At 54.3% G+C, this 43,616-nt stretch carries 50 protein-coding genes and 4 tRNA genes; 1 reads left to right on the plus strand and 53 read right to left on the minus strand.

The features are described 5' to 3' along the window. Window positions 1–36: 36 nt before the first annotated feature. From QN399_RS24090 to QN399_RS24100, 3 genes are all read right to left on the minus strand, one after another. A complete protein-coding gene (locus QN399_RS24090) occupies window positions 37–891 on the minus strand; it encodes a restriction endonuclease (RefSeq protein WP_330201807.1) in 855 nt (284 codons plus the stop codon). 1,085 nt (window positions 892–1,976) lie between these two features. Beyond that, the gene (locus tag QN399_RS24095) at window positions 1,977–2,510 is read right to left on the minus strand and encodes a single-stranded DNA-binding protein (protein WP_219062767.1); all 534 of its coding nucleotides are present in this window, start codon (window positions 2,508–2,510) and stop codon (window positions 1,977–1,979) included. A 9-nt stretch (window positions 2,511–2,519) separates the two neighbouring features. After that, window positions 2,520–3,917, minus strand: a complete 1,398-nt coding sequence (locus tag QN399_RS24100; RefSeq protein WP_322182345.1) for an MFS transporter — start codon at window positions 3,915–3,917, stop codon at window positions 2,520–2,522. A gap of 129 nt (window positions 3,918–4,046) precedes the next feature. Between QN399_RS24100 and uvrA the strand changes: the two genes are divergently transcribed. After that, window positions 4,047–6,890 (plus strand): excinuclease ABC subunit UvrA, encoded by a 2,844-nt coding sequence (uvrA, locus tag QN399_RS24105; protein WP_322182348.1) that lies wholly within the window; start codon window positions 4,047–4,049, stop codon window positions 6,888–6,890. 72 nt (window positions 6,891–6,962) lie between these two features. Here the strand turns inward: uvrA and bfr are convergent, their stop codons facing one another. From bfr to birA, 50 genes are all read right to left on the minus strand, one after another. Further along, on the minus strand, window positions 6,963–7,427 hold the full coding sequence (gene bfr, locus QN399_RS24110; protein WP_330201808.1) for a bacterioferritin: 465 nt from the start codon (window positions 7,425–7,427) through the stop codon (window positions 6,963–6,965). A gap of 155 nt (window positions 7,428–7,582) precedes the next feature. Continuing rightward, on the minus strand, window positions 7,583–9,037 hold the full coding sequence (locus QN399_RS24115) for a catalase (protein ID WP_330201809.1): 1,455 nt from the start codon (window positions 9,035–9,037) through the stop codon (window positions 7,583–7,585). Between the two features lie 170 nt (window positions 9,038–9,207). Beyond that, the gene (rplQ, locus tag QN399_RS24120) at window positions 9,208–9,594 is read right to left on the minus strand and encodes a 50S ribosomal protein L17 (protein ID WP_219062771.1); all 387 of its coding nucleotides are present in this window, start codon (window positions 9,592–9,594) and stop codon (window positions 9,208–9,210) included. Window positions 9,595–9,636: 42 nt separating this feature from the next. Beyond that, a complete protein-coding gene (gene rpoA, locus QN399_RS24125; RefSeq protein ID WP_003176403.1) occupies window positions 9,637–10,638 on the minus strand; it encodes a DNA-directed RNA polymerase subunit alpha in 1,002 nt (333 codons plus the stop codon). Window positions 10,639–10,660: 22 nt separating this feature from the next. Then, entirely contained in the window at window positions 10,661–11,281 is a 621-nt protein-coding gene (gene rpsD / locus QN399_RS24130) for a 30S ribosomal protein S4 (protein WP_322166322.1), read from the minus strand. A gap of 18 nt (window positions 11,282–11,299) precedes the next feature. Continuing rightward, window positions 11,300–11,689 (minus strand): 30S ribosomal protein S11, encoded by a 390-nt coding sequence (gene rpsK / locus QN399_RS24135; protein ID WP_002555466.1) that lies wholly within the window; start codon window positions 11,687–11,689, stop codon window positions 11,300–11,302. Between the two features lie 30 nt (window positions 11,690–11,719). Then, window positions 11,720–12,076, minus strand: a complete 357-nt coding sequence (gene rpsM, locus QN399_RS24140) for a 30S ribosomal protein S13 (RefSeq protein ID WP_002555467.1) — start codon at window positions 12,074–12,076, stop codon at window positions 11,720–11,722. 131 nt (window positions 12,077–12,207) lie between these two features. Next, entirely contained in the window at window positions 12,208–12,324 is a 117-nt protein-coding gene (rpmJ, locus tag QN399_RS24145; RefSeq protein ID WP_002555468.1) for a 50S ribosomal protein L36, read from the minus strand. Window positions 12,325–12,352: 28 nt separating this feature from the next. Continuing rightward, window positions 12,353–13,681, minus strand: a complete 1,329-nt coding sequence (gene secY / locus QN399_RS24150) for a preprotein translocase subunit SecY (RefSeq protein WP_219062775.1) — start codon at window positions 13,679–13,681, stop codon at window positions 12,353–12,355. After that, entirely contained in the window at window positions 13,682–14,116 is a 435-nt protein-coding gene (gene rplO / locus QN399_RS24155; RefSeq protein WP_002555470.1) for a 50S ribosomal protein L15, read from the minus strand. It lies immediately after the preceding gene. 3 nt (window positions 14,117–14,119) lie between these two features. After that, window positions 14,120–14,296, minus strand: coding sequence for a 50S ribosomal protein L30 (gene rpmD / locus QN399_RS24160; protein ID WP_003186033.1), 177 nt, complete (start codon window positions 14,294–14,296; stop codon window positions 14,120–14,122). Window positions 14,297–14,298: 2 nt separating this feature from the next. Continuing rightward, window positions 14,299–14,799 carry a 30S ribosomal protein S5 gene (rpsE, locus tag QN399_RS24165; RefSeq protein ID WP_003186035.1) on the minus strand — a complete coding sequence of 167 codons (501 nt, stop codon included), beginning with the start codon at window positions 14,797–14,799 and terminating at the stop codon, window positions 14,299–14,301. 3 nt (window positions 14,800–14,802) lie between these two features. Continuing rightward, complete coding sequence (rplR, locus tag QN399_RS24170) at window positions 14,803–15,153, minus strand: 50S ribosomal protein L18 (RefSeq protein ID WP_219062777.1); 351 nt, start codon at window positions 15,151–15,153, stop codon at window positions 14,803–14,805. 10 nt (window positions 15,154–15,163) lie between these two features. Then, on the minus strand, window positions 15,164–15,697 hold the full coding sequence (rplF, locus tag QN399_RS24175; RefSeq protein WP_219062778.1) for a 50S ribosomal protein L6: 534 nt from the start codon (window positions 15,695–15,697) through the stop codon (window positions 15,164–15,166). Window positions 15,698–15,709: 12 nt separating this feature from the next. Next, window positions 15,710–16,102, minus strand: coding sequence for a 30S ribosomal protein S8 (rpsH, locus tag QN399_RS24180; RefSeq protein ID WP_065833640.1), 393 nt, complete (start codon window positions 16,100–16,102; stop codon window positions 15,710–15,712). A 214-nt stretch (window positions 16,103–16,316) separates the two neighbouring features. Then, window positions 16,317–16,622, minus strand: coding sequence for a 30S ribosomal protein S14 (gene rpsN, locus QN399_RS24185; RefSeq protein ID WP_219062780.1), 306 nt, complete (start codon window positions 16,620–16,622; stop codon window positions 16,317–16,319). A 13-nt stretch (window positions 16,623–16,635) separates the two neighbouring features. Then, the gene (rplE, locus tag QN399_RS24190; protein ID WP_219062782.1) at window positions 16,636–17,175 is read right to left on the minus strand and encodes a 50S ribosomal protein L5; all 540 of its coding nucleotides are present in this window, start codon (window positions 17,173–17,175) and stop codon (window positions 16,636–16,638) included. Between the two features lie 20 nt (window positions 17,176–17,195). Next, a complete protein-coding gene (gene rplX / locus QN399_RS24195) occupies window positions 17,196–17,510 on the minus strand; it encodes a 50S ribosomal protein L24 (protein WP_219062783.1) in 315 nt (104 codons plus the stop codon). A gap of 11 nt (window positions 17,511–17,521) precedes the next feature. After that, window positions 17,522–17,890 (minus strand): 50S ribosomal protein L14, encoded by a 369-nt coding sequence (gene rplN, locus QN399_RS24200; protein ID WP_002555479.1) that lies wholly within the window; start codon window positions 17,888–17,890, stop codon window positions 17,522–17,524. Between the two features lie 23 nt (window positions 17,891–17,913). After that, on the minus strand, window positions 17,914–18,180 hold the full coding sequence (gene rpsQ / locus QN399_RS24205; protein WP_003444370.1) for a 30S ribosomal protein S17: 267 nt from the start codon (window positions 18,178–18,180) through the stop codon (window positions 17,914–17,916). Window positions 18,181–18,182: 2 nt separating this feature from the next. Continuing rightward, window positions 18,183–18,374, minus strand: a complete 192-nt coding sequence (gene rpmC / locus QN399_RS24210; protein ID WP_002555481.1) for a 50S ribosomal protein L29 — start codon at window positions 18,372–18,374, stop codon at window positions 18,183–18,185. Continuing rightward, window positions 18,374–18,787, minus strand: coding sequence for a 50S ribosomal protein L16 (gene rplP / locus QN399_RS24215; RefSeq protein ID WP_095080428.1), 414 nt, complete (start codon window positions 18,785–18,787; stop codon window positions 18,374–18,376). The genes rpmC and rplP overlap by 1 nt, the downstream gene beginning before the upstream one ends. Before the next feature lie 12 nt (window positions 18,788–18,799). Next, complete coding sequence (rpsC, locus tag QN399_RS24220) at window positions 18,800–19,486, minus strand: 30S ribosomal protein S3 (RefSeq protein WP_003176422.1); 687 nt, start codon at window positions 19,484–19,486, stop codon at window positions 18,800–18,802. Between the two features lie 13 nt (window positions 19,487–19,499). Then, window positions 19,500–19,832 carry a 50S ribosomal protein L22 gene (rplV, locus tag QN399_RS24225; RefSeq protein WP_002555485.1) on the minus strand — a complete coding sequence of 111 codons (333 nt, stop codon included), beginning with the start codon at window positions 19,830–19,832 and terminating at the stop codon, window positions 19,500–19,502. A 13-nt stretch (window positions 19,833–19,845) separates the two neighbouring features. Beyond that, window positions 19,846–20,121 carry a 30S ribosomal protein S19 gene (gene rpsS, locus QN399_RS24230; protein ID WP_002555486.1) on the minus strand — a complete coding sequence of 92 codons (276 nt, stop codon included), beginning with the start codon at window positions 20,119–20,121 and terminating at the stop codon, window positions 19,846–19,848. Window positions 20,122–20,137: 16 nt separating this feature from the next. Next, window positions 20,138–20,962, minus strand: coding sequence for a 50S ribosomal protein L2 (gene rplB, locus QN399_RS24235; RefSeq protein WP_322182370.1), 825 nt, complete (start codon window positions 20,960–20,962; stop codon window positions 20,138–20,140). Window positions 20,963–20,976: 14 nt separating this feature from the next. Continuing rightward, a complete protein-coding gene (gene rplW / locus QN399_RS24240) occupies window positions 20,977–21,276 on the minus strand; it encodes a 50S ribosomal protein L23 (RefSeq protein ID WP_017129879.1) in 300 nt (99 codons plus the stop codon). Then, a complete protein-coding gene (rplD, locus tag QN399_RS24245; protein ID WP_219062785.1) occupies window positions 21,273–21,875 on the minus strand; it encodes a 50S ribosomal protein L4 in 603 nt (200 codons plus the stop codon). Before rplD ends, rplW begins: the two co-directional genes overlap by 4 nt. Before the next feature lie 12 nt (window positions 21,876–21,887). Next, entirely contained in the window at window positions 21,888–22,523 is a 636-nt protein-coding gene (gene rplC / locus QN399_RS24250; RefSeq protein ID WP_219062787.1) for a 50S ribosomal protein L3, read from the minus strand. 81 nt (window positions 22,524–22,604) lie between these two features. Continuing rightward, on the minus strand, window positions 22,605–22,916 hold the full coding sequence (rpsJ, locus tag QN399_RS24255; protein ID WP_003186070.1) for a 30S ribosomal protein S10: 312 nt from the start codon (window positions 22,914–22,916) through the stop codon (window positions 22,605–22,607). Between the two features lie 140 nt (window positions 22,917–23,056). Then, window positions 23,057–24,250 (minus strand): elongation factor Tu, encoded by a 1,194-nt coding sequence (tuf, locus tag QN399_RS24260; RefSeq protein WP_219062788.1) that lies wholly within the window; start codon window positions 24,248–24,250, stop codon window positions 23,057–23,059. Between the two features lie 31 nt (window positions 24,251–24,281). Next, window positions 24,282–26,384 (minus strand): elongation factor G, encoded by a 2,103-nt coding sequence (gene fusA, locus QN399_RS24265; RefSeq protein WP_322182373.1) that lies wholly within the window; start codon window positions 26,382–26,384, stop codon window positions 24,282–24,284. Window positions 26,385–26,414: 30 nt separating this feature from the next. Then, window positions 26,415–26,885 (minus strand): 30S ribosomal protein S7, encoded by a 471-nt coding sequence (gene rpsG / locus QN399_RS24270; protein ID WP_003400433.1) that lies wholly within the window; start codon window positions 26,883–26,885, stop codon window positions 26,415–26,417. Window positions 26,886–27,009: 124 nt separating this feature from the next. Further along, a complete protein-coding gene (gene rpsL, locus QN399_RS24275; RefSeq protein ID WP_003186084.1) occupies window positions 27,010–27,381 on the minus strand; it encodes a 30S ribosomal protein S12 in 372 nt (123 codons plus the stop codon). 201 nt (window positions 27,382–27,582) lie between these two features. Continuing rightward, window positions 27,583–31,782 carry a DNA-directed RNA polymerase subunit beta' gene (rpoC, locus tag QN399_RS24280; RefSeq protein ID WP_219062790.1) on the minus strand — a complete coding sequence of 1,400 codons (4,200 nt, stop codon included), beginning with the start codon at window positions 31,780–31,782 and terminating at the stop codon, window positions 27,583–27,585. 64 nt (window positions 31,783–31,846) lie between these two features. Continuing rightward, complete coding sequence (gene rpoB, locus QN399_RS24285) at window positions 31,847–35,920, minus strand: DNA-directed RNA polymerase subunit beta (protein ID WP_322182396.1); 4,074 nt, start codon at window positions 35,918–35,920, stop codon at window positions 31,847–31,849. A gap of 221 nt (window positions 35,921–36,141) precedes the next feature. Then, window positions 36,142–36,507, minus strand: a complete 366-nt coding sequence (rplL, locus tag QN399_RS24290; RefSeq protein WP_219062792.1) for a 50S ribosomal protein L7/L12 — start codon at window positions 36,505–36,507, stop codon at window positions 36,142–36,144. 77 nt (window positions 36,508–36,584) lie between these two features. After that, window positions 36,585–37,085: a 50S ribosomal protein L10 gene (rplJ, locus tag QN399_RS24295; RefSeq protein WP_219062794.1), complete on the minus strand. Its 501-nt coding sequence runs from the start codon at window positions 37,083–37,085 to the stop codon at window positions 36,585–36,587. A 194-nt stretch (window positions 37,086–37,279) separates the two neighbouring features. Further along, window positions 37,280–37,975 (minus strand): 50S ribosomal protein L1, encoded by a 696-nt coding sequence (gene rplA, locus QN399_RS24300; protein WP_219062796.1) that lies wholly within the window; start codon window positions 37,973–37,975, stop codon window positions 37,280–37,282. Beyond that, complete coding sequence (gene rplK / locus QN399_RS24305; RefSeq protein WP_219062797.1) at window positions 37,975–38,406, minus strand: 50S ribosomal protein L11; 432 nt, start codon at window positions 38,404–38,406, stop codon at window positions 37,975–37,977. The genes rplA and rplK overlap by 1 nt, the downstream gene beginning before the upstream one ends. A 117-nt stretch (window positions 38,407–38,523) precedes the next feature. Continuing rightward, window positions 38,524–39,057, minus strand: a complete 534-nt coding sequence (gene nusG, locus QN399_RS24310; RefSeq protein ID WP_219062798.1) for a transcription termination/antitermination protein NusG — start codon at window positions 39,055–39,057, stop codon at window positions 38,524–38,526. A 9-nt stretch (window positions 39,058–39,066) separates the two neighbouring features. Further along, on the minus strand, window positions 39,067–39,435 hold the full coding sequence (gene secE / locus QN399_RS24315) for a preprotein translocase subunit SecE (protein ID WP_219062800.1): 369 nt from the start codon (window positions 39,433–39,435) through the stop codon (window positions 39,067–39,069). Window positions 39,436–39,482: 47 nt separating this feature from the next. After that, window positions 39,483–39,558: transfer RNA gene (locus QN399_RS24320), tRNA-Trp, on the minus strand. Between the two features lie 54 nt (window positions 39,559–39,612). Continuing rightward, a complete protein-coding gene (tuf, locus tag QN399_RS24325; RefSeq protein ID WP_322182399.1) occupies window positions 39,613–40,806 on the minus strand; it encodes an elongation factor Tu in 1,194 nt (397 codons plus the stop codon). A 76-nt stretch (window positions 40,807–40,882) separates the two neighbouring features. Beyond that, window positions 40,883–40,958, minus strand: a tRNA-Thr gene (locus tag QN399_RS24330). A 26-nt stretch (window positions 40,959–40,984) separates the two neighbouring features. Then, window positions 40,985–41,058: transfer RNA gene (locus QN399_RS24335), tRNA-Gly, on the minus strand. A gap of 25 nt (window positions 41,059–41,083) precedes the next feature. Further along, window positions 41,084–41,168, minus strand: a tRNA-Tyr gene (locus tag QN399_RS24340). 142 nt (window positions 41,169–41,310) lie between these two features. Then, window positions 41,311–41,751 (minus strand): hypothetical protein, encoded by a 441-nt coding sequence (locus tag QN399_RS24345; RefSeq protein ID WP_322182402.1) that lies wholly within the window; start codon window positions 41,749–41,751, stop codon window positions 41,311–41,313. 7 nt (window positions 41,752–41,758) lie between these two features. Next, window positions 41,759–42,508 carry a pantothenate kinase gene (locus tag QN399_RS24350; protein WP_322182404.1) on the minus strand — a complete coding sequence of 250 codons (750 nt, stop codon included), beginning with the start codon at window positions 42,506–42,508 and terminating at the stop codon, window positions 41,759–41,761. After that, window positions 42,498–43,457: a bifunctional biotin--[acetyl-CoA-carboxylase] ligase/biotin operon repressor BirA gene (birA, locus tag QN399_RS24355; protein ID WP_322182894.1), complete on the minus strand. Its 960-nt coding sequence runs from the start codon at window positions 43,455–43,457 to the stop codon at window positions 42,498–42,500. Before birA ends, QN399_RS24350 begins: the two co-directional genes overlap by 11 nt. Window positions 43,458–43,616 lie beyond the last annotated feature (159 nt).

Here is a 43,616-nt window from a genome sequence, read left to right on the forward strand (position 1 = left end):
GGCTCCAGAGAGAGATCGGGAGCACAGCGTCAGGCATTAGCCGACGGCTTGGAATGTGTGCTTTATGGCGCGCTTACATTTTTTCTTATCGAAAAAACCGCCGACTAGATATTCTTTTCCATCATACTCCACTTGCTTAGGGCTCAGCGCCCGATAATTCGAGCTATAAGTCATCCGAATATTCATTGTATTTGGCTTTACACGCACACCACGACAGTCTTCGAAAATATAATTTTGACCCAATACGACTTGTATTTCTGCCCACGGCTCTGCCGCACCGCTCAGTTCGTTCTCTTTCAACTCTTTGAAATACGTCTTTGTTATGTCGCTACCAATCCATATATCTGTGGCAAATTTTGCAACATCCACAAATTCGTCGTTCACAATCACTTTGCTAGTAATTCCAAACTCAAACCCATCTTTTGTCTGTTCAACATCGCAACCTATAGAAAGCGTGTCGATTTTGTAAGCCCGGCCATACATAGCCATATCTCTTAATGGCGAAAAATACTTCGACCAATTCTCGCTACGAGCTGCATTAAATGTCAAAATCTTAATATGATTTATGTCGGCATATTCTTTTGCAGGTCGTGAAAAGCCTGACTGGCTTACCACAACAGTTTTATTGATTCCAACCTTTCGATGTTTCTCTTTGAAACTTTCAAGCGCCCTAATTCCGAGAGGCTTAGACAGTTCTGTACACTCAATTCCTATCTTGATCTCACAACCGAAAACTAAACTCTCCACCAAAATATCGATCTCGCGCTCGCACTTACCCTCTGAATCATACAACATAGCAGATTCAGTCAAGCGCGCATCAACGGAGGCCAGCTCCCTATTGATAATTTTGACAAGCTTTTGATAGTGATTAGTTCTTGCTGGCATATTCATTACCTGATTTTTGCGATTCCGATGTACCAAATATAATTCAAGCGCACTACCATTTCTTGATCAGACAGGGCGCTATGATCGCGGTCACGCGAGTTCACCCGATTACAACACACACGCTAATCAGCCACGGATTGTAATCGCTCCTTACAGAAACTTCTTTTGATTCAATACTGCGGACGGCTCAATCCTTTCAGGCTCCTCAAAGCCATCGGACGCAGTATCTGGTTAGTAACTTGACTAAATCTCGTCATGCCCCCCTGTCAAAATTATGCTGACGCTGGCCACCCATGGCTTGCTTGGGAAGGTATAGACAATTGATCGGATCATCACGACATGCTGGCCTTAACTTCGGCCCATGCCAGGCATTGCTGACACTAACGCAGCACGTGCAGATGTTCAGGTTCCGGAACCAGCGCCATCCATAGGGCTTGCTCTACATCCATGTCATCAAGCCCCCTAAGCTCCTTTTCTATTCGACACCATGTTTTTACCATACCAGTGTCTTTGAACCAGGCTCGCGCCCGCCCCCAGAACCCTTCGCTCCCTGGGACTATGTGATTAGGGACTATAGGCGACTGATGCTTCTGAAATAGCAGCCACAGCAGGGGTTGGGCATACCTTTGCTTCTAATGCTCGGCATCGATGCAAATTTCGAAGACGTAAAGGCGACCACCTAGAGGACTCTGTAGTTCACCTTGAGCAAGCGACGGGTCTCATTAGGAGGGCCAGCCAGCCCTTCCGTATCTGATGCTGGACCTAATGTGCTTAGCCCGAAGGCCGCAAGCTGAACCGTTCACAGATAGTCTTTGAAAAGCCTCCAAGAGCGGGACATAGAGTCAAAGGCCTATACGGGTAGAAAAACCCGCGCAGTCCAAACGATCAGCATTCACTTGGGAGCAGGCTGTTCGGACCACTCCCCATGTAATAGAGACTATCTCTTGTTTACTATTCATATGAGTGTAAAGAAGAACGCCCTTGGAACTTTACAGTTTCGCAAGGGCGTCAAGAAGCGTTTATAGGCCTAACCGGCTGATTTTAAAGGATTTCTATGATTTAAAATCTTTACAAATTGACCTATATATCGGCTAGAACGGAATATCGTCATCAAAGCTGTCGAAATCCGGAGCCGGTTGCGGTGCGGCCTGCTGCTGTGGCGCAGGACGCGATTCGCGTTGTGGCTGGGATTGCGGTTGGGACTGCTGCGGACGCGACTGTTGAGGGCGCGGCGCGGAGTTGGACATGCCGCCTTGACCCTGTGGAGCGCCTTCGCCTTGTGGACGGCCGCCCAGCAGTTGCATGGTGCCTTGCATGTCGACGACGATTTCAGTGGTGTAGCGCTTGATGCCGTCTTTTTCCCACTCGCGGGTTTGCAGCTTGCCTTCGATGTACACCTGCGAACCTTTGCGCAGGTATTCGCCGGCGATTTCAGCAACCTTGCCGAACATCGAAACACGGTGCCATTCAGTCTTTTCGACCTTCTGACCGGTTTGTTTATCGGTCCACTGTTCGCTGGTCGCCAGACTCAGGTTGGTCACGGCGTTACCGTTAGGCAAGTAGCGAACTTCGGGATCCTGGCCGCATGTACCGACCAATATGACTTTGTTAACCCCACGGGCCATAACGTTCTCCTAGGCTTCGCACGCTGTCGGCGCCGGGTCGTTGACCAAGCGCTCAAGGGACGTGCGATCCAATAGTTCGGTGTCTAATTTGATATAGATGGCAGCTTCATCAGCCACCACCACTGCATCTGTTACTCCGGTGACGGCCATCAAACGCTCAATCAGGCCGGCTTCGCGCTGTGCTTCTGGCGTCAACGGCACACGCAGGCTCGTCACGTACGGTGGTTCGCGCATAGTAACAGCAAAGGCGAGCCATATGGCACACAGGCCAGCCCCGCCGAGGAACACAATGCTCAATCCACCGTGCTGAAATAACCAGCCGCCAAGAATACCGCCAGCCGCCGAACCGAGGAACTGGCTGGTGGAGTAAACCCCCATCGCCGTGCCTTTTCCGCCTGCCGGTGACACTTTACTGATCAACGACGGCAACGAGGCCTCAAGCAAGTTGAACGCGGTGAAGAACACCACCGTCCCGATCACCAAAGCCCGCAACGTATCGCCGAATGCCCAGAAGAATAGCTCAGTCAGCAGCAGCACGCTGACCGCCCCGAGCAATACACGTTTCATCTGGCGCTTCTTTTCACCATAAATGATGAACGGGATCATCGCAAAGAACGAAATCAGCAACGCGGTCAGGTAGACCCACCAGTGCTGTTCCTTGGGCAAACCGGCTTTTTCGACCAACGCCAGAGGCAAGGCAACGAAGCTGGACATGAGCATCGCGTGCAACACAAAGATACCTAAATCCAGGCGCAGCAAGTCGGGATGACGCAAGGTCGGGCCCAACGCCTGACGTGCAACGCCCGATTCGCGATGCTGCAGTGGTCCGGTCGACTTCGGCACCATGAAGGCGACGATCAGAATCCCTACCAGCGCCATCCCGCCCGTGGCCAGAAACAGCCCCGACAGGCCGAACGCGCGGGTCAGCAAGGGGCCGACGACCATGGCAACCGCAAAGGAGAGACCGATGGTCATGCCGATCATGGCCATCGCTTTGGTGCGGTGCTGTTCGCGGGTAAGGTCCGAGAGCAACGCCATCACCGCCGCCGAGATGGCGCCAGCCCCTTGCAGGATCCGTCCGGCGATCACGCCCCAGATCGAGTCCGCATTGGCCGCCAGCAAGCTGCCAAGAGCAAAGATGATCAAGCCCAGATAAATTACTGGCCGCCGACCGATCCGGTCGGAAATCATCCCGAATGGAATCTGCAGCACCGCTTGGGTCAGGCCATAAGCGCCGATAGCCAGACCGATGAGCGCAGGAGACGCGCCCGCCAGGTCCATGCCATAGGTGGCCAGCACCGGCAAAACCATAAACATGCCAAGCATACGGAAGGCGAACACCAGCGCCAGACCGCTTGCTGCGCGGGTCTCGCTGCCACTCATGCGTTCGCTAAGGGGATCGTGCATGGAAAAACCTCGTGTGAACCGGCAGCGATTCTACCAGTCCCATCGATGTAGAGCACATACGCGACGCTTTGCCGCGTAATGGTATGGAGCCGTATACTCCCGTGTTTAAGCCCGCCAAGCGAGGCCGCAGTGGACAAGATCCTGATACGTGGGGCGCGAACCCACAACCTGAAGAACATTGACCTGACCCTGCCACGCGACAAATTGATCGTCATTACCGGTCTTTCCGGTTCTGGTAAATCGTCGCTAGCCTTCGATACGCTTTACGCCGAAGGGCAGCGGCGCTATGTCGAGTCGCTTTCCGCGTACGCTCGGCAGTTTCTGTCGATGATGGAAAAGCCGGACGTCGATACGATCGAAGGGCTATCGCCGGCGATTTCTATCGAACAGAAATCCACGTCGCACAACCCGCGTTCGACGGTGGGCACGATCACCGAAATCTACGATTACCTGCGCCTGCTGTATGCGCGTGTCGGCCAGCCTCGCTGCCCGGACCACGATATTCCGCTGGAAGCGCAGACCGTCAGCCAGATGGTCGACCTGGTACTGGCGCAACCTGAAGGCAGCAAACTGATGCTCCTGGCGCCTGTGGTTCGCGAGCGCAAAGGCGAGCACCTGGCGATCTTCGAAGAGCTGCGCGCTCAAGGCTTCGTCCGCGCACGGGTCAACGGCAGGCTATGTGAACTCGATGAACTGCCCAAGCTGGATAAACAGAAGAAGCACTCCATCGACGTGGTGGTTGACCGGTTCAAGGTTCGTGAAGACATGCAGCAGCGTCTGGCCGAGTCCTTCGAAACCGCGCTGAAACTGGCTGACGGTATCGCCTGGGTCGCGCCGATGGATGACGAGCCGGGCGAGGAAATGATTTTCTCCGCACGGTTTGCCTGCCCGATCTGTGGACACGCCATCAGCGAGCTGGAGCCCAAGCTGTTCTCCTTCAATAACCCGGCTGGCGCGTGCCCGACCTGCGACGGCCTGGGTGTGAAGCAGTTTTTCGACATCAAGCGTCTGGTCAATGGAGAGTTGACGCTGGCCGAAGGCGCGATTCGTGGCTGGGACCGGCGCAACGTCTATTACTTCCAGATGCTCGGCTCTCTCGCGAGCCACTACGGGTTCAGCCTCGAAGTGCCGTTCAACGAGTTGCCCGCCGATCAGCAGAAAATCCTCCTGAATGGCAGCGGCACGCAGAACGTCGACTTCCGCTATCTCAATGATCGCGGCGACATCGTCAAGCGTGCGCATCCGTTCGAAGGCATCGTGCCCAATCTCGAGCGGCGCTATCGCGAGACCGAGTCGGCCACAGTGCGCGAAGAGCTGGCCAAGTTCCTCAGCACTCAGCCCTGCCCGGATTGCCGTGGCACCCGTCTACGTCGTGAGGCGCGGCATGTCTGGGTAGGCGAAAAAACCCTGCCGGCCGTGACCAGTCTGCCCATCGGCGATGCTACCGAGTATTTCAGCACGCTGAAGCTAACCGGACGGCGCGGTGAAATTGCCGACAAGATCCTCAAGGAAATTCGCGAGCGCCTGCAGTTCCTGGTCAACGTCGGCCTGGATTATCTGTCCCTGGACCGCAGTGCAGATACCTTGTCTGGCGGTGAAGCCCAACGTATTCGCTTGGCCAGCCAGATCGGCGCGGGCCTCGTCGGGGTCCTGTATATCCTAGACGAACCGTCCATTGGCTTGCATCAACGGGACAACGACCGGCTGCTGGGCACGCTCAAGCATCTGCGTGACATCGGCAATACGGTGATCGTGGTCGAGCATGACGAAGATGCTATTCGCCTGGCTGACTACGTGGTGGACATCGGCCCTGGTGCCGGTATTCATGGCGGGCACATCGTTGCCCAAGGCACGCCGGCCGAAGTCATGGCGCATCCTGATTCACTGACCGGCAAATACCTGTCAGGCCGGGTGAAGATTGAAGTACCGGCCAAGCGCACGCCACGCGACAAGAAGCTGAACCTGACCCTCAAGGGCGCGCGTGGCAACAACTTGCGCAATGTCGATCTGGAAATCCCGATCGGTCTGCTGACCTGCGTGACCGGTGTTTCCGGCTCGGGCAAGTCGACGCTGATCAACAACACACTGTTCCCGCTCAGCGCCACGGCCCTGAATGGCGCAACCACGCTAGAAGCCGCGGCGCACGACAGCATCGATGGTCTTCAGCACCTGGATAAAGTCGTCGATATCGACCAAAGCCCCATCGGTCGAACCCCGCGCTCCAATCCGGCAACGTATACCGGGTTGTTCACACCTATTCGCGAGTTGTTTTCCGGTGTTCCAGAGTCGCGCTCACGCGGGTACGGCCCGGGACGTTTCTCGTTCAACGTGAAGGGCGGCCGTTGTGAGGCGTGCCAGGGCGATGGTCTGATCAAGGTCGAGATGCACTTTCTGCCGGACATCTACGTGCCTTGCGATGTGTGCAAGAGCAAGCGCTATAACCGCGAAACGCTGGAAATCAAATACAAGAGCAAGAACATCCACGAAGTGCTGGAGATGACCATCGAGGAAGCTCGGGTGTTCTTCGATGCCGTACCTGCACTGGCGCGCAAACTGCAAACGCTGATGGATGTTGGGCTGTCGTACATCAAGCTGGGGCAGTCCGCGACCACGCTGTCGGGCGGCGAGGCGCAGCGGGTCAAGCTGTCACGCGAGTTGTCCAAGCGTGATACGGGCAAGACGCTGTACATCCTCGATGAGCCGACCACCGGTTTGCACTTCGCCGATATTCAGCAGTTGCTCGACGTGCTGCATCGTCTGCGCGATCACGGGAATACCGTGGTGGTGATCGAGCACAACCTGGATGTGATCAAGACCGCTGACTGGTTGGTGGACCTGGGTCCGGAAGGCGGTTCCAAGGGCGGCCAGATCATCGCCTGCGGTACCCCGGAGGAAGTCGCAGAGATGAAGCAGTCTTACACCGGCCACTACCTCAAACCGCTGCTGCTTCGGGATAAAGCCGACGCAGTCTAGCCGGTGCGCTAACGAAAAAGCCCTGCCGCATTTTTTCTGCTGCAGGGCTTTTTTATGGCTGTGGTGCGGGAATCAGAACTGCGATTGCAGGTAATTCTCCAGACCGATCAACTTGATCAGGCCGAACTGCTGTTCCAGCCAGTACGTGTGATCTTCTTCGGTATCGGCCAACTGAATGCGCAGGATTTCGCGGGTTACGTAATCCTTGTGCAGCTCGCAGAGCTCAATTCCCTTGCAAAGCGCGGCACGCACCTTGTACTCAAGGCGCAAATCGCTGGCGAGCATCTCAAGGACCGTGGTGCCTATGTCCAGATCATCGGGACGCATGCGCGGCGTGCCTTCGAGCATCAGGATCCGGCGCATCAAAGCATCGGCGTGCTGGGTCTCTTCTTCCATTTCGTGGTTGATACGCTCGTAGAGCTTGCTGAAGCCCCAGTCCTCGTACATCCGCGAATGAATAAAATATTGATCGCGGGCTGACAGCTCCCCCGTGAGCAGCGTATTGAGGTAATCGATTACATCCGGGTGACCTTGCATCGCCCTCATCTCCCTGCTTGAAAGGCCGTAGTTTGAACCAACCCGCCGGGGAGGTCACTTCACAAAAAGCCAGAAAATGTGAAAACACGGCGAAAGCCGAACAATCAAATGCGAAAAGCCGCCCCCTTGAGGGCGGTTCTGTATATCGCTTCAACTTAGACCTGGTTCAGTTGCACACCAAGGGCTTTGGCGACGCCTTCGCCGTACGCAGGATCGGCCTTGTAGAAGTATTGCAGCTGACGTTGCACGACATCAGCCGTCACACCGGCCATCGCGCCGGCGATGTTGCCGATCAAGAGTGCTTTCTGTGCATCGTCCATCAGGTTGAAGAGCGCACCCGCGTGGCTGAAGTAGTCACCGTCCTGACGATGATCGTAACGTGTGGCCTCACCGCTCAGCGCCAACCCAGGCTCAGCATAACGCGGGGCCTGCTTAGGGGCGTCAGCGTAGCTGTTGGGTTCGTAGTTAGGCGTTCCACCACCATTGCTGCCAAAGCTCATGGCGCCATCACGCTGATAGCTGTTAACCGGGCTCATTGGCGCATTGATCGGCAATTGCTGGTGGTTGGTACCGACCCGATAGCGCTGTGCGTCAGCGTAAGCAAAGACACGCCCTTGCAGCATGCGATCAGGCGACAAACCAACACCAGGCACCCTATTACTTGGCGCAAACGCGGCCTGTTCGACTTCGGCGAAGTAGTTCTGCGGGTTACGGTTCAGCTCCAATTCGCCGACCTCAATCAGCGGGTACTCTTTCTGCGACCAGGTTTTGGTCACGTCAAACGGGTTCTCGTGATGGGCGGCCACCTGAGTCTCAGTCATGATCTGGATGCACACCCGCCATTTCGGGAAGTCACCCTTCTCGATCGCGGAGAACAGATCGCGCTGGGAGTAATCCGGGTCAGTACCTGCCAGGCGCGCGGCATCAGCAGGTGCCAGGTTCTTGATACCTTGCTTAGTCTTGTAGTGCCATTTGACCCAATGACGCTCACCCGTCGCGCTGATCAGGCTGTATGTGTGACTGCCGAAGCCGTGCATGTGACGGTAGCCATCCGGAATGCCACGGTCCGAAAACAGGATCGTGACCTGGTGCAGCGCCTCGGGCGAGTGCGACCAGAAGTCCCACATCATTTGCGCGCTTTTCAGGTTGGATTGGGGCAACCGTTTTTGGGTGTGAATGAAGTCAGGGAATTTAAGTGGGTCACGGATAAAGAAAACGGGCGTGTTGTTCCCGACGATGTCCCAGTTGCCTTCTTCGGTATAGAACTTGATCGAAAAACCACGCGGGTCGCGCTCGGTGTCTGCCGAACCACGCTCACCACCGACGGTAGAGAAGCGCATGAAAATTGGAGTCTGCTTGCCCACGGACTCAAACAATTTAGCGCTGGTGTACTGAGTGATGTCGCGATTGACCGTGAAAGTACCGTGAGCACCCGAGCCTTTCGCGTGCACGCGGCGCTCCGGGATATTCTCGCGATTGAAGTGTGCAAGTTTCTCGATCAGGTGAAAATCGTCGAGTAACAGTGGGCCACGCGGGCCTGCGGACCGGGAGTTTTGGTTATCAGCGACAGGAGCGCCACTGGCAGTCGTAATCGTTTTATTCAGGCTCATACGAAATCTTCCTCTCTAACGTGTCCAACCGGCTAAACGGCTTGAGGGGAGTATTGGGCAATTTTGTTACGCCATCAAATTCATTAAATTATAAATATCGATAGATTTTACTAATCATTCAGACACAAAAAACCGGGCACTAGGCCCGGTTCTTTGTACAGACTGACGTCTTATTCAGCAGCTTCTACAACACCACCAACCGGACGATCAACCAGTTCGACGTACGCCATAGGCGCGTTGTCGCCAGTGCGGAAACCGCACTTGAGGATGCGCAGGTAGCCACCCTCACGGGTTGCATAACGCTTGCCCAGGTCGTTGAACAGCTTACCAACGATGGCTTTCGAACGAGTACGGTCGAAGGCCAGACGGCGGTTAGCCAAGCTGTCTGTCTTAGCCAGGGTGATCAGCGGCTCGGCAACGCGGCGCAGTTCCTTGGCTTTCGGCAGTGTAGTTTTGATCAGCTCGTGCTCAAACAGCGACACCGCCATGTTTTGAAACATGGCCTTGCGGTGTGAGCTGGTGCGGCTCAGGTGACGACCACTTTTACGATGACGCATGGTTCATTCCTTACCAAACACAACGTTCGGTGATTACGACGATCAGGCAGTCGCCTTGTCGTCCTTCTTAAGACTTGCAGGCGGCCAGTTGTCGAGGCGCATGCCGAGGGACAGACCACGGGAGGCCAGAACGTCCTTGATTTCAGTCAAGGATTTCTTACCCAGGTTCGGAGTCTTCAACAGTTCTACTTCGGTGCGCTGAATCAGGTCGCCGATGTAGTAAATGTTCTCCGCCTTAAGGCAGTTGGCCGAACGTACAGTCAGTTCCAGATCGTCAACCGGACGGAGAAGGATCGGATCGATCTCGTCTTCCTGTTCGATAACCACTGGCTCACTGTCACCTTTGAGATCGACGAACGCAGCCAACTGCTGTTGCAGAATAGTTGCAGCGCGGCGAATAGCCTCTTCAGGATCCAGGGTACCGTTGGTTTCCAGATCAATAACCAGCTTGTCCAGGTTAGTACGCTGCTCGACACGGGCGTTTTCCACCACGTATGCGATACGGCGAACCGGGCTGAACGAAGAGTCAAGCTGCAAGCGACCAATGCTGCGGCTTTCGTCTTCATCGCTCTGACGCGAATCGGCCGGTTCATAACCACGACCACGAGCTACGGTGAGCTTCATGTTCAAGGCGCCGTTAGACGCCAGGTTAGCGATTACGTGATCGGGATTAACGATCTCGACATCATGATCCAGCTGAATATCGGCAGCGGTAACCACCCCCGAACCCTTCTTCGACAAGGTCAGCGTAACTTCGTCTCGACCGTGCAGCTTGATAGCCAGACCTTTAAGGTTCAACAGGATTTCAATTACGTCTTCCTGTACACCTTCGATGGCGCTGTACTCATGGAGTACACCGTCAATCTCGGCCTCGACTACTGCACAGCCGGGCATTGAGGACAACAGGATGCGTCGCAACGCGTTGCCCAGGGTGTGGCCGAAACCACGCTCGAGAGGCTCGAGCGTGATCTTGGCGCGGGTTGGACTGACAACCTGCACATCAATATGGCGGGGTGTCAGGAACTCATTTACCGAAATCTGCATGGATGCACCTATTTTCTAGCCCTTACTTGGAGTAGAGCTCGACAATCAGGCTTTCGTTGATGTCGGCGGACAGATCACTGCGAGCTGGAACGTTTTTGAAGACGCCAGATTTTTTCTCAGTGTCTACTTCTACCCATTCTACGCGGCCACGTTGGGCACACAGATCGAGAGCTTGGACAATGCGCAGTTGGTTCTTTGCCTTCTCGCGAATAGCGACCACGTCACCAGGGCGAACCTGGTAGGACGGTACGTTAACGGTTTTGCCGTTAATGCTGACCGATTTATGCGATACCAGCTGACGGGATTCGGCACGAGTAGAGCCAAAACCCATACGGTATACAACGTTGTCCAAACGGCATTCGAGCAATTGCAGCAGGTTCTCACCAGTAGCGCCTTTCTTGCCGGCTGCTTCTTTGTAATAACCGCTGAATTGACGTTCGAGAACGCCGTAAATACGACGGACCTTCTGCTTTTCACGCAGTTGGGTGCCGTAATCGGATTGGCGACCGCGGCGTTGGCCGTGGATACCTGGGGCTGCTTCGATGTTGCACTTGGATTCGATAGCGCGGACGCCGCTCTTCAAGAAGAGATCGGTGCCTTCACGACGTGCAAGTTTGCATTTTGGACCAATGTAACGAGCCATTTCTTACAGTCTCCTGGATTACACGCGGCGCTTCTTCGGCGGACGGCACCCGTTGTGCGGGATTGGCGTCACGTCGGTGATACTGGCGATCTTGTAGCCACAGCCGTTCAAAGCACGGACAGCGGACTCACGACCTGGACCTGGACCCTTGACGTTAACGTCGAGGTTCTTCAGGCCGTATTCCAGCGCAGCTTGACCAGCACGTTCAGCAGCTACTTGAGCAGCGAACGGGGTGGACTTGCGAGAACCACGGAAACCCGAGCCGCCGGAGGTAGCCCAAGAAAGCGCGTTACCTTGACGATCGGTAATGGTGACGATTGTGTTGTTAAAAGACGCGTGGATGTGGGCGATGCCATCAACCACTGTCTTTTTAACTTTTTTACGAGGACGAGCAGCAGGTTTTGCCATGACTAAATTCCTGTCGTTGCGCTGGTGCGATTACTTGCGGATCGGCTTACGCGGACCTTTGCGAGTACGCGCGTTGGTCTTGGTACGCTGACCGCGTACTGGAAGACCACGACGATGGCGAAGACCGCGGTAGCAGCCCAAATCCATCAAGCGCTTGATTTTCATGTTGATTTCGCGACGCAGGTCACCTTCAGTGGTGAACTTTGCCACTTCGCCACGCAGCTGTTCAATCTGCTCGTCGCTCAGATCTTTGATCTTCACCGCTGGGTTAACCCCAGTGGTTGCACAAATTTTCTGTGCAGTGGTGCGACCAACACCATAGATGTAGGTCAACGAGATAACAGTATGCTTGTTATCTGGAATGTTAACGCCTGCAATACGGGCCATTCAGTGGGACTCCAATTGACAGCTACCTACGCCCCGGAAGCCAAGAAATAGGGCGCGAGATAATATCGCTGTAATAACAAATAATCAACCCAGCAGCGCACTAGCTGCTGGGCTTTAAGCACAAATCACACTCAGCCTTGGCGCTGTTTATGACGTGGTTCCGCGCTGCAAATTACTCGAACAACACCTTCGCGGCGAATAATCTTGCAGTTACGGCACAGCTTTTTCACCGATGCACGAACTTTCATCACCAACTCCTCGAACCTTATGGGTGCTTCAGCGCAGCATGCCGCTACCGTAGCCCTTCAGGTTGGCTTTCTTCATCAGGGATTCGTACTGGTGCGAAACGAGGTGCGATTGTACTTGGGACATGAAGTCCATCACAACCACTACGACGATCAGCAACGAAGTCCCGCCAAGGTAGAACGGTACGTTTGCCGCAACCACCAGAAACTGGGGAAGCAGACACACGGCCGTCATATAAAGAGCACCGAACATGGTCAAGCGGGTCAGAACGCCATCAATATAGCGCGCAGACTGCTCGCCTGGACGGATGCCCGGAATAAAGGCACCGGACTTCTTCAGGTTTTCCGCTACGTCTTTCGGATTGAACATCAACGCCGTATAGAAGAAGCAGAAGAAAATAATCCCTGCACTAAACAGCAGAATATTCAACGGCTGACCAGGAGCGATCGACTGCGAGAGGTCCTGCAACCAGCCCATACCTTCAGACTGGCCAAACCAGGCACCCAACGAAGCCGGAAACAGCAAAATGCTGCTCGCGAAAATAGCTGGAATTACACCGGCCATATTCACTTTCAGCGGTAAGTGGCTAGTCTGCGCAGCGAAGACCTTACGGCCCTGCTGACGCTTGGCGTAGTGAACGGCAATACGACGCTGACCACGCTCAATGAACACCACAAAACCGATAATCGCTACTGCCAGCAAACCGATGGCAACCAAGGCGAAAATGTTGATATCACCCTGACGTGCAGACTCGAAAGACTGCCCAATCGCTCTCGGAAGACCGGCGACGATACCCGAAAAAATCAACATCGAGATACCGTTACCAACACCGCGCTCGGTAATCTGCTCACCCAGCCACATCATGAACATCGCGCCAGCCACAAACGTGGATACCGCAACGAAATGGAAGCCAAAGTCACCAGTGAACGCAACGCCCTGCCCTGCCAGACCAATGGACATGCCAATAGCCTGAACAAGAGCGAGGACGACAGTGCCATAGCGGGTGTATTGACTGATCTTACGACGACCAGCCTCACCTTCCTTCTTCAACTGCTCCAACTGCGGGCTGACGGCGGTCATCAACTGCATGATGATCGATGCCGAAATGTACGGCATGATCCCCAGTGCAAAGATACTCATCCGTTCCAGCGCGCCGCCGGAAAACATGTTGAACAAGCTAAGAATGGTCCCCTCATTCTGTCGAAACAGGTCCGCCAGCCGGTCCGGGTTGATACCAGGAACTGGGATGTGCGCGCCTATCCGGTAGACGATAATCGCCAGGAGTAGAAAACGCAGTCGAGCCCAGAGCTCGGATAACCCGCCTTTGCTGAGCGCTGAGAGAGCACCTTGCTTAGCCATTTATTCCTCGAACTTGCCGCCAGCTGCTTCGATAGCCGCACGCGCACCTTTGGTGGCTGCGATACCTTTGATGGTGACAGCGCGAGTAACCTCACCGGACAACATGATTTTCACACGTTGTACGTTTTGGTTGATCACGTTGGCATCCTTCAGGGACTGCACGGTGACGATGTCGCCTTCCACTTTAGCCAGTTCGGACAAACGCACTTCTGCGCGATCCATAGCTTTCAGGGAAACGAAACCGAATTTCGGCAGACGACGATGCAACGGCTGTTGGCCGCCTTCAAAGCCCGGAGCAATAGTGCCACCGGAGCGGGAGGACTGACCTTTGTGGCCACGGCCACCGGTCTTACCCAAACCACTACCGATACCACGGCCCGGACGATGCTTTTCGCGACGGGAACCCGGCGCTGGACTCAGATCATTGAGTTTCATCGATTAACCCTCGACTCGCAGCATGTAGTAAGCCTTGTTGATCATCCCGCGATTCTCGGGAGTATCCAGCACTTCTACAGTGTGACCGATGCGACGCAGACCCAAACCCTTAACGCACAATTTGTGGTTAGGGATGCGACCGGTCATGCTTTTGATCAGCGTTACTTTAACGGTAGCCATGATCAGAAGATCTCCTTGACACTTTTACCGCGCTTGGCAGCAATAGATTCAGGAGATTGCATAGCTTTCAAACCTTTAAAAGTGGCGTGAACCACGTTTACCGGGTTAGTCGAGCCGTAGCACTTGGCCAGTACGTTCTGAACACCAGCAACTTCCAACACTGCGCGCATAGCGCCGCCAGCGATGATACCAGTACCTTCAGACGCAGGCTGCATGTACACCTTCGAAGCGCCATGAGCAGACTTCATTGCGTACTGCAGAGTGGTACCGTTAAGGTCCACCTGAATCATGTTGCGACGAGCAGCTTCCATTGCTTTCTGGATCGCAGCAGGCACTTCACGTGACTTGCCACGGCCGAAACCAACACGCCCTTTACCATCACCCACCACGGTCAACGCGGTGAAAGTGAAGATACGGCCGCCTTTAACGGTTTTAGCAACGCGGTTCACTTGAACCAGCTTCTCAATGTAGCCTTCGTCGCGTTTTTGGTCGTTATTTGACATAACTTAGAACTCCAGCCCGCCTTCACGAGCAGCATCAGCCAGCGCCTTGACGCGGCCGTGGTACTTGAAGCCAGAACGGTCAAAAGCCACTTGCGAGACGCCTACGGCTTTCGCACGCTCAGCGACCAGCTGGCCAACCTTAGTGGCCGCGTCGATGTTGCCAGTGGCTCCATCACGCAGTTCTTTGTCCAAAGTCGAGGCGCTCGCCAAGACTTTGCTGCCGTCGGCCGAGATGACCTGGGCATAAATGTGCTGCGAAGAGCGGAACACGCAGAGACGCACGACTTCTAGCTCGTGCATTTTCAAGCGTGCTTTGCGAGCGCGACGCAGTCGGGTAACTTTTTTGACGGTCATTTGCTATGCCCTACTTCTTCTTGGCTTCTTTACGGCGGACGACTTCGTCTGCGTAACGCACACCTTTGCCTTTGTACGGCTCAGGACGGCGGAAGTCGCGGATCTCAGCGGCCACTTGACCAACCAACTGCTTATCGATACCTCGGATGAAGATATCGGTCTGGTTGGGAGTCTCAGCGGTGATGCCATTCGGCAGGTCGTATTCCACTGGATGCGAAAAGCCGAGAGCCAGGGACAGCACTTTGTCTTTTGCTTGCGCTTTATAACCGACACCGACCAGCTGGAGCTTACGCTCGAAGCCTTGGCTTACGCCTTGGACCATGTTGTTAACCAGTGCACGAGTGGTGCCGGCCATTGCACGAGTCTGTTGATCGCCATTGCGAGCAGCGAAACGCAGCTCACCAGCTTCTTCAACAATCTCAATGGACGAATGGATGTTCAGATCTAGAGTGCCCTTGGCACCCTTCACCGAAAGCTGCTGGCCGACGAGTTTAACTTCGACGCCTGCTGGCAACTTAACGGGGTTCTTAGCTACGCGTGACATGCTTATCCCCCCTTAGAACACTGTGCAAAGAACTTCGCCGCCGACACCGGCAGCGCGCGCAGCACGATCCGTCATCACACCTTTGTTGGTGGAGACGATAGACACACCGAGACCGCCACGAACTTTTGGCAGATCATCGACGGACTTGTACTGACGCAGGCCTGGACGGCTAACGCGCTTCACTTCTTCGATGACTGGACGGCCTTCGAAGTACTTCAGCTCGATGGATAGCAGCGGTTTGATTTCGCTGCTGATCTGATAACCCGCAATGTAACCTTCGTCCTTGAGGACTTTGGCTACAGCTACCTTCAACGTGGAAGATGGCATGCTTACGACGGGCTTTTCAGCCATCTGGGCATTACGGATACGAGTTAGCATGTCCGCTAACGGGTCCTGCATACTCATGGGCTAGACGCTCCTGTTACAAAAATAATTAGCCTTGCGGCTACAGCTTGTCGCCGAGAAACTCCGGGCAAATGAAAGCACGGGCTCAGGCGAGCCGATCATTCTAGACACACCCCGGAAATGAATCAAGCCCCAAAAGGGGCTTGATTCAAAATCACGCTTCACACAGACCAATCTTTTACAAGATTGACCCGTGCGAGACGAGATGGACGCCTTACCAGCTAGCCTTGACCAGACCAGGAACGTCGCCACGCATTGCTGCTTCACGCAGCTTGTTACGGCCAAGGCCGAACTTGCGATAGACGCCGTGTGGACGGCCAGTGATGCGGCAGCGGTTACGCATGCGCGCAGCGCTTGCGTCACGTGGCTGCTTCTGCAGAGCTACTTGAGCTTCCCAACGTGCTTCTGGACTTGCGTTCAGATCAACGATGATAGCTTTCAGTTCTGCACGCTTCTTGGCGTACTTGGCAACCGTGAGCTGACGTTTCAGCTCGCGGTTTTTCATGCTCATCTTGGCCATTGTCCTACTCCAATCAGTTGCGGAACGGGAACTTGAAGGCACGCAGCAATGCGCGACCCTCGTCATCCGTACGAGCAGTGGTGGTCAGGGTAATGTCCAGACCGCGAAGAGCATCGATCTTGTCGTAATCGATTTCCGGGAAAATGATCTGCTCTTTAACGCCCATGCTGTAGTTACCACGACCATCGAAGGACTTGGCATTCAGGCCGCGAAAATCGCGAACCCGAGGCAGGGAGATCGACAGCAGACGATCCAGGAATTCGTACATACGATCGCGACGCAGAGTGACTTTAACGCCGATCGGCCAACCTTCACGGACTTTAAAGCCAGCGATGGATTTCCGAGCGTAAGTCACAACGACTTTCTGACCGGTGATCTTTTCCAGGTCAGCAACAGCGTGCTCGATGACTTTTTTGTCACCGACCGCTTCGCCAAGACCCATGTTAAGGGTGATCTTTGTAACGCGCGGAACTTCCATCACGTTCGAAAGCTTAAGTTCTTCCTTAAGTTTCGGAGCGATTTCCTTCCGGTAAATCTCTTTTAGTCGTGCCATGGTCTTCTACCTAGCAGTGTTCAAGCATCAACCGCTTTTTGGGTCGACTTGAAGACACGAATTTTCTTGCCGTCTTCAACTTTGAAACCAACGCGGTCAGCCTTGTTGGTTGCGCCGTTGAAAATGGCGACGTTAGAAGCGTGCAATGGCGCTTCTTTCTCGACGATACCGCCCTGAACGCCCGACGCCGGGTTAGGCTTGGTATGACGCTTAACCAGGTTGAGCCCACCAACGACCAGACGGTCGTCAACGAGAACCTTAAGCACCTTACCGCGCTTACCTTTGTCTTTGCCGGCGATCACGATGATCTCGTCGTCACGACGAATCTTTTGCATGTCGGATCTCCTTACAGCACTTCTGGGGCGAGCGAGACGATCTTCATGAACTTCTCAGTACGAAGTTCACGGGTCACTGGCCCAAAGATACGGGTGCCAATCGGCTCTTGCTTGTTGTTCAACAGAACAGCAGCGTTGCCGTCAAAGCGGATGATGGAGCCGTCAGCACGACGAACACCATGGCGAGTGCGGACTACTACTGCAGTCATCACTTGGCCTTTTTTCACCTTGCCGCGCGGAATTGCTTCCTTGACGGTCACTTTGATGATGTCACCGATACCAGCGTAACGACGATGGGAGCCACCCAGCACCTTGATGCACATAACGCGGCGTGCGCCGCTGTTATCGGCCACATCGAGCATGGATTGAGTCTGAATCATATAATTTCTCCGACCCCTAGTCCTTAGACTTCCACAGCGCGTTCGAGAATATCAACCAATGCCCAAGACTTGGTCTTGGCCAGCGGACGAGTTTCACGAATCGTGACTTTGTCGCCGATGTGGCACTGATTGGTTTCGTCGTGCGCGTGCAGCTTAGTCGAACGCTTAACATATTTACCGTAGATCGGGTGCTTTACGCGACGCTCGATCAGAACGGTGATGGTCTTGTCCATCTTGTCGCTGACAACACGGCCAGTCAGCGTACGGACGGTTTTTTCGGCTTCAGCCATGATCACTTACCTGCCTGCTGGTTAAGCACAGTCTTCACGCGAGCAATGTCACGTTTAACTTGCGAGAGCAGGTGAGACTGCCCCAACTGGCCAGTTGCTTTCTGCATACGCAGATTGAACTGGTCGCGCAGCAGGCCGAGCAATTGCTCGTTCAGCTGCTGTGCTGATTTTTCACGAAGTTCATTCGCTTTCATCACATCACCGTCCGTTTAACAAAGGAGGTGGCGAGTGGCAGCTTCGCAGCAGCCAGGGCGAAAGCCTCACGCGCCAGCTCTTCAGTAACACCCTCGATTTCATACAGGACTTTGCCTGGCTGAATCTGGGCAACCCAGTACTCAACGTTACCCTTACCTTTACCCATCCGAACTTCGAGTGGCTTTTTGGTTACAGGTTTGTCCGGGAATACACGGATCCAGATTTTGCCGCCACGTTTAACGTGACGGGTCAGTGCACGACGCGCTGACTCAATCTGACGAGCGGTGAGACGACCACGAGCAACAGACTTCAGCGCATATTCGCCGAAGCTGACTTTGCTACCGCGCTGAGCCAAGCCACGGTTGTGGCCTGTCATCTGCTTGCGGAACTTCGTACGCTTTGGTTGCAACATTTGGCGTACCCCTTACTTAGCAGCTTTTTTACGAGGCGCTGGTGCTTGTGGTTTCAGCTCTTCTTGGCGACCACCAATTACTTCGCCTTTGAAGATCCAAACCTTTACACCGATCACACCATAAGTGGTGTGAGCTTCGTAGTTGGCATAGTCGATGTCAGCACGCAGGGTGTGCAGTGGCACACGACCCTCGCGATACCATTCAGTACGTGCGATTTCAGCACCGCCGAGACGACCGCTCACTTGGATTTTGATGCCTTTGGCACCAATGCGCATGGCGTTCTGAACAGCGCGCTTCATAGCGCGACGGAACATTACGCGACGCTCCAGCTGCTGAGCTACGCTCTGCGCAACCAGCATACCGTCAAGCTCCGGCTTGCGGATCTCTTCGATATTGATGTGCACAGGCACACCCATTTGCTTGGTCAGGTCCTGACGCAGTTTCTCAACATCTTCACCTTTCTTGCCGATCACGATGCCGGGACGAGCGGTGTGGATGGTGATACGTGCAGTCTGAGCCGGACGATGGATATCGATACGGCTTACGGACGCGCTTTTTAGTTTGTCTTGGAGATACTCGCGCACCTTCAGATCAGCGAACAAATAGTCCGCATAAGTCCGACCGTCTGCGTACCAGACGGAGGTGTGCTCCTTGACGATTCCCAGGCGAATGCCAATGGGATGTACTTTCTGACCCATCTCTTCGACTCCGTTACTTGTCAGCAACCTTGACAGTGATATGGCAAGACCGCTTGACGATGCGATCAGCGCGGCCTTTGGCACGCGGCATGATTCGCTTCAGCGAACGCCCTTCGTTGACGAAAACGGTGGAGACCTTAAGGTCATCAACGTCTGCGCCTTCGTTATGCTCGGCGTTGGCTACGGCCGACTCCAGCACTTTCTTCAGGATCTCGGCGGCTTTCTTACTGCTGAAAGCCAACAGGTTGAGCGCTTCGCCCACCTTCTTCCCGCGGATCTGGTCGGCGACCAAGCGGGCTTTCTGGGCGGAGATTCGAGCGCCCGACAACTTAGCGGCTACTTCCATCGTTCCTTACCCCTTAACGCTTGGCTTTCTTGTCTGCCACGTGCCCACGATAAGTGCGGGTACCGGCAAACTCGCCTAGTTTATGGCCGACCATGTCTTCGTTCACAAGAACTGGGACATGTTGACGACCGTTATGCACAGCAATGGTCAAACCGACCATTTGCGGCAGAATCATAGAACGGCGCGACCAGGTCTTAACTGGTTTGCGATCATTCTTTTCCGCCGCCACTTCGATCTTCTTCAGTAGGTGAAGATCGATAAAAGGACCTTTTTTCAGAGAACGTGGCACTGTCGTATCCCTCTATTTACTTGCGACGACGGACGATCATTTTGTCGGTACGCTTATTACCACGAGTCTTCGCGCCCTTAGTCGGGAAGCCCCACGGCGATACCGGATGACGACCACCAGAGGTACGACCTTCACCACCACCATGTGGGTGGTCAACCGGGTTCATGGCAACACCACGAACGGTTGGGCGAACGCCACGCCAGCGTTTGGCACCAGCTTTACCCAGCGAACGCAGGCTGTGCTCGGAGTTCGAGACTTCGCCAAGCGTTGCACGGCATTCAGCCAATACTTTACGCATTTCACCAGAGCGCAGACGCAGGGTCACGTAGACACCATCACGCGCTACCAGCTGAGCAGAAGCACCAGCGGAACGAGCGATTTGCGCGCCTTTACCCGGCTTCAACTCGATGCCGTGTACGGTGCTACCCACTGGAATGTTGCGCAACTGAAGAGCGTTGCCCGGCTTGATCGGTGCCAAGGCACCTGCGATCAGCTGGTCGCCAGCACTAATGCCTTTAGGGGCAATAATGTAGCGGCGCTCGCCATCTGCGTACAACAGCAGGGCGATGTGAGCAGTACGGTTTGGATCGTATTCGATACGCTCAACGGTGGCACTGATGCCATCTTTGTCGTTACGACGGAAATCGACCAAACGATAATGCTGCTTATGACCACCACCGATGTGACGAGTGGTAATACGGCCATTGTTGTTACGACCACCAGTCTTCGATTTCTTCTCGAGCAGCGGTGCGTGAGGAGCGCCTTTATGCAGCTCCTGGTTGACCACCTTGACCACAAAACGGCGGCCAGGGGAAGTCGGTTTGCATTTAACGATTGCCATGATGCACCCCTTCCTTACTCAGCACTGCTGCTGAAATCGAGATCTTGGCCCGGTTGAAGGGAAATAATCGCCTTCTTCCAGTCATTACGCTTGCCCAGACCGCGAGCAGTACGTTTGCTCTTACCCAGAACATTCAGGGTAGTAACACGCTCTACTTTCACGCTGAACAGGCTTTCGACGGCCTTCTTGATTTCCAGCTTGGTTGCGTCAGTAGCAACCTTGAAAACGAACTGGCCTTTCTTGTCAGCCAGAACCGTAGCCTTCTCGGAAACGTGCGGGCCGAGTAGAACTTTAAATACGCGTTCCTGGTTCATCCCAGCAGCTCCTCGAATTTCTTCACGGCCGACACGGTGATCAACACCTTGTCGTATGCGATCAGACTAACTGGATCGGAACCCTGTACGTCACGAACATCAACGTGCGGCAGGTTACGAGCAGCCAGGTACAGGTTCTGATCAACAGCATCAGACACGATCAAGACATCAGTCAGACCCATGCCATTCAGCTTGTTCAGCAGGTCTTTGGTTTTCGGCGCTTCAACTACGAAGTCCTGAACCACGACCAGACGATCAGTACGTACCAGCTCAGCAAGGATGGAGCGCAATGCTGCGCGATACATCTTCTTGTTGAGTTTCTGGGAGTGATCCTGAGGACGAGCAGCAAAAGTGGTACCGCCGCCACGCCAGATTGGGCTACGGATAGTACCGGCACGAGCACGACCAGTACCTTTCTGACGCCATGGGCGCTTACCGCCACCGGAAACGTCTGAACGGGTCTTCTGGGCCTTGCTACCTTGACGGCCGCCGGCCATGTAGGCCACGACTGCTTGGTGAACCAGCGTCTCGTTGAACTCGCCGCCGAACGTCAGTTCGGAAACTTCGATCGCCTGAGCGTCATTTACATTTAATTGCATGTCAGCTTCCCCTTAACCGCGAGCCTTGGCTGCCGGACGTACAACCAGGTTGCCGCCAGTAGCGCCAGGAACAGCACCCTTGACCAACAACAGATTGCGTTCAGCGTCCACGCGCACCACTTCCAGGGACTGCACGGTCACGCGCTCAGCGCCCATATGACCGGACATTTTTTTGCCCTTGAATACACGACCAGGAGTCTGGCACTGGCCGATTGAGCCCGGGACGCGGTGGGATACGGAGTTGCCGTGAGTATTGTCTTGGCCACGGAAATTGTGGCGTTTGATCGTACCCTGGAAACCTTTACCTTTGGACTGACCGGTCACATCGACCATCTGACCAGCGGCGAAGATTTCTGCATTGATTACGTCGCCAGCCTGGTAGTCGCCTTCTTCAAGACGAAACTCCCAAACACCGCGACCAGCAGCAACGTTCGCTTTTGCGAAGTGACCTGCTTGAGCAGCAGTCACACGCGAAGCACGACGCACACCGACAGTGACTTGCACTGCACGATAGCCATCAGTTTCTTCGGTTTTGAACTGGGTGACGCGATTCGGCTCGATCTCAATGACCGTAACCGGAATGGAGACACCTTCTTCGGTGAAAATACGGGTCATACCGCATTTACGACCGACTACACCAATAGTCATGTTGTAAACCTCATGAGTGTACGGGGCTTTCACCCGCTATGGCCGCCCATTTCAGAGCGTTACACGACTAAGACCCGAGTCTTAGCCGAGGCTGATCTGTACTTCCACACCGGCCGCAAGATCAAGCTTCATAAGTGCGTCAACGGTTTTATCCGTTGGCTGGACGATGTCCAGAACGCGCTTGTGAGTACGGATCTCATACTGGTCGCGCGCGTCTTTGTTGACGTGCGGAGAAACCAGAACAGTGAACCGCTCTTTACGGGTAGGAAGTGGAATCGGACCACGCACCTGTGCACCAGTACGTTTCGCGGTTTCCACGATTTCCTGGGTGGATTGGTCGATCAGACGATGGTCAAAAGCCTTCAACCTGATACGGATTTGCTGATTTTGCATTGGATTTCAGACTCCCAGCTGCTATTCCCACCGGACGCAATACGCCCGTTAAAAGGAGGCGCAATTCTATAGACGGCCCAACCTAGTGTCAACCCAATAAAAAAGCCCCCGCAAGCGGGGGCCCTTTTATCAATCAACGCTTACGCGAGGATCTTGGCTACTACGCCAGCGCCGACGGTACGACCGCCTTCACGAATGGCGAAACGCAGACCTTCTTCCATCGCGATGGTTTTGATCAGGGTAACAGTCATTTGAATGTTATCACCTGGCATTACCATTTCAACGCCTTCTGGCAATTCGCAGTTACCGGTCACGTCAGTTGTACGGAAGTAGAACTGTGGACGGTAGCCTTTGAAGAACGGAGTATGACGGCCGCCTTCTTCTTTGCTCAGAACGTAAACTTCTGCGGTGAACGTGGTGTGCGGCTTAACCGAACCCGGCTTGACCAGAACCTGGCCACGCTCAACGTCTTCACGCTTGGTACCGCGCAACAGCACGCCGCAGTTCTCGCCAGCACGACCTTCGTCGAGCAGCTTACGGAACATTTCAACGCCGGTGCAGGTAGTGGTGACGGTGTCACGCAGACCAACGATCTCGATCGATTCCTGGATCTTGATGATCCCACGCTCGATACGACCTGTTACCACGGTGCCACGACCAGAGATCGAGAACACGTCTTCGATTGGCATCAGGAACGGCTTGTCGATCGCACGCACTGGATCTGGGATGTAGCTGTCCAGAGTCTCAAGCAGCTTAAGAACCGAAGTGGTACCCATTTCGTTATCGTCCAGACCTTCCAGCGCCATACGCGCGGAACCGATAATGATTGGAGTATCGTCACCTGGGAAGTCGTAAGTGCTCAGCAGATCGCGCACTTCCATCTCAACCAGTTCCAACAGCTCAGCGTCGTCTACCAAGTCAGCCTTGTTCAGGTAAACAACGATGTACGGAACACCTACCTGACGGGACAACAGGATGTGCTCGCGAGTCTGAGGCATAGGACCATCAGCTGCCGAGCAAACCAGGATAGCGCCGTCCATCTGCGCAGCACCGGTGATCATGTTCTTCACATAGTCAGCGTGACCTGGGCAGTCAACGTGAGCGTAGTGACGGATCTTGGTGTGGTATTCAACGTGAGCAGTGTTGATGGTGATACCACGAGCCTTTTCTTCCGGCGCGCTATCGATGCTGCCGAAATCAGCTGCTTTACCACCAAACGCTTCTGCAGCCACTCGAGTCAGAGCAGCAGTCAGAGTGGTTTTGCCATGGTCAACGTGACCAATGGTGCCAACGTTGACGTGCGGGAGGGTACGTTCAAATTTTTCTTTAGCCACGACAATTAACTCCTAGCCTAAAGGGGCTGAATCAGCCTTGTTTTTTAGTGACAGCTTCGACGATATGCGCCGGAGCTACATCGTATTTTTTGAATTCCATAGAGTAGCTCGCGCGACCCTGAGACATGGAACGGACGTCGGTCGCATAACCGAACATCTCACCCAACGGAACCTCGGCGCGAATCACTTTGCCGGAAACCGTATCTTCCATACCCAAGATCATGCCGCGACGACGATTCAAGTCGCCCATCACGTCACCCATATAGTCCTCAGGTGTAACAACCTCTACAGCCATGACCGGCTCAAGCAGAACACCACCACCTTTAGTGGCCAACTGCTTGGTCGCCATGGAAGCAGCCACCTTAAACGCCATCTCGTTGGAGTCGACGTCATGGTAAGAACCATCGAACACAGTAGCCTTCAGGCCGATCAGCGGATAGCCGGCAACAACGCCGTTCTTCATCTGCTCTTCGATACCCTTCTGGATAGCCGGGATGAATTCCTTAGGAACCACACCACCCACTACTTCGTTCACGAATTGCAGACCTTCCTGACCTTCGTCAGCAGGAGCAAAACGAATCCAGCAGTGGCCGAACTGACCACGACCGCCGGACTGGCGAACGAACTTGCCTTCGATCTCACAGGCCTTCGTGATTTTTTCACGATAGGAAACCTGTGGCTTACCGATGTTGGCTTCGACGTTGAACTCACGGCGCATCCGGTCTACCAGGATGTCCAGGTGCAACTCGCCCATGCCAGAGATGATCGTTTGACCAGTCTCTTCATCAGTTTTGACGCGGAAAGATGGATCTTCCTGAGCAAGTTTGCCCAGAGCGATACCCATTTTTTCCTGGTCATCCTTAGTCTTTGGCTCAACGGCAACCGAAATAACGGGTTCCGGGAAGTCCATACGAACGAGGATGATCGGCTTGTCGCTCGAGCAAAGGGTGTCACCGGTGGTGACGTCCTTCATACCAATCAAGGCCGCGATGTCACCAGCGCGTACTTCCTTGATCTCTTCACGAGTGTTCGCATGCATTTGCACCATACGACCAACGCGCTCTTTCTTGCCCTTGACCGAGTTGATCACGCCGTCGCCGGAGCTCAACACGCCCGAGTAAACGCGCACGAAAGTCAGAGTACCCACGAATGGGTCGGTAGCAATTTTGAAAGCCAGAGCCGAGAACGGTTCGTCGTCGTTTGCATGACGTTCCATAGCGACTTCTTCGTCATCCGGGTCAGAACCCTTGATGGCTGGAATGTCAGCTGGAGCCGGCAGGAAATCGATAACGGCGTCTAGAACCAGGGGAACGCCCTTGTTCTTGAACGAAGAACCGCAAACAGCAAGAACGATCTCACCAGCGATAGTACGCTGACGCAGAGCAGACTTGATCTCTTCGATGGTGAGTTCTTCACCTTCGAGGTACTTGTTCATCAACTCTTCAGTGGCTTCGGCCGCAGCCTCTACCATGTTGCCGCGCCACTCTTCAGCCAGCTCAAGCATGTCCGCCGGAATTGCTTCGCGGCGTGGAGCCATGCCCTTGTCAGCATCATCCCAGTAGACCGCTTCCATGTTGATCAGATCGATCTGACCCTGGAAGTTATCTTCAGCGCCAATAGCGAGCTGAATAGGGACTGGAGTGTGACCCAGGCGCTGCTTGATCTGAGCGACAACGCGCAGGAAGTTAGCACCCGCACGGTCCATCTTGTTTACGTAAACAAGACGCGGAACACCGTATTTGTTGGCTTGACGCCATACGGTTTCCGACTGAGGCTCAACACCCGAAGTGCCACAGAACACAACGACAGCGCCATCAAGTACGCGCAGCGAACGCTCTACTTCAATAGTGAAGTCAACGTGGCCAGGGGTGTCGATGATGTTGAAGCGATACTTGTCGAACTGCTTGGCAGAACCCGACCAGAAGGCCGTGGTTGCAGCGGAGGTGATAGTGATACCACGCTCCTGCTCCTGCACCATCCAGTCCATGGTCGCGGCGCCATCATGCACCTCGCCCATTTTGTGGTTTACGCCAGTGTAAAAAAGGACGCGCTCGGTGGTGGTGGTTTTACCAGCATCCACGTGAGCTACGATACCAATGTTACGGTAGCGGTTAATCGGAGTAGTACGAGCCATAAAGCCCTCGCAAAATTAGTGATGCCGAAATTAGAAGCGGTAGTGCGAGAAAGCCTTGTTGGCTTCAGCCATACGGTGCACGTCTTCACGCTTCTTAACTGCAGCACCTTTACCTTCAGCAGCGTCCATCAATTCGCCAGCCAAACGCAGAGCCATAGACTTTTCGCCACGCTTGCGCGCGAAGTCTACCAACCAGCGCATTGCCAGTGCGTTACGACGGGATGGACGAACTTCGACCGGAACCTGGTAAGTAGCACCGCCTACACGGCGCGACTTCACTTCGACCAGCGGAGCGATGGCGTCGAGAGCTTTCTCGAAGATTTCCAGGGGGTCGCTGTTCTTGCGTTCTTTAACCTTTTCCAGCGCGCCATAAACGATACGCTCGGCAACGGCTTTCTTGCCGCTTTCCATCACGTGGTTCATGAACTTGGCCAGAATCTGGCTGCCGTATTTTGGATCGTCAAGCACATCGCGCTTGGCTGCTACGCGTCTTCTTGGCATGGATAAGCCCTCAAACGGTCTTCAGGTTAGCTCGGGACCACAGCGCTCTTGCGAGGTGCGCCCGACCTTACTCTTATCGACTCAGAAAAATAGAAATCTGCAATTTATCGCAAAAAACGGCCGATTACTTCGGACGTTTGGTACCGTATTTCGAACGACCTTGGTTACGACCTTTAACGCCGGAAGTATCCAGGGAGCCGCGAACGGTGTGGTAACGAACACCTGGCAAGTCTTTTACACGACCGCCACGAATCAGTACGACGCTGTGCTCTTGCAGGTTGTGACCTTCACCACCGATGTACGAGGAAACCTCGAAACCGTTGGTCAGGCGCACACGGCATACTTTACGCAGTGCCGAGTTTGGTTTTTTCGGCGTAGTTGTATACACACGGGTGCATACGCCACGACGTTGCGGGCAGTTCTGCAGCGCAGGTACGTCGGATTTCTCGACGATACGCTTACGCGGCTGACGTACCAGCTGGTTGATAGTTGCCATCTACTAGCTCCACTGTTGTCTTGCGACGCTATTGTCTTACAAGAAAAGCAAAATGGCAGGACACGAGTCCCGCCAAATTTAGGGGTACAAGAGTCTAAAGAGGATCCTGCCCCCAGTCAAGACAAAGCCCCAACCTCCCCGACCATGAAGACAACAGCATAACGCCATTGCCTTTTGGCCGGGAGGGCCAGGGCTTCAATCTTAATTACCGCTTGAGTTCAACGCTTCGGTCAGTGCAGCTTCGACTTCACTGGCGCTAACACGCAACGGTTTGTCTGCTTCACGGCGACGTTTGCGCTCGCTGTGATAAGCCAGACCGGTACCGGCCGGGATCAAACGACCCACGACCACGTTTTCTTTCAGGCCGCGCAAGTAGTCGCGCTTGCCGGTTACAGCCGCTTCGGTCAGTACCCGCGTTGTCTCCTGGAAGGAGGCTGCGGAGATGAACGACTCGGTGGACAACGATGCCTTGGTGATACCCAGCAACACACGAGTGAACTTGGAAACGAATTTCTCGTCCGCGCTCAGGCGCTCGTTCTCGACCAGAACATGCGTCAACTCCATCTGGTCGCCCTTGATGAAGGTTGAATCGCCAGACTCGGCGATCTCAACTTTACGCAGCATCTGACGAAGAATCGTTTCGATGTGCTTATCGTTGATTTTCACGCCTTGCAGACGATAAACGTCTTGGATCTCGTTAACGATGTACTTGGCCAGCGCACTCACACCCAGCAGACGCAGGATATCGTGTGGATCGCTCGGGCCGTCGGAGATGACTTCACCGCGGTTCACTTGCTCGCCTTCGAAGACGTTCAGGTGACGCCACTTTGGAATCAGCTCTTCGTACAAGTCGCTGCCATCGTTCGGGGTAATGACCAGACGGCGCTTGCCTTTGGTCTCTTTACCGAACGCGATGGTGCCGCTGACCTCAGCCAGAATGGAGGCTTCTTTCGGACGACGCGCTTCGAACAAGTCGGCAACACGCGGCAGACCACCGGTGATGTCACGGGTTTTCGAAGTCTCTTGCGGGATACGGGCGATAACATCACCGATCGCAACCTGCACACCATCCGCAACACCGACCAGGGCGTTAGCCGGCAGGAAGTACTGAGCCGGTACGTCGGTACCTGGCAGCAGCAGATCCTTGCCATCCACACCGACCATCTTAACGGCAGGACGGATGTCCTTACCGGCAGCTGGACGGTCTTTGGCGTCGAGTACTTCGATGTTGGTCATACCGGTCAATTCGTCTGTCTGACGCTTGATCGTGATGCCTTCTTCCATGCCCACGTAGGTCACGGTACCTTTCATCTCGGTGACGATTGGGTGAGTGTGCGGATCCCACTTGGCCACGATTGCGCCAGCGTCGACCTTGTCGCCTTCCTTCACCGAAATCACAGCACCGTACGGCAGCTTGTAACGCTCACGCTCACGACCGTAGTCATCAGCAATAGCCAGTTCACCAGAACGAGACACTGCAACCAGGCAACCATCAACTCGCTCAACGTGCTTCAGGTTGTGCAGGCGGACAGTACCGCCATTCTTCACCTGAACGCTGTCAGCAGCAGAGGTCCGGCTTGCCGCACCACCGATGTGGAACGTACGCATGGTCAGCTGAGTACCCGGCTCACCGATCGACTGCGCAGCGATTACGCCGACAGCTTCACCGATGTTCACCTGATGCCCGCGAGCCAGGTCACGACCGTAGCACTTGGCGCAGATACCGAAACGAGTTTCGCAGCTGATTGGCGAACGTACGATCACTTCATCGATGCTGTTCAGCTCGATGAACTCAACCCACTTCTCGTCAACCAGGGTGCCCGCAGGAACGATGACATCATCGGTACCCGGCTTGAACACGTCACGGGCGATAACTCGACCCAGTACGCGCTCACCCAATGGCTCAACGACGTCGCCGCCTTCAATGTGCGGCGTCATCAGCAGACCGTGCTCGGTACCGCAGTCGACTTCTGTAACCACCAGATCCTGAGCCACGTCTACCAGACGACGAGTCAGATAACCGGAGTTCGCAGTTTTCAACGCGGTATCCGCCAAACCTTTACGAGCACCGTGAGTGGAGATGAAGTACTGAAGTACGCTCAAACCTTCACGGAAGTTCGCAGTGATCGGCGTTTCGATGATCGAGCCATCCGGCTTGGCCATCAAGCCACGCATACCTGCGAGCTGACGAATCTGTGCAGCAGAACCCCGTGCGCCGGAGTCAGCCATCATGTACATCGAGTTGAAGGATTCCTGATCAACTTCGACGCCATGACGGTCGATGACTTTCTCTTTCGAGAGGTTCGACATCATCGCCTTGGAAACTTCGTCGTTGGCCTTGGACCAAAGGTCGATCACCTTGTTGTACTTCTCGCCCTGGGTTACCAGGCCTGAGGCGTACTGACTTTCGATCTCTTTAACTTCTTCGGTCGCAGCGTCGATGATGCGAGCTTTTTCATCAGGGATAACGAAGTCGTTAACACCAATGGAAACACCCGAAATAGTCGAGTAGGCAAAACCGGTATACATCAATTGGTCAGCGAAAATAACGGTCTCTTTCAAACCAACCACGCGGTAGCACTGGTTGATCAGTTTGGAGATCGCTTTTTTCTTCATCGGCTGGTTGACCACGTCGTACGACAGGCCGGCCGGAACCACTTGGAACAACAGCGCACGGCCGACGGTTGTGTCGACGATACGGGTGTTCTTGACGCTGCCACCATCACGATCATTGACGGTTTCGTGGATGCGGACTTTGACTTTGGCATGCAGCGCGGCTTCGCCGGCACGGAACACACGGTCAACTTCCTGCAGATCCGCGAACACACGACCTTCGCCCTTGGCGTTGATCGCTTCACGCGTCATGTAGTACAGACCCAATACAACGTCCTGCGACGGAACGATGATTGGCTCACCGTTGGCTGGCGACAGGATGTTGTTGGTCGACATCATCAGCGCGCGCGCTTCGAGCTGGGCTTCCAGCGTCAGCGGTACGTGAACGGCCATTTGGTCGCCGTCGAAGTCGGCGTTGTACGCAGCACAGACCAACGGGTGAAGCTGAATAGCTTTACCTTCGATCAGAACCGGTTCAAACGCCTGGATACCCAGACGGTGAAGAGTCGGTGCACGGTTGAGGAGAACCGGGTGTTCGCGAATCACTTCAGCGAGAACGTCCCAAACCTCTGGCAACTCGCGCTCAACCATTTTCTTCGCGGCTTTGATGGTGGTGGCGAGGCCACGCATTTCCAACTTACCGAAAATGAACGGCTTGAACAGCTCGAGAGCCATTTTCTTTGGCAGACCGCACTGGTGCAGACGCAGAGCCGGGCCTACGGTAATTACCGAACGACCCGAGTAGTCAACACGCTTACCGAGCAAGTTCTGACGGAAACGACCTTGCTTACCCTTGATCATGTCAGCCAGGGACTTCAGAGGACGCTTGTTCGAACCAGTAATGGCACGGCCACGACGGCCGTTGTCGAGCAAGGCATCGACCGCTTCCTGCAACATACGCTTTTCGTTGCGCACGATGATGTCCGGTGCGGACAGATCAAGCAGGCGCTTCAAGCGGTTGTTACGGTTGATCACTCGACGATACAGATCGTTGAGGTCGGACGTCGCGAAACGACCACCGTCAAGCGGAACCAAAGGACGCAGATCTGGCGGCAGAACCGGCAGAACGGTCAGCACCATCCACTCAGGAAGGTTGCCGGAACCCTGGAAGGCTTCCATCAACTTCAAGCGCTTGGACAGCTTCTTGATTTTGGTTTCGGAGTTGGTTTGCGGAATTTCTTCGCGCAGACGGCCAATCTCGTGTTCCAAGTCGATAGCGTGCAGCAGTTCACGGACAGCTTCAGCACCCATACGGGCGTCGAAGTCATCGCCGAACTCTTCGAGTGCTTCAAAGTACTGCTCGTCGTTGAGCAGTTGACCCTTTTCAAGGGTGGTCATGCCTGGATCGATAACGACATAGCTCTCGAAATAGAGAACGCGTTCGATATCACGCAGGGTCATGTCCATCAGCAAGCCGATACGGGACGGCAGGGACTTCAGGAACCAGATGTGGGCAACTGGCGAGGCCAGTTCGATGTGAGCCATACGCTCGCGACGAACTTTTGCCAGCGCGACTTCTACGCCGCACTTCTCGCAGATCACACCACGATGCTTCAAGCGCTTGTACTTACCGCACAGGCACTCGTAATCCTTTACCGGGCCAAAGATCTTGGCGCAGAACAGGCCGTCACGCTCAGGTTTGAACGTACGGTAGTTGATGGTTTCCGGTTTTTTAACTTCACCGAACGACCACGAACGGATCATCTCAGGCGATGCCAATCCAATACGGATGGCGTCGAACTCTTCGACTTGACCCTGGTTTTTCAGCAAATTCAGTAGGTCTTTCAAGGCCTTTCCTCCTGGCGGAGCAGGGAGAAGGCAATACAGCCCTGCTCCCAATTCGCGTCACGTGTTATTCGGTTTCCAGATCGATATCGATACCGAGCGAACGAATTTCTTTGATCAACACGTTGAAGGACTCGGGCATGCCCGGCTCCATACGGTGATCGCCGTCCACGATGTTTTTGTACATCTTGGTCCGACCGTTCACATCGTCCGACTTCACTGTGAGCATTTCTTGCAGAGTGTAAGCCGCGCCGTATGCTTCCAGCGCCCACACTTCCATCTCCCCGAAACGCTGACCACCGAACTGAGCCTTACCACCCAGCGGCTGCTGGGTAACCAGGCTGTAAGAACCAGTGGAACGCGCGTGCATCTTGTCGTCCACCAAGTGGTTCAGCTTCAGCATGTACATGTAGCCAACTGTTACCGGGCGCTCGAATTTGTTGCCGGTACGACCGTCGAACAGCTGCATCTGGCCGCTTTCTGGCATATCAGCCAGTTTAAGCATTGCCTTGATTTCGCTTTCCTTGGCACCGTCGAACACCGGAGTTGCCATTGGCACGCCGTTGCGAAGGTTCTTCGCGAGATCCAGGATTTCCTTGTCGGTGAAGTCTTCCAGATTTTCCTGGCGACCGCCAATTTCGTTGTAGATCTCGTTGAGGAACTTGCGCAAGTCTGCGACTTTACGCTGCTCTTCAAGCATACGGTTGATCTTCTCACCCAAGCCCTTGGCAGCAAGGCCCAGGTGGGTTTCAAGGATCTGACCGACGTTCATACGCGAAGGTACGCCCAGCGGGTTGAGGACGATATCGACCGGTGTGCCATTGGCATCGTGCGGCATGTCTTCAACTGGCATGATCACGGAGACCACACCTTTGTTACCGTGACGACCAGCCATCTTGTCACCCGGCTGGATGCGACGGCGGATTGCCAGGTAAACCTTGACGATCTTCAGAACGCCAGGTGCCAGGTCATCGCCCTGCTGCAGCTTGCGTTTCTTGTCTTCGAACTTGTCATCCAAAAGACGGCGACGATCAACGATGTAAGCCTGAGCCTTCTCGAGCTGCTCGTTCAGAGCATCTTCAACCATGCGCAGTTTGAACCACTGACCATGCTCGAGACCGTCGAGAATTTCGTCGGTGATGTCCTGACCCTTCTTCAGACCTGCGCCGCCTTCAGCCGTACGGCCTACCAAAGCGGAACGCAGACGTTCGAACGTAGCGCCTTCGACGATACGGAACTCTTCGTTCAAGTCCTTACGGATTTCGTCGAGCTGGATCTTCTCGATGGACAGAGCACGAGCATCACGCTCAACACCGTCACGAGTGAAGACCTGAACGTCGATGACAGTGCCCTTGGTACCCGTAGGTACGCGCAGGGAAGTGTCCTTAACGTCGCTCGCCTTCTCACCGAAGATCGCACGCAACAGTTTTTCTTCTGGTGTCAGCTGGGTCTCGCCTTTCGGAGTGACCTTACCGACCAGAATGTCGCCAGCGCCGACTTCAGCACCGACATAAACGATACCGGCTTCATCAAGCTTGTTCAGTGCAGCTTCACCCACGTTCGGGATGTCTGCAGTGATCTCTTCAGGCCCAAGCTTGGTGTCACGAGCCACACAGGTCAGTTCCTGAATGTGGATCGTGGTGAAACGGTCTTCTTGAACAACACGCTCGGACAGGAGGATGGAGTCTTCGAAGTTGTAACCGTTCCACGCCATGAATGCGATGCGCATGTTCTGACCCAGAGCCAGCTCACCCATATCGGTGGACGGACCGTCAGCCATGATGTCGCTACGCTCAACCCGATCACCCTTGCTCACCAGCGGACGCTGGTTGATGCAGGTGTTCTGGTTGGAACGGGTGTATTTGGTCAGGTTGTAGATGTCTACACCAGCTTCACCGGTTTCAACTTCGTCATCAGCAACACGAACCACGATACGGCTGGCATCGACCGAGTCGATCACGCCGCCACGACGAGCCACGACGCAAACACCGGAGTCACGGGCAACGTTACGCTCCATCCCGGTGCCGACCAGCGGCTTGTCGGAACGCAGGGTCGGTACCGCCTGACGCTGCATGTTCGAACCCATCAACGCACGGTTGGCGTCGTCATGCTCGAGGAACGGGATCAGCGAGGCCGCTACCGAAACTACCTGCTTCGGCGAAACGTCCATCAGCGTCACGTCTTCAGGCGCCTTGACGGTGAATTCGTTGAGGTGACGTACCGCAACCAATTCGTCGATCAGGTGACCGGTGTCGTTCATCGTGGCCGAAGCCTGAGCGATAACGTGATCCGCTTCTTCGATAGCCGAGAGGAACACGATTTCGGTAGTCACCAGTGCGTCTTTAACCACACGGTACGGGCTTTCGAGGAAGCCGTACTGGTTGGTACGCGCATAGGCAGCCAAGGAGTTGATCAGACCAATGTTCGGACCTTCCGGCGTTTCAATCGGGCATACACGACCATAGTGAGTCGGGTGTACGTCACGAACTTCGAAGCCGGCACGTTCACGAGTCAAACCACCAGGGCCGAGTGCAGAGACACGACGCTTGTGGGTGATCTCGGACAGCGGGTTGTTCTGGTCCATGAACTGCGAAAGCTGGCTGGAACCGAAGAACTCTTTGACCGCGGCTGCGACTGGCTTGGCGTTGATCAGGTCTTGAGGCATCAGACCTTCGCTTTCCGCCATCGACAGACGCTCTTTGACCGCACGCTCTACACGTACCAGGCCAACGCGGAACTGGTTTTCGGCCATTTCGCCAACACAACGAACACGACGGTTACCCAAGTGGTCGATGTCATCGACGATGCCTTTGCCGTTACGGATATCAACCAGCGTCTTCAGGACGGCGACGATATCTTCTTTGCACAACACACCCGAACCTTCGATCTCGGTACGACCGATACGACGGTTGAACTTCATCCGACCGACTGCAGACAGGTCATAGCGCTCAGGGCTGAAGAACAGGTTGTTGAACAGCGTTTCGGCTGCATCTTTGGTCGGTGGCTCACCAGGACGCATCATGCGATAGATCTCGACCAGCGCTTCCAATTGGTTGCTGGTGGAGTCGATCTTCAGCGTGTCAGAGACAAACGGACCGCAATCGATATCGTTGGTGTACAACGTTTCGACACGGACAACCTGAGCCTTGGCGATTTTTGCCAGAATCTCGGTGTTCAGCTCCGTGTTGCATTCGGCAATGATTTCGCCGGTCGCTGGATGCACGATGATCTTGGCGGTAGTGCGACCCAGGACATAGTCCATAGGCACTTCCAGCTCTTTGATCCCGGCTTTTTCCATCTGGTTTACATGGCGAGCGGTGATCCGACGACCTTGTTCGACAATGACTTTGCCTTTGTCGTCCAAGATGTCAATAGCCGCAATTTCACCACGAAGACGCTGAGGAATCAGCTCCAGATTCAGGTTTTCACCCTGCACATGGAAAATGTTGGTGGTATAGAACGCATCGAGCACTTGCTCAGTCGTATAGCCCAGCGCGCGCAACAATACGGACGCAGGCAGCTTACGACGACGGTCGATACGAACGAACACGCAGTCTTTCGGGTCGAACTCGAAGTCCAGCCACGAGCCGCGGTATGGAATGATACGCGCGGAATAAAGCAGCTTACCGGAGCTGTGCGTCTTACCGCGGTCGTGGTCGAAGAACACGCCCGGGGAACGGTGCAACTGGGAAACGATTACGCGCTCGGTACCGTTGATTACGAAGGTACCGTTCTCAGTCATCAGGGGAATTTCACCCATGTAGACTTCTTGCTCTTTGATGTCCTTGATCGCTTTATTCGACGATTCTTTGTCGAAAATGATCAAACGGACCTTGACCCGCAAAGGCACAGCGTAAGTCACTCCGCGCAGCACGCACTCTTTGACATCAAATGCCGGTTCGCCCAAGCGATAACCCACATACTCCAGCGCAGCATTGCCGGAGTAGCTGATGATCGGGAAAACGGATTTGAAGGCTGCATGCAGACCGACGTCGCGGAACTGATCTTTGGTAGCTCCCGCTTGCAGGAATTCGCGATACGAATCCAGCTGGATGGCCAGGAGATAAGGCACATCCATTACGTCCGGCAACTTGCTAAAGTCCTTGCGGATACGTTTTTTCTCAGTATATGAGTAAGCCATCAGCGTTCCCCAGCTTGGTCACCTGCTTGTTTGGCTTCTCCCGACGGGAGCAGCCAGAAAATCGTGCAAACCCCTTGGTTTGCACCACCCGCATCGGGTGGCTCTTACACGTTACAGATGCTGACCAGGCCAGCCATCTATAACGGAAAAAGGCCGGTGGCAAGAGCCACCAGCCATCAGCCTTTCGCTTAACGCTTGGGCTGGATACGCAAAGTCGATGCTTATTTCAGCTCGACTTTAGCGCCTGCTTCTTCCAGAACAGCTTTGGCTTTGTCAGCAGCATCTTTCGATACAGCTTCCAGAACGATGCCAGGAGCGCCGTCAACTACAGCTTTGGCTTCTTTCAAGCCCAGGCCAGTCAGTTCACGTACAGCCTTGATCACGTTAACTTTCTTCTCGCCAGTTTCGGTCAACATAACGTTGAATTCAGTCTGCTCTTCAACAACAGCGGCAGCAGCAGCTGGGCCGGCGGAAGCAGCGGCAGCAGAAACGCCGAATTTTTCTTCGAAAGCTTTGATCAGCTCAACAACCTGCAGAACGGACATTTCAGCTACGGCGTTGAGGATATCGTCTTGAGAGATAGACATGACTCTAATTCCTGATTTGGGGACGGCCTACGCGGCCATCGAAATAAACAAAAATACGCGAGAAGAAGTGCTCAGCCTTAAGCTGCGGCCGCTTCTTTTTGTTCGCGAACAGCCGCCAGAGTACGAGCCAACTTGCTGGTAGCGCCTTGAATCACGCTCATCAGCTGAGAAATAGCTTCGTTACGGGTCGGCAGAGTTGCCAGTACGTCGATCTGATTAGCTGCGAGGAACTTGCCCTCGAACGCAGCTGCCTTGATCTCGAACTTATCCTGACCTTTGGCGAATTCCTTGAACAAACGGGCAGCAGCGCCAGGGTGTTCGTTGGAGAACGCAACCAAGGTCGGGCCTGTGAACACGTCGTTGAGCACGTCATATTGAGTGCCTGCAACGGCGCGTCGCAGCAAGGTGTTACGTACAACGCGTACGTAAACGCCTGCTTCACGGGCCTCTTTACGGAGTCCGGTCATAGCGCTTACTGTCACACCGCGGGCATCAGCCACGACAGCGGACAGAGCTACTTTGGCAGCCTCGTTGACTTCAGCGACGATGGCCTTCTTGTCTTCGAGTTTAATTGCCACGGGTTAACTCCTGCTTGTTACCGTTTCATCCAACCGAGGTCGGATGTCGTTTTGGTGTCTGATTCGGTAAGGAACCGGGAGCACCATCTGCGTAGGCTTGAGGTTTAAGACTTTCGCCGCCTACGGTCTTGGATAGCCCCCGCCAGGCAGGGACCCCAATCTTTCATAGGTGCAGTCGCCTGCACCCATTTGTCTTACGCGTCCAGCGAGCCTTGGTCGATGACCAGACCTGGGCCCATAGTGGTGCTCAGGGTAACGCGCTTGACATAAATACCTTTCGAAGAAGCTGGCTTGATACGCTTCAAATCAGCGATCAACGCTTCAACGTTTTCCTTCAACTTGACAGCGTCGAAACCGACTTTGCCAACGGAAGTGTGGATGATGCCGTTTTTGTCGGTGCGATAACGAACCTGACCAGCCTTGGCGTTTTTAACCGCCGTGGCTACGTCTGGCGTCACAGTGCCGACTTTAGGGTTAGGCATCAGGCCACGTGGGCCGAGGATCTGACCCAACTGACCAACAACACGCATCGCGTCCGGGGAGGCGATAACAACGTCGAAGTTCAGGTTGCCGGCTTTCATTTCGGCGGCCAGGTCGTCCATACCAACACGATCAGCGCCAGCAGCCAGAGCAGCTTCAGCAGCAGGGCCCTGGGTGAACACAGCAACGCGAACAGTTTTGCCAGTGCCGTGCGGAAGCACGGTTGCACTGCGAACAACCTGATCGGATTTACGCGGGTCAACACCAAGGTTAACCGCAACGTCAACAGATTCGCTGAACTTGACCGTCGACAGCTCGGTCAACAGAGCAGCTGCGTCTGCGAAGTTATAAGCTTTGCCCGGCTCAATTTTAGCCGCGATAGCTTTTTGGCGCTTAGTCAACTTAGCCATTACACACCCTCCACGTTAAGGCCCATGCTACGAGCAGAGCCAGCGATGGTACGCACAGCGGCGTCCATATCACTTGCTGTCAGATCCGCGTTTTTGGTTTTCGCGATTTCTTCCAGCTGAGCACGGGTCACGGTGCCAACCTTAACGGTGTTCGGACGAGCGGAACCGCTAGTCAGACCAGCAGCCTTCTTCAGCAGAACCGAAGCAGGTGTGGATTTGGTTTCGAAAGTGAAGCTACGGTCGCTGTAGACAGTGATGATCACTGGAGTCGGCAGACCTGCTTCAAGACCCTGAGTACGGGCGTTGAAAGCCTTGCAGAATTCCATGATGTTCACGCCATGCTGACCCAGAGCAGGACCAACAGGTGGGCTTGGGTTAGCCTGAGCGGCCTTCACTTGCAGCTTGATGTAAGCGGTAATTTTCTTGGCCATGAGGCACTCCAATTACGGGTTCAGACGCCTAAAAAGGCTCCCCGGTTACTTGCGCGTTTATCCCAGTGACGACAAAACCCCACAGCCTAGGGCTGCGGGGTTGGGATTTTCGTTCAGCTATGCCTTTTCGACCTGGCTGAACTCTAACTCTACCGGAGTAGAGCGACCGAAAATAAGCACAGCCACTTGGATCCGGCTTTTTTCGTAGTTAACTTCTTCAACCGTGCCGTTAAAATCAGCGAATGGACCGTCGGTGACACGAACAACTTCACCTGGCTCGAACAGTGTTTTTGGCTTCGGTTTGTCGCTACCATCAGCGACGCGACGCAGAATCGCTTCTGCCTCTTTATCAGTGATCGGTGCTGGCTTATCAGCAGTACCGCCGATGAAACCCATCACACGAGGAGTGTCCTTGACCAAGTGCCAAGTACCCTCATTCATATCCATCTGTACCAGCACATAGCCTGGAAAGAATTTGCGCTCGCTTTTGCGTTTCTGGCCATTACGCATTTCAACCACTTCTTCAGTGGGAACCAGAATTTCGCCGAAGCCTTCTTCCATGCCAGCCAGCTTCACACGCTCAAGCAGAGAGCGCATGACATGCTTCTCATAACCGGAGTAAGCATGCACTACGTACCAACGCTTAGCCACGGGACACCCTTAGCCGACAATCAAAGAAACAAGCCAACCGAGCAGGGAATCTAAACCCCACAACAGCAGCGCCATAACCAACACAACAGCCACAACAATCAATGTGGTCTGCGTAGTTTCTTGGCGAGTAGGCCAAACGACTTTACGAATCTCGGTACGAGCCTCCTTTGCCAACACGAAGAAAGCTTTACCTTTTCCTGTCTGCAAACCAACAAAGGCAGCAGCAGCAGCAATAGCAAGCAATACAAGCACGCGGTACAGGATCGGTTCCGCTGAGTAGTACTGATTGCCGACAACACCTACGACCACCAAAACGGCTACCAGGAGCCATTTAAGCAGGTCAAAGCGAGAGTCTTGGGCTTCAGCCTTGGGAGTCATCTACGAGGATCCTGTGAAAAGAAAGCCAGATTAACACCGAGTGAATCTGGCAGGTCAGGAGGGAATCGAACCCCCAACCTACGGTTTTGGAGACCGTCGCTCTGCCAATTGAGCTACTGACCTAAAAGCAAAATTAGGCCGACCATTATGCCGGCCCAACAAGAGTTTTTCAACAACTTACTCGATGATTTTAGCTACGACACCCGCGCCGACGGTACGACCGCCCTCACGAATAGCGAAACGAAGACCATCCTCCATCGCAATCGGCTGAATCAGGGTGACAACCATTTTCACGTTGTCACCAGGCATTACCATCTCAATGCCCTCTGGCAATTCACAGTTACCGGTCACATCCGTTGTACGGAAGTAAAACTGTGGACGGTAACCTTTGAAGAATGGCGTATGACGACCACCCTCTTCCTTGCTCAGAATATACACTTCACCTTCGAACCTGGTATGCGGCCTGACAGAGCCCGGCTTGGCCAAAACCTGACCTCGCTGAACATCATCACGTTTGGTGCCGCGCAACAGTACTCCGACATTCTCGCCCGCACGACCTTCATCGAGCAGCTTCCGAAACATTTCAACACCCGTACACGTCGTCTTTATGGTGGGAACGATACCGATAATCTCGATCTCTTCCTGCACCCTGACGATGCCACGCTCAACGCGACCCGTTACAACCGTACCGCGACCCGAGATCGAGAACACATCTTCGATCGGCATCAGGAACGGCTTGTCGACTGCACGCTCAGGCTCTGGAATATAACTGTCCAGAGTATCAACCAATTTACGGACGGCTGTCGTGCCCATTCCGCCTTCATCCTGACCATTCAACGCCATCAAAGCGGAACCAATCACGATCGGGGTTTCATCACCCGGAAAACCGTACGCACTCAGCAGATCCCGGACTTCCATTTCGACCAATTCAAGCAACTCTTGATCGTCAACCATGTCAGCCTTATTCAGGAAGACAACAATATATGGAACCCCAACCTGACGAGACAACAAAATGTGTTCACGAGTCTGCGGCATTGGACCATCAGCCGCAGAGCACACTAGGATCGCGCCATCCATCTGAGCAGCTCCGGTAATCATGTTTTTCACATAATCAGCGTGGCCAGGACAGTCAACATGAGCGTAGTGACGGATCGCAGAATCATATTCAACGTGCGACGTGTTGATTGTAATGCCGCGCGCCTTTTCTTCAGGAGCATTATCGATTTGAGAGAAGTCACGAGCAGAACCACCGAATGCTTCAGCGCATACTTTGGTCAGAGCTGCAGTCAAGGTCGTCTTTCCATGGTCAACGTGACCTATGGTACCAACGTTCAAGTGCGGCTTCTTGCGTTCGAACTTTTCTTTAGCCATCGACACCATCTCCAATAGAAGAATGAATCTTGACCGCTTAAAACAAAGGCAGATATTTTCATATCTGCCTTGGTAATGGAGCTCTTGAGCAGATTCGAACTGCTGACCTCACCCTTACCAAGGGTGTGCTCTACCAACTGAGCTACAAGAGCGAAACACATTGCACCAACAGCAAACTTGGAGCGGGTAGCGGGAATCGAACCCGCATCATCAGCTTGGAAGGCTGAGGTTCTACCGCTAAACTATACCCGCGGCGCTTGCTGCTAACGCTGAAATTTGGTGGAGGGGGAAGGATTCGAACCTTCGAAGTCGTAGACGTCAGATTTACAGTCTGATCCCTTTGGCCGCTCGGGAACCCCTCCTGAACGAGGCAGCATTTTCAACTCATGCTACCCTTCTGTCAACTATTTTCTCATTAAAAACCTGAGGTTACATTCGCTGACAACAACTCTACAGGTGACGCTGTTAACGCCACGCTGCGAAGCGGGCGCCATTCTATGCAAACTAATCCGTAGTTGCAATGCCCTCACAAGACATTATTTTGTTTTTTAGCTGTGAGAAGTCCTGAGTGAGTTCCTGAATCAGGCCCTCATCCACAAGCCGTCGACTCGACGGAGCAACCCTCAACCAATAACCAGCCGTAGAACCTGCCGCGGGAGACTGAAACTGCGACTGTATATCGAGGCTCGTTAACCGCTGCTCAACCAGGCGTGCATCCTCCTGACGAACAAAACCACCCAGATACAGGCACTTTTCCTCAGCCTCATGGGGAGCAGAAGGGTTTTCGCGCGCAGCATCAGACTCACTCAGCAGATGAATATCTTGCTGAGAACCTCGATACAACGACAAGGAAATAACCTCCTTGGCCCGCAGAGGTGCTTCCTGCTGATGCCATATGTAATAGAAGGCATTGAGCATCAATAGCAAAAGAAATAGCCAGCGCATAGCAACCTCAAGGCAATGGACAAGCCAGGGCCAGCCCCACGAAAACCAGATCAGGCATCATTCGCGCGTCCGGCAAAATCCCCCCAATCAAATCCGCATCGCCGCCCGTAACAAAAACGGTGAAATCGTCCTTCCAATGATCGCGAGCCATGCTCAATTGAGTCAGTACAAAACCTCGCGCCATCAACGAACACCCACGCTCCACCGCCTCAGCTGTCGAGCGTCCTGGGGCGAAGTTGATCAGTGCGCGCTCCGCAGCAGCATCGTCGTAGCGAATCCGTCGTGTATGTGTACGCAGCTGATTGCGCATCAAGGGCATACCCGGACAGATAAAACCTCCCAGGTGCTGCCCATCGGGTGCAACAAAATCGGACGTGATAGCAGTCCCCAGATCCAGCACCAAGCACGCGCCACCTGCCAGATGATACGCACCCACTATGGCAAGCCACCGATCCAGGCCTAGCAGCTCATATTCGTCATAACCATTTGTTACGCCGGCCATAAGCCTCGCAGGAGCGGCATACATGACGTCTATCGAAAAGGCCTTGACCAGAACAGCGACCAACTGGGCCGTTTCCTCGTTGCTGCGCACGCTTACCAATCTACAGCGAGCCAAGCGCAGACCCGGCACCTGATGAAGAGCCCGTAGCAGCGCCTCATCACAATCGACAATACCTCCCACGACTGCCGATGGAGCATCCTCGTGAATTACCCGCCATTTGATGAAGCTGTTACCGCAATCAAGTTCAAGAATCATCACGCAGCCTCAAACTGAGCTCACCACCACTAAAAGTTTTCTCCTGCGAACCCACCCTCAACCGCAGAGCACCTTGCGCATCAACCCCTAAAACCACACCCTCAACGCTACTGGCTCCCGCGAGCAGCGTAACGGCTCGCCCCTGCCATAAGTGCCCCTGCTCCCACTCAGCCTGAAAAGCGGGGAATCCATTTTGCCGATGAATACTTAAATAGCGCTCAAGCGTGCGATTCAGTCGCGCGATCAAGTCATTACGATCTGACAAGACGCCGGTTTCAAGTCGGACAGAAGTCCAAAGCTGATCGACTTCGGACGCCGCTTGCATATTTACGTTGATGCCTATGCCTATTACAACGTGACAGACATCAGCGGGATCTCCCACCAACTCTAATAGAACGCCTGCAATCTTGCGCTGCCCGACAAGAATGTCATTCGGCCATTTCAGGCCGGCATTCTCGACCCCCACTCCACGGAGGGTCTGCATCACCGCCAGCCCCACAAGCAGGCTCAAGCCCTCAAGCTGGCGCATACCGCCTTCAACTCTCAAGACCAGGCTGTAGTAGATATTCTCCGCAAATGGACTTACCCATTTACGCCCGCGTCGCCCTCTGCCGGCAGTTTGCCGCTCAGCGAGTACAAGCACTGGCATATCATGGCCGCGCTCAATTGCGCGTAGCGCCTCTGCATTGGTGGAGTCGATTGAATCGAAGGTCAGGATTGGCCACGCAGGAGAAGAACCCGCGATGGAGATTTCATCCCGATCCAGTAGCGATATCGGATCGGCCAAGCGGTAGCCTCGACCTCTTACTTTATGGATCTCAAGACTCAACTCCGCTTCGAGCTGCTGCAGCTGCTTCCATACAGCACTGCGACTGACTCCAAGAGCATGGCCCAGGGCTTGCCCCGAATGAAAATTGCCATCCTTAAGAAGCTTCAATAACGTCAGCATGCGGATATCGCCTAACAATGAGGCACGCATAATAGCCACCCGGCCCGCTAATGCATAGAAACGAAAATGTGTTTATCAACCGCACAAACAAAACCCCTGTTTGCGTAAGCAAACAGGGGTTTCGGAATTCAATCTTGACGATGACCTACTCTCACATGG

This window comes from Pseudomonas sp. 10C3, from assembly GCF_036346185.1.
Lineage (GTDB): Bacteria > Pseudomonadota > Gammaproteobacteria > Pseudomonadales > Pseudomonadaceae > Aquipseudomonas.

Coding starts and splice junctions, on each gene's coding strand:
- rplL (WP_219062792.1), bottom strand. CDS start 36,507: ATGTCTATCTCTCAAGACGATATCCTCAACGCCGTAGCTGAAATGTCC.
- rplV (WP_002555485.1), bottom strand. CDS start 19,832: ATGGAAGTAGCCGCTAAGTTGTCGGGCGCTCGAATCTCCGCCCAGAAA.
- rplB (WP_322182370.1), bottom strand. CDS start 20,962: ATGGCAATCGTTAAATGCAAACCGACTTCCCCTGGCCGCCGTTTTGTG.
- tuf (WP_322182399.1), bottom strand. CDS start 40,806: ATGGCTAAAGAAAAGTTCGAACGCAAGAAGCCGCACTTGAACGTTGGT.
- rpsQ (WP_003444370.1), bottom strand. CDS start 18,180: ATGGCTGAAGCCGAAAAAACCGTCCGTACGCTGACTGGCCGTGTTGTC.
- rpmD (WP_003186033.1), bottom strand. CDS start 14,296: ATGGCTACCGTTAAAGTAACGCTGATCAAAAGCATGACCGGTCGCATC.
- rplO (WP_002555470.1), bottom strand. CDS start 14,116: ATGAAACTCAATGATCTGAGTCCAGCGCCGGGTTCCCGTCGCGAAAAG.
- secE (WP_219062800.1), bottom strand. CDS start 39,435: ATGACTCCCAAGGCTGAAGCCCAAGACTCTCGCTTTGACCTGCTTAAA.
- rplF (WP_219062778.1), bottom strand. CDS start 15,697: ATGTCACGCGTAGCTAAGAACCCCGTTAAGTTGCCAGCAGGCGTCGAA.
- rpsH (WP_065833640.1), bottom strand. CDS start 16,102: ATGAGTATGCAGGACCCGTTAGCGGACATGCTAACTCGTATCCGTAAT.
- rplP (WP_095080428.1), bottom strand. CDS start 18,787: ATGTTGCAACCAAAGCGTACGAAGTTCCGCAAGCAGATGACAGGCCAC.
- birA (WP_322182894.1), bottom strand. CDS start 43,457: ATGCTGACGTTATTGAAGCTTCTTAAGGATGGCAATTTTCATTCGGGG.
- rpsM (WP_002555467.1), bottom strand. CDS start 12,076: ATGGCCCGTATTGCAGGCGTTAACATTCCAGATAACAAGCATACTGTT.
- rplQ (WP_219062771.1), bottom strand. CDS start 9,594: ATGCGTCATCGTAAAAGTGGTCGTCACCTGAGCCGCACCAGCTCACAC.
- fusA (WP_322182373.1), bottom strand. CDS start 26,384: ATGGCTCGTACTACTCCGATTAACCGCTACCGTAACATTGGTATCGTA.
- rplC (WP_219062787.1), bottom strand. CDS start 22,523: ATGACTATTGGTGTAGTCGGTCGTAAATGCGGTATGACCCGTATTTTC.
- QN399_RS24095 (WP_219062767.1), bottom strand. CDS start 2,510: ATGGCCCGTGGGGTTAACAAAGTCATATTGGTCGGTACATGCGGCCAG.
- rpsJ (WP_003186070.1), bottom strand. CDS start 22,916: ATGCAAAATCAGCAAATCCGTATCAGGTTGAAGGCTTTTGACCATCGT.
- rplR (WP_219062777.1), bottom strand. CDS start 15,153: ATGACCGTCAAAAAAGTTACCCGACTGCGTCGCGCTCGCAAAGCACGC.
- rpsN (WP_219062780.1), bottom strand. CDS start 16,622: ATGGCCAAGATGAGCATGAAAAACCGCGAGCTGAAACGTCAGCTCACG.
- rpmC (WP_002555481.1), bottom strand. CDS start 18,374: ATGAAAGCGAATGAACTTCGTGAAAAATCAGCACAGCAGCTGAACGAG.
- QN399_RS24090 (WP_330201807.1), bottom strand. CDS start 891: ATGAATATGCCAGCAAGAACTAATCACTATCAAAAGCTTGTCAAAATT.
- rplK (WP_219062797.1), bottom strand. CDS start 38,406: ATGGCCAAGAAAATTACCGCTTACATCAAGCTGCAAGTGAAGGCCGCT.
- rplX (WP_219062783.1), bottom strand. CDS start 17,510: ATGCAAAAGATTCGTCGTGACGACGAGATCATCGTGATCGCCGGCAAA.
- QN399_RS24350 (WP_322182404.1), bottom strand. CDS start 42,508: ATGATTCTTGAACTTGATTGCGGTAACAGCTTCATCAAATGGCGGGTA.
- bfr (WP_330201808.1), bottom strand. CDS start 7,427: ATGCAAGGTCACCCGGATGTAATCGATTACCTCAATACGCTGCTCACG.
- rpsD (WP_322166322.1), bottom strand. CDS start 11,281: ATGGCTCGTTACATTGGTCCAAAATGCAAACTTGCACGTCGTGAAGGC.
- QN399_RS24115 (WP_330201809.1), bottom strand. CDS start 9,037: ATGAGCCTGAATAAAACGATTACGACTGCCAGTGGCGCTCCTGTCGCT.
- rplW (WP_017129879.1), bottom strand. CDS start 21,276: ATGAACCAGGAACGCGTATTTAAAGTTCTACTCGGCCCGCACGTTTCC.
- rpsK (WP_002555466.1), bottom strand. CDS start 11,689: ATGGCAAAACCTGCTGCTCGTCCTCGTAAAAAAGTTAAAAAGACAGTG.
- rplE (WP_219062782.1), bottom strand. CDS start 17,175: ATGGCACGACTAAAAGAGATTTACCGGAAGGAAATCGCTCCGAAACTT.
- rplA (WP_219062796.1), bottom strand. CDS start 37,975: ATGGCTAAGTTGACTAAGCGCCAAAAAGCTATCGCGGCTAAAATTGAG.
- secY (WP_219062775.1), bottom strand. CDS start 13,681: ATGGCTAAGCAAGGTGCTCTCTCAGCGCTCAGCAAAGGCGGGTTATCC.
- QN399_RS24345 (WP_322182402.1), bottom strand. CDS start 41,751: ATGCGCTGGCTATTTCTTTTGCTATTGATGCTCAATGCCTTCTATTAC.
- rpoA (WP_003176403.1), bottom strand. CDS start 10,638: ATGCAGATTTCGGTAAATGAGTTCCTGACACCCCGCCATATTGATGTG.
- QN399_RS24100 (WP_322182345.1), bottom strand. CDS start 3,917: ATGCACGATCCCCTTAGCGAACGCATGAGTGGCAGCGAGACCCGCGCA.
- rpsE (WP_003186035.1), bottom strand. CDS start 14,799: ATGTCAAATAACGACCAAAAACGCGACGAAGGCTACATTGAGAAGCTG.
- rpmJ (WP_002555468.1), bottom strand. CDS start 12,324: ATGAAAGTTCGTGCATCGGTGAAAAAGCTGTGCCGTAACTGCAAGATT.
- rplN (WP_002555479.1), bottom strand. CDS start 17,890: ATGATTCAGACTCAATCCATGCTCGATGTGGCCGATAACAGCGGCGCA.
- rpsC (WP_003176422.1), bottom strand. CDS start 19,486: ATGGGTCAGAAAGTACATCCCATTGGCATTCGCCTGGGAATCGTCAAG.
- rpoB (WP_322182396.1), bottom strand. CDS start 35,920: ATGGCTTACTCATATACTGAGAAAAAACGTATCCGCAAGGACTTTAGC.
- rpsL (WP_003186084.1), bottom strand. CDS start 27,381: ATGGCAACTATCAACCAGCTGGTACGTCAGCCGCGTAAGCGTATCGTC.
- rplD (WP_219062785.1), bottom strand. CDS start 21,875: ATGCAATTAAATGTAAATGACGCTCAGGCGATCGAAGTTTCCGAACTG.
- rpsG (WP_003400433.1), bottom strand. CDS start 26,885: ATGCCAAGAAGACGCGTAGCAGCCAAGCGCGATGTGCTTGACGATCCA.